The organism is Halorussus pelagicus, from assembly GCF_004087835.1.
Taxonomy (GTDB): Archaea; Halobacteriota; Halobacteria; order Halobacteriales; family Haladaptataceae; genus Halorussus; species Halorussus pelagicus.
Genome location: NZ_CP035119.1, coordinates 1,794,072 through 1,849,170, shown reverse-complemented (window position 1 = coordinate 1,849,170; position 55,099 = coordinate 1,794,072). Strand labels below are relative to the sequence as shown.

Here is a 55,099-nt window from a genome sequence, read left to right as displayed (position 1 = left end):
GCATGATTCGACCCGAAACGGAGGAGCCAAACGAGGTCCCGTCCACCCGTTGAACCGGCCCTATTAGTTCCCGAGGCGGTTCACGTCCGCGAGCACTGCGGTCGCGGTCTCCGGGCCGCCCGCGCCTCGTCCGCTCAGGTTGAGTCGCCCCGCGTGGTCGGTCTCCAGTTGGACGATGTTGCGCGTCCCCGAGACCGCCAGCGTCCCGTTCTCAGGGACGAGTCGCGGTCCCACCCGGACGCCGTCGGGCGTCGCCTCGCCGATGAGACGAATCGTCCGCCCGTCTTCGGCCGCGAGTTCGAGCGCGTTGCCCGGCAGTTCCGCGATTCCCTCCACGTCGGCGTCGCCCAGCGAGTATTCTCGGTCTCCGAGGACGTTCGCCAGAATGACGCACTTGAGCGCGGCGTCGGTGCCGTTCACGTCGAAGGAAGGGTCGGCCTCCGCGACGCCGAGGTCTTGGGCCTCCGCGAGGACGTGTTCGTAGCCCAGACCCTCGGCGGCCATCCGCGAGAGGACGAAGTTCGCGGTCCCGTTGAGGACGCCGCGCGCGGCCGAGATGCTGTCCGGGCCGTAGCTCTCGACCGTCGAGAGGACGGGAATCGCGCCGCCGACCGTCGCCTCGAACATGACCGACCCTTCGCTGTCACGCTCCAGTTCCCGAAGGTCGGCGTACCGCTCGGCGACCGGTCCCTTGTTCGCCAGCACGACATGGCGGTCCGCTTCGAGCGCCGCGCGAACATGTCCGAATCCGGGTTCGGCGTCGCCGAGCGTCGTCGGCGTGGCCTCGACCAGCGCGTCGTACTCGGCGTCGAGCGCGTCCGCGGGCGCGGCCGACCCGACGCGACGGGTCTCCTCTTTCTGTGCGAGCGCGGCCGCTACGTCGATTCCGTCCGCGTCCACCGCGGCGCTGGTCGAGTCGGCCAGCGCCGTGACCTCGTGGCCGTACTCGGCGGCGAGGTCGGCGACCGACCGGCCGACCGCGCCCGCGCCGAGAACCGCTAGCTTCACGCGAGCCACCCCCGGTGGCGAGCGTGAACTCGAAAGTCCCAGACCCGCGCAGGAAGCGAACGCAAGCGGCGAAGCCGCGAGCGAGCGACCGAGCAGGAACGGCTTTCGGTGTTCATGCGGACCCCTCCAGTTCCGTCAGGGGTTCGACCACGCGCAACTCCTTGCTGTCGGCGACCTCTCGGACTGCACCGACCACCGCGCCGGTCGAACCGGTCTCGGCCGCGAGTCGGAGACGCGCGCTCGACACGTCGCTGGTGCCGCCCGGCGCGGACAGCGACACGTCGGAGACGGAGGCGTCGGCCTTCGACTCAATGGACGAGAGCGTCTCCGAGAGGTCGCTCTCGATGACATCGCCGACGAGCAGAACCGTCACCTCCTCGCCGTAGCGCTCCGCGCCCGCCTGAATCACGTTGACGCCAGTCTCACGAAGTTCCGTGACGATTGCGTCGAAGCGGTCGGGCGGACACTCCAAATCGACCTCGACCGGGATGTACCCTCGCGGAGTGACGTTGCCCCGCTCGTGGAAGACCGACAGCAGGTTACCTCCCCGTTCGGCAATCGGCTCCAGAGCTCGCAGTAATTCTCCGGGTTCGTCCTCCAATTCGAACCGGACGGTGTATGGTTTCGGTTGCACGGTGTCTTCGGATGGACTCACGTCTGGCCCACCTCCGGACGAACCCCCGGTGACGACTGCGTCGACGCTGTCGTCCGCGGCGAAGTACGGCCGACTGGCTCAGTCGCTATGCACTGTTTGGGGGTTGCGTCCATTAACATCGATGCTGTATATCCCCTGACCGGGTAAAAGCCTTCCCGGAACGACAGACTTTGCCACTCCGACGCCGCAACTGCCCCGAGTACCCACGTGAACTGCCACCTTCCGCTGGCTGACAGACACTTATTTTATAACATTTAAAATTAGAATTATATAATTTCTAGTTAGAAATAATTAAATAAATCCTGTAGAAGTTATGTGATGTAGTATGTCTAGTGAGTCAAACCGCGATGACAGCATAAATCGGCGAAACATCCTCAAGGGCGTCGCAGGCGGGGCAATGGCCTCCTTTGCAGCTTCCAGTAGTGCGGTGGCTGAGGAAGGTATCTCGCAAACGGAGGTCGAGCGCGCCACGGCAGGCTACCGCGAAATCGGAGCGGTCCAACAAGCGTTCGACGAGCAGTCTGATCTCTTGGCGGACGTGGCCGAGGCAGGCCTCATTGAGGAGGCGTCTGTCGATGCTCTCGGGTTGACTGAACTTCGTGAACCGGCCCCCGAGTACGACGGTGAGGGCGTCACCTACGGTGCGAAGACGGTCGACGGTAGGCTCACTCCAGAGGTTCGGTTCTTCCGAAACCTTGAGGAGGGCGTTCTCACCGTGGCCGTGCTCCCAGAGGTCGAGGACGGATACGCCGTATTGAACCCCCACGAGGAGGACGGCCCTGTCGAGATTCAGTCAGTCGACGGTGAGGCCTCCTGTGGCGACTGCGCAAACAACAAGTGTTGTCAGGAGTGTGGGTACGAGTGCTGTAACTGTTGTGGGTGCGAACCCTGCGACCAATGTATGAGTTGCACTTGTGGGATGTGTTACACCTGCGTTGACTGCCAGTGCTGTGAGTGTGGACTGAACTGTGCTGGTGAGTGTGTCTAACAGGAGTAGCACTCGCAACGCGTCTGCCTGACGCAGTCGGTCGATACCTCATCCCGTCCTTCCCGCTGACCGACTTGTCCTTCCAGAAGAGACGTATTGTATTAACTACTGCTGCCGTATCTTTCCGTTTCTACTATCGAACCGCGGCTAGATGGCCATTGCAACTCCCATTCTGTTGTTACGTAGTTCAGTACGCAGTATTCCAACTTTTGCCGAGATGGGCGGAGCTATTAGATGGCGTATATGGAACCACGTCCGAGCGCTTTCGAATTGTTTTTTACTAACAGTAATAGAATGAGGGGATATGGGATACGAGTTTCTTAAAAAGGACTGGGAATCTAGATGGGCGCCGTACCGCGACCTCATTGGATGGGTTGTCGGCCTCGCCGTACTGGACGGCCCCGGACTCTACTGGCTGTACGTACTCGTCGATTCCCTCCGGAGTGCGGAGTCGCGTGCTTTCTGGTTCGGACCCACGCCGACCGGTGAACCGAGCGTGTTCGTAAATAACGTGGGAGCGGTCGTGCTGTTCGTACTCTGGACGGCCCTCGTGCTGGCGCTGTTCGCCCGGCCCGTCGCCCAGACTGCCAGCGAGATCCGGGGATGACGGAACCTCAACAGGGAAGGAGACGAGCGATTTCTGCTTCAGTGCGGGCCGTCCATCGGAACGATGTTCGGAACCAGCGCCTGCTTGGTACAGTCCGACAGGTAGATCGTGACACGTCTCGACAAGCCGACGTGCGCTGGCGAGTGGCTTGAGTCTACGGCGCGTACACGGCGTCACGCGACGCCGGAGCGGACTCAAGATGGGTCTGGACACACCGAAAACGGAAGAAGAACGACGGAGAGAGACGGCGGCGCTTAGAAGTAGTTGATCGCTTCGGGCAGTTCGAGTTTCATGCCCTTGCGTTCGCGGATCTCCATGATGGTCTCGGTCTGGAGGTTGTCGGCCATGACCTCGAACCCGGCGTTCTCGGTGTTCCACGACGCGCGACCCTCGGTCGCGCTCCGGATGTCCGAGGAGAAGCCGATCATCTCGTCAACAGGCGCGATGCCCTCGACGACCATCAGGTCGCCCTCTTGGTACATGTCGTCAACGCGGCCACGGCGACCCTGAATCTCGCCGGAGGCGGCACCCATGTACTCGTTGGGCACGTCGATGCGCACGTCCTGCATCGGTTCGAGCAGTCGAACTTCGCCCTGAGCGAGGGCGTTGTGGACCGCGTTACGGACCGCAGGGATGACCTGCGCCGGACCGCGATGGATGGTGTCCTCGTGGAGCTTGGCGTCTTCCAGTCGGAGAAGCGTCCCCTGTACGGGTTCGGCGGCCAGCGGACCGTCGTCGAGCGCCTCTTCGAGACCCTCGATGACGAGTTCCATCGTCTCGTTGAGGTGCTGGATACCCTTCGTGTCGTCGATGAGGATGTTGGTCCCGTGGATGTGCTCGACGTTCTGGGACATGTCCTTCTGCATGCCCGCGTCCTGAAGGGCCTCACGGCGCTCCTGTTCGGGCATGTCCATCGACACGTCGCCGAGCTTGATCTTCTCGATGATCTCCTCGGTGAGCGGCTGGGCCTGAATGTAGAAACGGTTGTGGCGGTTCGGCGAGATGCCCTCGATGACCTCGGTCATCTCCTGAATGGCCTCGCGGAACACGACGATAGGTTCGCCGGTGTTGACCGGGATGCCCTGATTGCGCTCGATGCGCTGGGTGATGACTTCGAGGTGAAGCTCGCCCTGCCCGGAGATGAGGTGTTCGCCGGTGTCCTCGTTAATCGTGACCTGAATGGTCGGGTCCTCCTTCGAGACCTGTCGGAGCGTCTCGATGAGCTTCGGCAGGTCGTCCATGTTCTTGGCCTCGACGGACTTGGTGATGACCGGCTCCGAGATGTGTTCGATGGACTCGAACGGCGTCATCTCGGTGCTGGACACCGTGGAACCGGCGATGGCGTCTTTAAGACCTGTGACGGCGGCGATGTTCCCGGCGGGAACGCGGTCCACTTCCTCGCGCTCGCCACCCATGTAGATGCCGACGCTCTGGATGCGGTTCTTCCCGGCAGTACCGGAGACGTAGAGTTCTTGGCCCTTCTCCAGCGTACCCGAGAAGACGCGGCCAGCGGCGATCTCGCCCGCGTGGGGGTCAACGCCGATGTCGGTGACCATCAGGACGACTTCGCCCTCTTCGTCAACCAGACGCATCCCCTCGGCGAGTTCCGAGGAGTCGTCGCCGCGCCAGATACGCGGGATACGACGGGGCTGGGCGTCGATGGGGTTCGGGAAGTGCTCACAGACCATGTCGAGCACAACGTCCGAGAGCGGCGTACGCTCGTGAAGCTCTTGGCGCTTGTCGGCGCGCTCCAGTTCCATGATGTCGCCGAAGTCCATTCCGGTGCGCTGCATCGACGGCATCGAGACGCCCCACTTGTAAAGGGCGGAACCGAAGCCGACCGTTCCCTCCTCGACGGAGACGGTCCAGTCTTCGATGTCGTCCATCTCCTCGGTCATGCCGCGAATCAGCTCGTTCACGTCGTCGATGACGCTGAGCAGGCGGCGCTGCATCTCCTCGGGACCCTCCTGAAGCTCCGAGATGAGTCGGTCAACCTTGTTGATGAACAGGGTCGGCTTGACGCCCTCGCGGAGCGCCTGTCGGAGGACGGTCTCGGTCTGGGGCATCGCGCCCTCGACCGCGTCCACCACGACGAGCGCGCCGTCAACGGCGCGCATCGCTCGGGTCACGTCGCCACCGAAGTCAACGTGGCCGGGCGTGTCGATGAGGTTGATGAGGTGGTTGGTGTCCTCGTACTCGTGGGTCATGGACACGTTCGCGGCGTCGATGGTGATACCGCGTTCCTGCTCGTCTTCCTCGGTGTCCATCATCAACTGCGTCGCCTCGCCCTGATCGGCGATCATGCCTGCACCGGCGAGAAGGTTGTCCGTCAGCGTTGTCTTACCGTGGTCGACGTGTGCGGCGATAGCGATGTTCCGGATGTGCTCCGGTTCGTCCATCAGTCGCTCGCACTGTTCGACGATCTTCTTTCGTCTTCCCATTATGGGTCTTCTACCCGAAGGAAGTTGAAAAGCGTAGTGTTTCGCCGTGGGCGTGCATGTGGGGGAGTGACGTAGCCGTAGCAGGTAAATTGAATAGGTATTTTATGCGGATTGAACGCCGTCCAGCGCGTAATAGGCACCGGCAACGCGCCCCGACCAACGCAAGAGTCATACCGGTCGAAGCCTTGTCATAGATGCACATGGAGGTTCACGTCCACGGTCCGGGTCCGGCCGCGCCCTTCCTTCGCGCCCGCGACATCTTCGAGACCGAACACGACCTCGACTCGCCAGTTCACGTCCGCGTCCGGGAGAACCCCGACGAGCGGACGTGGACTTCCCACCCCGACGACCACGTCCTGAACATCTCCCGGCAGGCCGCGACCAGCGCGATGGCCCCCGAACTCGCGCTCCACGAGTTCGCCCACATGGCCCGCCACGAGCAGGACCACCCCTCTCACACCCAATCAACCGAGGAAGTGCTGTTCCTCGCGCTCTCGGGCAAGTCGGTCGAGCGCAGACTGGTGACCCACTGCTACCAGATAGCGAACCACATGAAGGACATCTACGCCGACGACATCACGCTCCGTGTGGGACCGACCGACAAACTCGTCTCGTTCCTCGAATCCGAACTCGCCGCGGCGGTCGCCGACCGGCCCGCGAGCGGAGAGGACGCCCCCGCCAGCGGGCGGGAGGGTCTCCGAATCACCAGCACGGCCGACCCAGAGATAACCGCGGTCAACGCCGCGTTCGCCCTCGCGCTGGTCGAGCGCCACGACCTCGTGGACGCCGACCACCGACTGTACGACCTCGCGCACGCGGCCGCGAACGACGCGCCAGAGGTCAGCCTCTCGGCGTTCAAACACCGCTTCAAGTCGCTCGGGCCGGACCCCGACGAGAGCGAGTATCGGCGCTCGCTAGTCGAGGCGACCCGCGAGTACGCGGTCGGCGGCGGAGAACAGGCGGCGGACTGAGTCGCGCCCTACGCAAACTCGGCCAGCGCGAGGAGGACGCTCGGCGCGACCAACAGGACGAGTCCGCCGACAATGAGCAGGGCCGGAACGACGAGCAGGCCCATCTCGGTGAACAGCCAGAGACCGACGCCGCCGAGGAGCGCGAGCAACCCGACCAGTCGAAGGAGCCACGTCACGAGTCCTTCGAGACCGGCGTCCGCAACGAGGTCTACGACTTCGAGCGCTTCGTCCATGACAGCGGGGTCTGCAAACGCCAGCCACTTCAACGATGTGGCGACGCCGATACGTTCGACTGTAGGACGGCGATGCGCTCCGGGACGTGACCGACCCGCTGACCGAGTGCGAACTCGTTTAGTCCCGGCGAAAAACTACCCGTCGTCCGGGGTCAGTCTGACCAGCACGTCGTCGCGCTGGCGGGGGAAAGAGTCGCCCTTCGGCCTGCCGTCGCGGTTCGATGTGAGCGCGTAGAGGTGGCCGTCCGGTCCCTGTTCGACGTGGCGCACCCGACCGAGAACGTCGGTCAGCGTCCAGTGGGCCGTCGCCGCGTGGCTATCGTCCAACCAGTCGGCGTCGAAGGCCATCGCACGCTCGTCGCCGACCGGCGGAAGGTCGTCGGCGTCGTCGGCCAGCGTGACGACGTTGACTCGCTGGCCGATGAGCGCCCCGAAGACGAACCGGTTTCGCCACTCCGGAATCGCGTCGCCGGTGTAGAAGACGCCGCCGCAGACGCCCCACGACTCCGAGGTGTTGACGAGCGGTCGGCGGAAGTCGGTTCCGGCGTACTGCTCGCGCGTACGGGCCTCGGGCCACCCGTAGTTCGCGCCGGGCGCGAGGAGGTTCACCTCGTCGTGGCCGTCCGGCCCGTGTTCGGTGATGACCGGCGTCGCGTCGGGAAGCCACGTAATACACTGCGGGTTGCGGTGGCCGTAGGTGTAGATGCGCGAGTCCGAATCGTCGCCCGGTAGGTCGGGGTTTTCCGGTGCGGGGTCGCCCACCGCGTTCACCCGGAGGACGCTCCCGGCGAGCGAACTCGTGTCCTGCGCGAGTTGGCCCTGTCCGGCGTCGCCGGTCGTTATCCAGAGGTAGTTCTCGGGACCGAACGCGATTCGACCGCCGTTGTGGACGCTGTCGGCCGGAATGTCGTCCACGACGACGCGCCCGGTGCTGGCGGGGTCCTCGGCGTCCACGTCGTACCGGACCACACGGTTTACGGGACCGTCGCCGGTCTTCGCGGTGAAGTAGACGAAGAGGTAGGGCGCGTCGGGGTACTTGGGGTGGACCGCGACGCCGAGCATCCCGCCCTCGCCGCCTTCGAGGAACCACGTCTCCCAGTGGGGTTGGTCGTCGGGACCGGGAGCCATCGCTTCGGCGTCAATGACCGAGTCGGGTGACGCGACCGTTTCGAGACCATCGCCGTCGAAGCGCCGGACGCGCCCGGTCCGCTCGGTGACGAACAGTTCGCCCTTCGGCGCGAACGCGAGGTCCCACGGGATTTCGAGGTTCTCGACCAGTACCTCGGGCGTCACCGACGCCGCGAGCGGCGACTCCGGCGACGGTGTCCACTCGGGGTCGTAGCGCGACCACTCCGCGGCGGTGTGGTTCAGTTCGTACTCGGGACCGTCGTCGCTCTCGGCGAGTCGCCCGCAACCGGCGAGACCGGCCGCACCGACGGCGGCGAGAAATCCTCGTCGCGTCCGTCCGGTCGAGGTTTCGTCCATGACTGACCGTGATTTTAGGCCAACCTAAAAATACCGATATTCCGTCGAGCGACTGCGACTCGCCGTTCGAGACGAGCGGGTCGCATCGAGAGCGCCCGGTCCTCGAGACAGTCGAAACTACCGAAACGCGAGAACTGAAGAGAAGAACCGAGTTAGCGGGCCGCGGCCGCGACGCGCTCTTTCTCTTCTTTCTGGTTGATGGCGTAGGTCTGTACGTCGTAGTTGGCCGCACCGACGAGTTGGTCGGCCAGCGCCTCGGCCGCGTCGGTCGAGGTCTTGAACGACGAACTGTGGACGCCCTCAGCGATGTACTTCAGGGCCTGATCGACGCGGCGCTGCGGGGCCACGTCTACTGCTTTCGGGACGGAGATGCCACCGTACTTCAGGCGGACGGTCTCCTCGCGCGGGGCCGCGTTCTCGACCGCGGTAACGAGAACCTGAACGGGGTTCTCCTCGGTGCGGTCGTGAATCTTCTGGAACGCGTCGCGGGTAATCTGCATCGTCTTCTGCTTCTTGCCGGTGTTCTCCTCGGTCTGCATCAGACGGTTGATGAGACGCTCGGCGATGGACACCTCGCTCTTCTGGAACTGCTTGGAAGCGTGGCGGCCCATCGTGTGTGCGACCGGCGTAACCGTGATGTAGCGCTCGGTCGAGGGGTCGTCGTACTCGATGTTGGTAACGTCCCACTCGCCGAACAGCTCTGCGACGGCCGTTCCCTCTTCGTCCGTGCCCGCCGGTTTGTCGGGGTCGGGCTGGTCTTCTGCTGCCATAATTATCGCACCGGTTTCTCCGCGTTCCCGCGGACGAGTTCTTCCATGCTCACGCCGTTAACCTTCTCTACCTTGTAGTTGACGCCGGAGAGGTCGCCCATCGCACGACCCTTCGCGCCACCGATGCCCGCGATGGTGACCTCGTCGTGTTCGTCGATGAACGAGATTGCACCGTCGCCGGGGCAGAAGGCGGTGACCTGCTTGCCGTTCTTGATGAGCTGAACCCGGACGCACTTCCGGATGGCGGAGTTGGGCTGTTTGGCCTCGATGCCCACTTTTTCGAGAACGATACCTCGGCCCTGCGGCGCGCCTTCGAGGGGGTCGGACTTCTCCCCGAGACCACGCTCGCGTCGGGCGTAATCGGAGTCGGACCACCGGTGGTTCTGGCGGTCCTTCCGTAGCTTACGAGCTGCGTACTTGCCGTTCGCCATATGACGTGTGCTATCCGTCCGAGCTACTTAAGCCTCCCTCTTTCCGGACGGCGAGACCGTCGCATATCGCTGTAGCGGGGTCGATTACGGAATCTGAGCGCGTTTCAGAGAAACGTTTTGCGCGCCGCTTAGGTTCGGTTCGGTCAGGAAATTCGCTCGCAGGCCAAAAATCGGGGGCGACGACGCCGGGTTACGTCAACTGGATATCGTCGATGTCGTAGTGGCGCTTGGCCAGTTTCTCCGCCGTCGTGATGTTCTTCCCGCCCTCGCCGATGGCGACGCCGGTGTCCGCCGAATCCACCTCGGCGTACGCGATGGTGTCGTCGTCCTCGCTGACGGTGACGTTGTACACCGCCGCGGGCGCGAGCGCGTTGGCGACGAACGCCTCGGGCGTGTCGGCGTCCTCGACCAGTACGACCTCGCGGTCCAACTGGGACTCGACCGCTCGGACCGTCTCGCCGCCCGACCCGATGGCCTTGGCCATGTCGCCGGGTTTGACGAGGAAGACGACCCGCTCGTCGCCGTCGCTCTCCTCGAAGACGACGCAGTCGCGGGCGGTCGCGCCCGTCTCGTCCTCGAAGAGGGCGATGAACTGCCGGGCCGTGTCCGAGAGCGTGACGACCATGCTCAGTCCGAGGCTTCGGGTTCGGTGTTCGGCTTGGACCCCATCCGGAGGTCCACGTCGCCGGTCCCGAGTTTGATGGGCTTGCCCACAATGACGTTCTCAGTGACGCCGTTGAGGTCGTCAACCTCGCCGTGGATGGCGGCGTCGAGCAGGTGGTTGACCGTGACCTCGAACGCCGCACGCGCGAGAACCGAATCCTTGCTCCCGGAGATGCCGTGGCGACCGATGGACTCGATGGTCCCCTGATTGGTCATGATGTCGGCGACCAACATTAGGTGCCGGATGTTCACGTCGTCCAGCCCCTGCTCTTCGAGGGTGTTCATCGTCTCCTCGATGATGGACTCGCGGGCCGCCTCGATGCCGAGATTCTTGCGAATCTCGTGGATGTTGTTCGTCGTGGTCCGCGAAGCATCGACGCCCTCGATTTCGATAACGTCGCCGAACGCCGACCCCTCGGTGTAGAGGACGAACTCCTCGCCCACGTCGAGTTGTTCTTTGCGAATGACGACGCGAGTGATGTCCTCGATGCCCTTGAACACGATGTCCCGAAGCTGTTCGACCAGTTGGAGCAGCTCCCGATAGCTCGGTTCCTGCGGACCGAACTCGATGACCGCGCCCTTCTGGGTAGTCTGGACGCCGAGTTCGTCCTCGATGATGCCCGAAATCTCGTCGGGAGTAATCATCCGCTCTTTGAGGGTGTCCTCGTTGAGGTCGATGGAGACGATCATGTCAGCGACGTTGGTCGAGATGTCACCGAGCGCCAGAATCTTGGTCGCCTCGATCTGCCAGACGACCTCGTGGGCCTTCTCGCGGTCGGTCGCGTACTCGTCGTCCAGATGGACCGTCATCATCGGCGTGTCGGGAGTCTTCCGCGCGTCCACCAACTCAATGAGTCGCGGAAGACCCTGCGTCACGTCGATTTCCGCCACGCCCGCGTAGTGGAACGTGTTCATCGTCATCTGGGTTCCCGGCTCCCCGATACTCTGGGCCGAGACGGTTCCCACCGGGTCGAGCGGATCGACGCGCGTGTCGAGATACCGGTTCTCGACGGCGCGCGCGATCTGGTCGGCCTGCTCGGCGGTCACGGCGTCGCGGGCTTCTACGGTGCTGTACACCTCGTCTTTCAGCCGTCGCGGGAGGTCGGTGTCCTCGACGACGGTCTCGATGTCCTCGGATACGTCGTATTCTGTCATGTGTGGCGTGGGCGCGAATTGATTGGGTATGTTGGTCGGGAAGCGGTATCAGTCGTCGCTCTGGGCCTGCCGAGCGTCGACGTGCTCCGAGAGGTTCGTCGGCGGGTTCTTCTCGCCGAGGAACTCCCGTTTGCGCTCGTCGCTTCCGAACTCCTCTTCGATGATGCGGTCGGCGATCTGGTCCACGTCGATTTCGGTGTCCTCGTTCGAGGAGACCTTCACCGGACTGGTACCGTCCTCGCCGAACTCGAACTGGACGATGGTGTCGGAGGTGTCCCGAACGGTCCCGTCGTACTGCGTTTCGAGTTCCGACAGCGCGTTGATGAGCCGTCGCTGGAGGTAGCCGGACTTGGACGTACGGACTGCCGTGTCCACGAGTCCCTCGCGGCCACCCATCGCGTGGAAGAAGAACTCTCGGGGGTCGAGTCCGCCCGTGTAGGAGTGTTCCACGAAGCCGTGGGCCTCCGCCGAGAGGTCGTCGGGCTTGTAGTGGCTCAGCGTGCGGTCCTCGTATCCGCGGTTGATGCGCTCGCCACGAACTGCCTGCTGGCCGACACAGCCAGCCATCTGGGTCAGGTTCAGCATCGACCCACGCGCGCCGGAGTCGGCCATGACCACGGCCGGATTGTCGTCGGCGAAGTGTTCCTCCGCAACGTCACCCGCGGAGTCACGCGCCTTGCCGAGCGTCTGCATGATCTTCATCTCCAGCGTCTCGTCTACGGTCCGGCCGGGCAGGGATTCGAGGTCGCCGTTCTGGTAGGTCTCGATGAGTTCCTCGACCCGGTCGTAGGCGTTGTCGATGGCCTCGTCGATGCGGTTCTGGGCCTCCTCGGGGACCGACTCGTCGTCGATACCGATGGAGAACCCGAAGTGCATTATCGAGCGCATCGCCAGCGCCGCCACCTCGTTGATGAAGACGCGCGAGCGAGTGTTGCCGTAGACCTTCGTAATCGTGTCCACGATTTCGCCGCCGAATCCGCCGACCTCGTCCTCGGCGATGGTCCCTTCCACGAGCTGGCCATCTTCGATGATTACGTCATCGCCGACGGTCCCGGTGAACTCCAGATTCAGGTCGCTCGGGAGCAGTTCCGAGAAGATGTCTCGGCCGGTCCAGTAGGGTTCGCCGTCGTCGTCAGTGCCCGACGGCTCCGGAAGCTCGTCGATTCGGGTCGCCCGGAGGAGGTCGAGCGCTTGGGTCTCGTTGAAGTGGGGGTTCTCGTTGGTCAGCAGATACGTCCCGGAGATGTGGTCCTGAATCGCGCCGATGATGTTCTCGCCGAAGCGCGGCGACAGGATTTGTTCCTGCACGCGCATGAGGACGCGCGCCTCCGCGCGGGCCTCCTCGTTCTGCAGGGCGTGCATGTTCATCTCGTCGCCGTCGAAGTCGGCGTTGTACGGCGGACAGACGACGGTGTTGAGTCGGAACGTCTTGTACGGCATCACGACCACTTCGTGGGCCATGATGGACATCCGGTGGAGCGACGGCTGGCGGTTGAAGATGATGATGTCGCCGTCCACCATGTGACGGTTGACCTCCCATCCGGCCTCGACCTTCGTTGACAGTTCCTCGCAGTTCTTCTCGGTTACCTTCAGACGGCGGCCGTCAGGCCGCTTGACGTAGTTCGCGCCGGGGTGGCCCTCCGGTCCGTTGGCGACGTAGCGGCGGGCCTCCTCCTTGTTGCGCTCGGTGACGTTCATCGTCTGGGTCATCTCGCGGGCCACGCGCTCGGGGACGCCGACCTCGTTGAGCGAGAGGGTCGGGTCCGGCGAGATGACGGTACGCGCCGAGAAGTTGACGCGCTTGCCGGAGAGGCTACCGCGGAAGCGACCTTCCTTGCCCTTCAGGCGCTGGCTCAGCGTCTTGAGCGGTCGGCCCGAGCGGTGGCGGGCGGGCGGCGTCCCCGAAATCTCGTTGTCCATGAACGTCGTGACGTGGTACTGGAGCAGTTCCCAGAGGTCCTCGATAATGAGTTGGGGCGCACCGGCCTCGCGGTTCTCCATGAACCGCTGGTTGATGCGGATGATGTCCACCAGCTTGTGCGTCAGGTCGTCCTCGGAGCGCTGGCCGTTGTCGAGCGTGATAGACGGACGGGCCGTGACCGGCGGCACCGGCAGGACCGTCAGAATCATCCACTCCGGTCGGGACTTCTCTGGGCTGATTCCCAGCACTTCCACGTCCTGATCCGGGATGTCCTCGAACCAGTCCCGGATGTCGCTGGGCATCAGTTTGTTCATGTCTTCCTCGGTCAGATCGAGGTCCAGCGCCTTCTCGATGGCCTTCCGGTCGTCCTCGCGCGGGCGGAACTCGCCCGACATGATGTCGTTGATGCGCGAGAGGTCGATGTCCGTTCGGTCGGCGAGTTCCTGTGGCGCGACCGGGTCGCGGTCCTCTTCCTCGTTGCCCTGCATCGCGGCGGCGATTTCCTCGGAATACTCGCTGGTGAGAACCTGTTGGACCTCGTAGTAGGTCGTCGGCTTCTCGTGGTTGATGTCGTACTGGACCTCGCCGCAGTAGGGACAGCGGTCCTTCTTGCGGGCTTCCCGGATGGCCGACTTGGTCACGTCGGTGAGGTCGTTGCTCAGCTCTCGGGTTCGCTCCAGTTTGCTCACGTACTTTTCCTTCTCGTCGTCGGTGAGCAGGAGTTTCGAGCAGTTCCGACAGGTGCCCCGAAGGAGTCGGCGGATGAGCTTCGTGAACCCGACGTGGATGACCGGCGCGGCGAGTTCGATGTGGCCGAAGTGACCGTTACACGAACCCGAGTGCTTGCCGCAGGTCTTGCACTCCAGACCGGGGTCGATGACGCCCAGCCGGGGGTCCATCAGCCCCATGTCGATGGGGAAGCCGTCGTCGTCGTAGGTGTCGGCGGTGATTATCTTCGTCGCCGACATTTCTCGGTACTCCTCCGGGTCCATCAGCCCGAAGCTGATTTCGCCGATCTCCATTGGTGATTGTCCTGTTGACATGGTTTAGACTGCGTCCTCCAGTTCGAGTCGCGGTGCGATGCCGAGCGCCTTCATCTCGTCCAGCAGGAGCTTGAACGCGTAGGACATCTCGATTTCGTGGATGTCGGTCTCCTCGTCACAGTTCGGACAGTAGACGCGGTTCTGCTCGACGTTCTCGACCGCGCTCATGCCACAGTTGGCACAGACGTATATCCACTCACGGTCCGATTCGTCGAGCAGTCGCTCCTTCAGGGTGAGGGCGGCACCGTGCCCGATGAGAACGTCGCGCTCCATCTCCCCGACACGAAGGCCACCCTCGCGGGCACGACCCTCGGTTGGCTGGCGCGTCAGCACCTGCACCGGACCGCGCGAGCGGGCGTGGAGCTTGTTCGACACCATGTGGTAGAGCTTCTGGTAGAAAATGGTGCCAATGAATATCTCGGCCTCGATTTTCTCTCCGGTGACGCCGGAGTACATGATCTCCTTGCCGGAGGACTTGAAGCCCTGCTCTTCGAGTCCACCGCGGAGTTCGTCCTCGTCCTCGCCCGTGAACGGCGTCCCGTCCACGCGGCGACCTTCGAGGGCACCGACCTTCCCGCCGATCATCTCCAGCACGTGGCCGACCGTCATCCGGGACGGCAGGGCGTGGGGGTTGATGATGAGGTCGGGCACGACGCCCTGTTCAGTGAACGGCATGTCCTCTTGGGGCGCGATGTGGCCGACGACACCCTTCTGGCCGTGCCGAGACGCGAACTTGTCGCCGAGTTCCGGGATGCGCTCGTCACGCACCGAGACCTTCGAGAGCTTCGAGCCGTCCTCGCCCTCCATCAGGGTCACGGTGTCCACGATGCCGGATTCGCCCGAGCGCATCGTGACCGACGTTTCGCGGCGCTTCTGGGGCGACAGTCCGCCCATGTCGTCCGGTTCTTCGAGGAACCGCGGCGGACTCGTCTTGCCGAGCAGGACGCTGCTCTCGTCCACTCGGGTCTCGGGGTTGACGAGACCGTCGTCGTCCAGGTGCGTGTACGCGTCTTCGCCGCGCGCACCGCGCACGTCGTCGCTCGGAATCTCGAAGCGGTCCTCCTGTCCGCCGGGGTAGCGCCGTTCCTCGCCCTCGTAGGTCCGGAAGAAGTGCGAGCGAGCGAGCGCGCGGTCAACCGACCCCGCGTTGAGAACGAGCGCGTCCTCGATGTTGAACCCCTCGTAGGACATGACCGCGACCGTGAAGTTCTGGGCGGCCGGACGGTCGTCGTAGCCGATCTGCTCGGTGGTCTGGGTCTTGACCATCGAGAGCTGCGGGTAATGTAGGAGGTGCTGGCGCGTGTCGGGCCGGATGCGGTAGTTAGCCGCCGGAAGCCCGAGCGACTGCTTGATCATCCCCGACCCCATCGTAATCCGGGGCGAGGCGTTGTGTTCGGGGTAGGGCACCATGCCCGCACCGATACCGAAGATGAGTTGCGGGTCCACTTCGAGGTGGGTGTGGTCCTCGCTGAGGTCGTCTTCGTCCACCGCGACGTAGATGTCCTCTTCCTCCTCGGCGTCGATGAACTCGACCTTACCGCGTTCGACGAGGTCGTCGAAGTCCAAGTCGCCGTTCTTGAGCGCCTCGACTTCCTCCTCGGTGGCGAGGGGTTTGCCGTCCTCGACCACCAGCAGGGGTCGTCGGGCGCGCCCGGCGTCCGCGTTGATGATGACCTCGCGGGTCCGTTCTTTGACCGAGACGTTGACCATCTCGCTCACGTCGCCGCGACGGCGAGCGTGCCGGACCTGTTCTGCGAGCTGTTCCGGGTCGGGATGGGTCCCGACCAGACTACCGTTCACGTATACTTTCGCTTCTCGTCCCTGACTCATGTTAGTCGTCTGCGCTTGCAGTTGGTTCGACGCCTTCGATACCGGGGATGCCTTCGACACCCATCGACGTCAGTTCTCGTTTCAGCCCCTGTTCGTCCTCGATGTTCTGGGAAAGCTCCATCGCCTGCGCGAAGTTCTTCACCAGCCCACAGTTCGGTCCCTCCGGCGTCTCGGAGGGACAGATGCGACCCCACTGGGTCGCGTGGAGGTCCCGCGCCTCGAAGTGCGGTTGGCTCCGCGAGAGCGGCGAGCGAAGCCGTCGGAGGTGCGAGAGGACCCCCATGAAGTCGGTTCGGTCAACCAACTGGGAGACGCCCGAGCGGCCGCCGACCCAGTTCCCCGTCGCAATCGGGTGTTCGAGGCGCTCGGTCAGCACGTCCGAGCGGACCACGGTGTTGACCGATAGCTGGCGGTTGCGCATGTTCGCGCGCTCCAACTGGTACTTCACGTCCCGAGCCAGCTTGTTCAGCGCGGTCCGGAACAGGTCTTTCATCAGGTCGCCCGAGACCTTGAGACGCTTGTTCGCGTAGTGGTCCTTGTCGTCGGGTTCGCGGCGCTGAAGCGCAAGTTCGAAGCACGCCTCGGCCATCCGGCAGAGGTAGTACGCCTTGTTGATGCGCACGTCCTCTTCCTCGACGCCCTCCTCGTGAAGGTGGGGCAGGAGGTAGCGGTCGATGACGTAGTTGGCACGCTTGAGCTGGTAGTTCTTGCCCTGTCCGGAGGCGACGCGCTTGCCCAGCGACTCGATGGCTTCCTCTTCGGTCTGGACCTCGGCTTCTTCGAGGTTCTCCAGCATGAACTTCACGACCTCGGGGTCGTCAGAAACCCGGTGGACGATCTCCTCGTCGGATTCGAGACCGAGCGCCCGGACCAGCGTCACGAAGTTGACGCTCCCCGAAACCGAGGGGAACGACACTTCGAGCAGGCCGTCGCGGGTCCGCTCGACCAGCACCAGCGCGCGGTAGCCCCGGCGCTGGCTGAACGTCTTGGCGACCTGAATCTCGTCGCCGTACTTGGTGTCGTACTCCGCGAGAATCTTGTTCGGCGCGAGGTCTTCGCTCGTCATCAGGACTCGCTCGGAGCCGTTGACGATGAAGTAGCCGCCGGGGTCGGCGGGGTCCTCGCCGATTTCGATGAGTTCGTCGTCCGAGAAGCCCGCAATGTTACACTTCTCGGAGCCGACCATAATGGGCATCCGGCCCACCTTGGTCTCCGTCGAATCCACGACGCGCTCGTCCTCGCCCTCGCCCTTAACGATGGACATTTCCATGAAGACGGGCGCGGCGTAGGTGATGTTTCGGAGGCGGGCCTCTTGGGGGTAGAGGAGTTCTTCGCTCCCGTCCGCCTCACGCACGCGCGGCGTGACGATACGAACGTCACCCAGCTCGACGTGGACCGGTTCCTCATCTTCCTTGTCGCCGATGTCGGTATCGACGGTGCCCTTCTCGTCGACGACCTGTTGCATGCCGCGGTTCAGGAAGCTGTTGAACGAGCGATAGTGGTGTTCTGCGAGTCGTTCCTTCGAGAAGTACTCTCGGGAAATCTCGCGTCGGTCTTCTCTGTTCATTATTAATCTACGACGAGTCGGTATGTGGTCGCGGTGTCTGTCGTTCGGGAATCTCGCACGATCTTGATTACGTCACCGACCTCCGCGTCGTCGGGAATCGCGGGGTCGGTGCGCTTTATTTTCGGTAAGTCGGTCGGTTTGATGTCGTACTCCTCCAGCACACCGTCTAACTCCTCGTCATCAACGATGCTGTGGTCCGGAACCATGTCGTGTTGGCTTACGTCTACCATGTGTGGCGATGGGTTGTCTGCGCAGAGGGAGAAATGGCTATCACGAGATACTACAGGGCATTACACAGGGAGTCCATTTAACACTTGCTAAGTAGTTTTGCACCGCTAGCTGTTCGACCCACCCCGTGAAAGTGGAATGCCTACACTTAGCGCACACTGCGCCGGGATATAAATCGTTTGCGGCGACGACGACCTCGTACGTGGGCGATATCAAACGCATCGAGAACGAGTGACGTGACGGCTCCGTTTGAGAAGTCTTAAGTCTAACCGGGGACTACGAAGGAATGCACTCGGAAGCCCGGGTGGTGTAGTGGCCCATCATACAACCCTGTCACGGTTGTGACGCGGGTTCAAATCCCGCCTCGGGCGCTTTCTGCTGTAAACTATTCTCGTAGCCTGTGGCTTGCTCACTGTAGTTCTGTTAACAAAGTAGCCCGACTACGAGTGGGAACACAGCGTCACGTCTTGAGCCAAAATAGTCAATCTTACGGGACGAGACAATTAGTATCAACTACGAGTATGACGACGGAGAATACGAAGGATCGAGGCGACGAGTCAGAAGCGAAAATCATCCATGAGCTACTTTCGAATGGGTGTAGCGTTTCGATACCCTTTGGAGACAACGACAAGTACGACCTCATCGTAGACGACGGCGAAGACCTCTACCGAATTCAATGCAAGACCGCTTGGAAGAACAAGCAAAACACGATTCGTTTCAACACGCACTCGCAGACGACCCAAGAGGGAGAGTATCACGAAAAGACGTATTACGGTGAAGTAGATGCGTTCATCGTACGCTATCCAGAAGACGAGACGCTGTATTGGATAGACATAGACGAGGCGACCAAACAGAAGATGGAGCTTCGATTCGATGCGGAGATAGAACATCCATCGATTAATTGGGCAACGGAGTACGAGTTCGATGGGAGGGTTCCGTAGCTACTTGTCCTCGGGAAGCTTCGAGACTATGCAAGATACCGCGATATTCCGATTCGTGATAACACGAATCAATACCGGAGAAAATCGGTAGGTCTTAATAGAGTGGTCCAAAAGGATAGGATGCACTCGGAAGCCCGGGTGGTGTAGTGGCCCATCATACAACCCTGTCACGGTTGTGACGCGGGTTCAAATCCCGCCTCGGGCGCTTTCTGCTGACCGCTAACTCGCAAGGGATACCTCTGCGAAGCGATTGCTCCGACGACCACCGACCGATACTCGACAGGCCGCCCAAACGGATAACTCCGAAGGTGTCGTCACTTCACCAGTGTCCGAAGACGACGGGCAGGCCGACGACAGCGACGAATTCCTTCACGAAGATCTGATACCGGCGCTCGTCGTCCTCGGAGTTCTCCTCGTTTTTGTCCCCGACCCCGTCACTACGGCGCTCGGTCTCGTCCTCGTGGCCCTCGGCGTCGGACTGTGGGCATGGGACCTCGTGAGGTAGTTCAACTCACACCACCGACGCCAGCCAGCCGCCGAGTCCGACCGCGAGGAGCGCGCCGACCAGATTCACCGTCGCGTTCGCCATCGCCTCGCGTCGCTCCCCCCGCTCGTACAGTTCGACGGTCTCGACCGCGAAACTCGAAAACGTGGTGAACGCGCCGCAAAAGCCCGTGCCGAAAACCGTCAGGAGCGTCGCGTCGGCGGCGAGACCGGCGGTCAGCGCGCCCAGCGCGAAGCTCCCGAGGACGTTCACCGCGAACGTATCCCGGCGGCCGTCCGCGACGACCGACCCGACCGTGAATCGAGCGAGCGCACCGAGGACGCCGCCACCGCCGACCAGCAGGAAGGCGTTCATCCGGCCACCTCCGGCGCGGCGAGCGAGCGAACGGCGGTCCGGCCAGCCACCACCGCGAGGAAACCGAACGCGTAGTTCGCGGCGACGTTGACAACCGCAAGTTTCGGCGACAGCGAAGCGGTCTGGAGCGCGAAGGTGCTGTAGGTCGTGAACGACGAGAGGAAGCCGGTGCCGACGAGAAGGCGCGTTTCCCGACCGAGTCGGCCTGACACCGTCGCCTCGAAGAGCAGGGCGCCGAGCGCGAAACTCCCTGCGACGTTGACCGCGAGCGTGCCCCACGGAACGCCGTCGGGGAGCGCGAGGGCGACGGCGTGGCGGAGGACCGCCCCCGCGAATCCGCCAACCGCGACCAGCAGGAGCGGTTTCAGTCGTTCGAGCGCGTTGGCGTCCGACTCCGACATTCGATTCTCGTCCGAGACGAGCGCGCCGACCGGGATACTGTTTTCGGAGCGTTCTCACAGTTCGCTCGCGCTCGGACTCCCGCCGCCGTGTCCCGTTTCTCGCTCCCGGATTCGGACGGCGTGGACGCTCTCGGTAGCGTCGTCAACGAGCAGGACTTCCCCGGTATCGGTGGGCAGGCGCTCTTCGAGCGACCCGAGGTAGGTCGGGCGGGCCTCGGCCAGCGCGTCGAGGTCGGCCCGCGAGGTGAGTCGGTGGGCCAGCAGGAGGTCAGCCTGCGAGACGGCGACCGCGGGAAGCGCGCTGGGTCGCTGGGTCGCCGCGACGAGACTCAGGCCGGGTTGGCGGCCCCTAGTCAGGGCGGCCCGGAGCGCGGGGTCGGCGACGCCCTCGAAGAAGGCGTGGGCTTCGTCGATAAGCAACCACGGTAATCTGGTCGGCCGACCGCCGACACAGCGGTCGTAGAGACCGCCCGCGACCGCGCGCAGGACCGCGTTCGCGGGCGCGGCGTCGAGTCCCGCGAGGTCAAGCACGACTCCCGCTGGAGCGTCGAGGAGGTCGCTCGCGGTCAGACCGTCGGGGTCGAAGACGCCCCACGACTCGGCAAGCGCGAGGTGGTTGTCCGCCGCCCGGCGCGTCGCGCGCTCGGCCTTCGTGTCGGCGTCGGCGACGAACGTGCGCATTCCGGCGAGCGACGAGCGCGCCGTGGCGGCCTGCCAGACCAGCGCGCCCGCCGAGGACGACGGGGCGAGTCCGAGCAGGTCGCACCACGCCCGCGGCGCGAGCGCGTCGGCAGCCACGGCGGGGTCGGCGACGATGTCGGTGCCGAGCGCCGCGAGCGACCCGAAGATGCCCATCGGGTCGGCGACGACCGGTGCGACTCCCTCCGCGCAAGCAAGTTCTTCGGCGAGGACGCCGAGCGTGTAGGACTTGCCGTAGCCGCGCTTGCCGACGACGAGTCCGGCGTGAGGGCCGTCGAGGTCGATTCGGACCGCCGCGCCGGGGCTTCCGTCGCGGGCGCGGTAGGTCCCGAGTCGGCCTGTCGAGGCGTTTTCGGGAGGTTCTTCGTCGGGAGGGTCGCGGCGGCCGAGGACGTGCGTCATGAGGTCGGTTGGTCACGGGTTGGTACTTGAACGTTCGGTCATTTATCGCAGCTAGCAGCTTTCGCGGATTCGTGGACGAGCAACCCTCCGGACGAACGCCCAGACGTGCACTCCTCGGTCTCACGGGGACAGCGGCGCTCGGACTTGCTAGATTTTCGAAATCCGAAACCGACGAAATAACGGCGGAATCGAGTGATTCTAGCGAAAACCGAACGACTGCCGATACCGAAGGATCTGCTGACACGACTGCTAACTTGGTATCTCTAACTGACATGGGATAGGTCGGCAACCCTACTGAGGTCCTGCAGAAAGATTTTATGGTTCGCTTTTCAACAGGATTGTATGGAACGCAGGCAATTTTTATTGTGTTCCGGGGCAGTCGCCACGACTTTTGGCGGGTGTCTCAGTTGGGAGCAAGGAAACGGCCCGGACACGACGACGGACCGAACGACTACGCACATCGAACAAGGAGATAACGACGGAGGACAGACCGAGACTATGCAACCGGGCGACCAACATCTCGTGTTTGTGAATAGGGACGACGAACAACATAGCGTTCAGGTTACTGTCAATGCAGACGACGTCGTCTTCGAACGCACCGTAGACCTAGCCGCCGACGAACGCCGACAGTTCACGCTGGAGATCGACAAACCGGGAACCTACACGGTCTCGGTAAGCGTCGATGAGAACTCGACGGAGACATCGTCGATAAACTTCGACGACTACGACGTTCAGGAGGGAATCGATGTCTTCGTCGAAATCAGCGACGGTCGTCCGGACATCTACTGGCAGGAATGACTGTCGTCGAGTTCGGAGTCGAAAAGCAGTTTTCGGCCGCGGAATAACCGTTCATGACGGCGACACCCGGTGTCTGGATGTCGGTTTGACCGACAGGATCTCTAATTCCAAGTATTCGAGTACTGAAGGTTCAACTGGTCCTCGACGTAGTACATCGTGTTTCCTTGACCGCCCTTCGTGCCGTCGAAGCAGTCGGCCCAAGCGTGGATGCCGATTATATAGGCATCGCCGTCCTTGAAGTCCCAGACCGGCGCACCGGAGTCGCCGCCGTCGGTGCTAATTTTGTATCCGACGCGGGGGTCCGAGCGAGTCGAATCGTGCCACATGATTTCACCGCCGTTGCGTCCCGTCCGACGGCCCTGAACCCAGATGTACTCGTCGCTTGCAACCATGTCTTCGATTCTGTCCTGAGCGACCATGCCAGCAACGCCGTAGTCCATGTCAGTACCTGCGTCGTTGCAGATACCCATCGTCACGTATCCGTCCGTCCTGATAGCGGCGGCGTCACCGTCGCTCCCGCTAATATAGTCGTAGCGGCTTCCCAGGTAGTTGTCGTCGCCGGTCGGCTGGTGAACCGGGTTCTCGTAGTCGGCATCGACGCAGTGGTAGGCCGTCGTCATCACGTACTCCTCGATGTCGGTGGACCACGCGGGCGGACCCAGCGTGACGTTGCATCCACTTTCGTTGTGTCCACCGAACTCACAACCGCCACCAACTGGCCGGTACTTCCGGTCGAAGTAACAGTCGGACGGTGCCGGTTCATCACAGGACCGCTCCTCGATGTCGGTTTTCTCTCGGACTGTTACCGGGATGTCCTCTATCGTGTCAGTCTTGTCGGCGAACGTCACCTGTGCCGAGGTCCGGGCGGGAACCGAGTCCTTGACCTGCTCGATATCTACGCCCGGCTCACGAGCGACGGTTTGCTGACCATCGACATCACGGATGAGTCGCTCGTACTGGATCTCGACGGCTACCCCGTCGTCGTGCTTGCGAATCGCCGTGTTGACGCTGGAGTCGTCGAAGCGCGAGGACAGCTGTCGCGCCGCCTGTTTCGCCCCCTCGACCTGTCGCCACTGGTCACGCGGGATAGTATAGTACGTCGGTTCGGGTTCGGGCGGCTCCGCCCCCTTGATTACGGCGTCTTTGTTCTGGAACTCGTACCACCCTAATCGTGGCACTTCAGAGGTCGGGTCGTCGGTTAACTGCGAAAGCTTCTCAGGGGAGAGTGCGGCGGCGGCCCCGGACGAGACGCCGAGGGCAGTGAGACTCTCCATGAATCGTCGTCGGCCCATCTTCCGAAGGTCGTCGGTCTTGTAACTCGACATGCATGTACTATTTTATTGCATGAAATAATAAGTTTTTTCAATTAATTCTATAAATAATATTATGTTATTGCTTCTTTGAATTATTTTTTATCGGATACTATTCGGTATTTGTTAATTAGATGGGTTTCCTAGTGCAAAGGGAGTCGCCGAACCACCCGAAATCGCCGTATCACGTGGCACATAGATTAGTTCGGTCTCCCCCGAAGGTTTAAATCCGGGAACGGGCCGAACCCGGCCCATGCCAACGCTACTCGGCTACTACGGCTACTTCGCGGACGCCACGCCCGACTCCCTCGACCGATTCCGCGACGACGACCGGGCCATCGAGGGCCTGCCCATCCGCCTCGTCATCGCGCTCGTGGTCGGGGTCGCCAGCCTCGGCGTGATGATGAACATGCTCTCGGGTCTCGGCGGTCTGACCGTCACGGAACTCGACGCCAAGCCCGCGCCAGACGTAATCGGTCCCGAAGAGAAGAACGTCGAGGTCACCGTGGTCACCCCCGAAGGAAACGCTGTCAGCGACGCGACGGTCGTCGTGTCGGGCGGCACGGCCTCTCTCGACGGAGTTGCGACGGCGACAACCGGAGAGAACGGCGTGGCGACGCTCTCGGTGGACCCCCGGCTCGGCCCGAACCAGCAGGAGGGCACGCTCGACGTGCGAATCAAGCCGCCCGCGGGAGGCGACTACGCCGACGAGCGCGAAAACACCGCGATACTGGTGCTGGCCGACGACTGAGGCGACTGCGACCCCTCCCGAGAGGGGAGCGGAAGCCGTAAAAAACTACTCCGGTCGCCCGCCGTCGCCGTCCCAGTCTATCCACTCGTGTTCCCAGCCGGTCCGGCGTTCGTGGGCGCGTTCAGCGCGCTCGCGGTCCTCGCGGACGGTCCGGTTGCGCTCGATGGACCCGGCTTGTTCGCCCTCCACGAGCAGAGGTTGAAACGCCACCGTGCCGAGCGGCTCGGTCTCAGGGTCCGGAGAGACCTCGTCACGAACGACAGTCAGGGACTGCTCGCCGATGCCGACCGGGATAACGAGTCGCCCGCCGGGCGCGAGTTGTCGCACCAGCGGCCGCGGCGGGTCGGCCGCGGCGGCCTCCACGAGGATGCAGTCGAAGGGTGCGTACTCCGGGAGTCCGTCCGCGCCGTTCCGGCAGTCCACGAAGACCCCCTCGTAGCCCGCCGACGCGAGGTTGCTTCTCGCGTCCAGTACCACGTTGCGGGTGATGTCTACCGCGTGAACGTTGCGCTCGCCGACGATTTCCGCGAGGACCGCCGGGGTGTAGCCCACGCCCGCGCCGACGACGAGGACCGAATCGTCCTCGTCTACGTCGAGCGCTTCCAGCAGCCGGGCCGCGGTACTCGGCGCGAGGACGCGCGTGCCGCGGTGTTCGAACGACCGGTCGGCGTAGGCTAGTCGGTCGTCCTCGACGAACTCGTGGCGGGGGACCGTCCGCATGGCGGCGCTGAGGCTCTCGCTGGAGACGACTCCCTTCGAGTCGTGTTCGAGGCTATCGACCATGTCGTCTCGCAGCACCGCGAGTTCCATACGCCCCATCGGTGACGAGAGAACTTCAATCGCCCGGCCGCCGTCCGGCGATGACCTGCCTGTCGAGACCCGGTACGTCGCGGACTTCCACATCCTCGAAACCGGCGTCTCGAAGCCACGCTCGGAACTGGTCTTCGGTGTAGGTGTCGCCCGCCGCGGTCTGAGCGAGCATGTGCGCGCCGAAGAGGGCCGCGTCGTCTGCCCGGCCTCGAACCCTGTCGGTCAGGACGACCGCGCCGTCCGGTTCGAGGGCGTCGTAGGCGTTGGCCAGAAACTGCCGGTTCTCGTCGGGACTCAGGCCGTGGGCGACGCGCGAGCAGAACACGAGGTCGAACTCGTCGTCCGGGAGGTCCTCGGTAACGTCGCCCGCGACCAACTCGATGGGTTCGTGTTCGAGGAATCGCCGGTCGATGTCGATGACCTCGGGTCGGTCTATCAGCGTCACGTCGAACCCTCGACGGACGAACTCCTTGGCGAAGACGCCCGGCCCGCCCCCGGCGTCCAGCACGCGCTCGGCATCGGGATTTCGGTGGACTGCGGCGGTGACGCTCGCTCGGACCGCGGCGTCGTCCACGTTGGCCATCGCGCCGACGAAGTTGGGCGTCCAGTCCTCCGAGGCCGTCTCCGGAGCGGACGGTTCGCCGGTCTCCATCGTCTCGGGAAGCCGAATCCAGCGGTCCACGCAGTCGAGCGCGTGGGGAACCGACCCGATGGAGCGCACGTCCGCCTTGGCGACGAAGCCGAGCGCACGATTCGTGATTTCGTACCGGACGTGGTTTCGGTCGTCGTCGCTCGCGTCCGGGCCGTCGGCGACGCTTCCGGCGTCGCCGACGGCGTCCGGGCCGTCGGCGACGCTTCCGGCGTCGCCGACGGCCTCTAGATACCCCAGTTCGGCCATCGCTTCGATGACGATGCGGGCGGCGCGCTCGGTGACGCCGGTCGCGTCGGCGACTGCCGCGGGCGTCTCGGCGTCGGTCGTGACGGCTTCCAGAACACCCGTCTCGCGGGCGGCCCACAGAAGCAGGGCTTCGCGGTAGTCCATGCGAAAACGCTGTGGCGGCGTCGGCTTAGTTTTCCTGCATCGGCACGAATCGGACCCGGCCGTGGGTATCGCGGTCGAGCGTCCCGTCGGCGCGTCGGCGCGCGAAGACGAGTCGTTGGCCACCTGCGGGACCGGTCGAAGATTCGAGCGGGCCGAGCAGTCGGCCCTCCGGACGGACCTGTTCGACCACCGCGGTCGGGAACTCCGGCGCGGCGCAGGTCAGGTACGCAGCGTCGTAGGGCGCGTGGGCGGGCCATCCCTCGTGACCGTCGCCGACGCGGATAGCGATGTCACCGTAGCCCAATCGGTCGAGTCGGTCGCGGGTCTCGGTCGCCAGCGACTCGTGGTACTCGACGCTGTGGACGTTCTCCGGGCCGACGATTTCGGCGGTGATCGCGGCATGATAGCCGCACCCGGTGCCAATTTCGAGGACCGACTCGCCCGCGTCGAGGTCGAGCAGGTCCACCATTGCCGCGACCATGTGGGGCGCGCTGATGGTCTGGTCGTTCCCGATGGGAAGCGGTCGGTCCTCGTAGGCGTGGTCCCGTCGAGCGGACGGCACGAACTCGTGGCGCGGGACAGCGCCCATTGCGGCGAGCGTCGAGTCGGCGAACTCATCGCGCGCGGCGAGTTGCTTGACCATGCGCTCGCGGGCCTGTTCGTAGTCAGAATCCTCGGAGTTTTCTCCCCCAAACATGGTTCCCCCCTAAACGCGATTCTCAGTTCGGTCGGTCCGGTCTTACCACGCGGACCACGCCGACGAGGTTTTGTCGTCGCCGTAGACGCGCTTGATGTCCTTGGCCACCGCGGTGTCGCCCGCCTCGCCAAGCGGGTTGAAGTCGTAGCCCGTGGCGTCGTCGCGGACCGCGATGGACTTGACCTCGAACTCCTCGTCGCCGAACTCCTCGACCTCGCCCACCGTGAACTCGTGGTCGCCCGGTACGTCGATTTTGAGGCCGCGAGAGTCGTCGCGCCGCCCGTCGTTGGGGTTGATGGTGACGTTGACCCGGACGTTGTCCACGGCGCGGGTCCAGAACGTCTCCACGTCCTCGACTTTGGCCTCGTCGGTGCGCTTCTCGTCGCCCAACTGGAGGTCGGTGATGCGCACGACCATGATGGCTTCGGGCGTTTCGAGGACGAACTCCTCGCCGACCGCGACGGACTCCTCGGGCGGCGCGTCCACGGTCGCCGTGAACGATTCGCCGTCTTGGGAGACCACAACGTCGCGCTCGACTTCCTCCTCGGTCTCGATGGTCGTCTTGTGGACGTGACTGCACTCCGTACAGCGCACGGTGAACTGCCCGCTCCCGTCCTTGAGCACCTCGTGGACTGTCTCCACGTCGGGCGAACAGGATGGGCACGTCACCGGGACGCGCTCCGCAGTTTCGCTCATACTGTGGAACGCTACGTCGTCCGCGCGTAAAAGCGCGTGGAGTTTGACGGCGGCGCGGTTCGGAGTCGCAAGCGTGGAGGAAATCGGGGCATTTCGAGCGCAGGGCTAATTTTCCATCTCGGCGCGTGTGGGCGTCTGCGCGAACGGACGTGAGCGCATGGCTCGTCGGACGCGGTTTGTCCGACGGCGCGGCCTCGCGGTGTGAGGCCGCGCCCATCCGCGCGAGGGCTGAGTAGCACAGGTCGGAGCGAAGCGGAGACCGAGCAACGCAGGCGGTTGGGGAGGGGTGAGGCTGATGCGGTGCTGTGGCGGTGCCGTGCGGTCTGAGTGGCTCAAGCCTGAAGCGAGCTTCTTTCAGTTTTGCGTTACTACTCCCGAGAGACTCCTCGAAACACATCGAGGCGGACTCTTTTGAGGGTAGCCGTCGAAGCGGACATAGCCATGTCCGACGCGCGCGTCGCTCCGGAGTCGGCGACATCGTTCGGCTACCCTCGGTCGGCAGTCGCGGTCGACCTCGCGGCCATCGCGGTGGCCGCGCTCGTCCTCGTCGGCGTCGAGTTCTTGCTTCCCGCGGCGGTCCACGCGCAACTCGCGTTCGACCACGCCGCGCTCGACCCCGCCAGTCTGCTGACCGCTGCCTACGTCCACGCCAACCTCGGGCACCTGCTGAGCAACCTCGGCGGGTACGTCTCGCTGGCGGTCGTCACCTACCTCGTCTGCCTGCACGCCGACCGTCGGGCGTGGTTCCGCCGGACGCTCCCAGTCTTCCTGCTCGTCCTGCCCGTCACGGTCAACCTCACCAGCTACGTCGTCCTCGAAACGCGGTTCTCCGGCGCGTCGCCCGTCTCGCGTGGGTTCTCCGGCGTCGTCGCGGGCTTCGGCGGCTTCCTGCTGGTCGCGGTGGCGGTCCACCTCCGGCGCTCGTACTCCCGCGAGACCGTCTTTTTCGTCGGCCAGTTCGCGGTCCTGCTCTTGCTCGGGGAACTGCTGTGGATTTACGCCGACGGCGTCGGTCTCTTCGAAGGCGGGGCGATCGGGACCGGCCTCGCGCTGGCCGTCTCGGGAATCGTCTCGCGGGCGCGCGGGCGGACCTTCGGCGACGCCTACTACCAGCAGGTCGGCTTCGACCTGCTGTACGTCGCGCTGGTGTTCGCACTGCTCGTCTGGTTGGTGTACGGTCTCTTCCCGGCCGACCCCGCCGCCGACGGCACGTTCACCAACATCTTCGCCCACGGCGCGGGATTCGTCGAGGGCGGGCTGTTGGCGGCGCTAACGCTGATTACGGTCCCGCGGTGAGGCGTCGGATTTCCGCCGTAGCCTCTCGGACTCGGGCGAAGTCGTGCGAGGCGTTCCCGAAGGTTTCGGCCCCGAGCGACGCCGAACCGCCCTATCGCGCATCGAAGGGTTTATCCGCCGCGTGACCTTCAGAATCCAGTAATAACTATGTCGGACAAACCCGCCTCGATGTACCGGGAAATCAGCAAGCCGCCGTACACCCGACGCGAGTACATCACCGGCATTCCCGGTTCGAAGATCGCACAGCACCAGATGGGTAACCTCGAAGCCGACCAAGAGGACTACCCCATCCAGATCAGCCTCCTCACCGAGGAAGAGTGTCAGCTCCGCCACGACGCCCTCGAAGCGTCGCGTCTGTCGGCCAACCGCCACCTCCTGAAGGAACTCGGCGAGGGCAACTACAAGATGATGCTCCGCAAGTTCCCCCACCACGTCATCCGGGAGAACAAGCAGGCGACGGGTGCAGGTGCGGACCGTGTCTCCGACGGAATGCGCCAAGCGTTCGGGAAAGTCGTCGGGACCGCGGCCCGTATCCCCCGAAACGACCGCATCTTCACCGTCTGGTGCCAGCCCGAGCAGGCCGACGTTGCGAAGGACGCGCTCCGCCGCGCCTACAACAAGATTTCGCCGCCGTGCCGCGTCAAAGTCGAGAAGGGCGAAGAGCTTCTCGTCGCGTAACTCGACTTCCGCTTTTCCGGTTTCGCTACCCCGCCAGTAGCTGTTTCTGTGGCGAGTGTCACTCGTGGAATCGCTGGTCGAACGCCGTCGGTATCCAGCGGAACACCCCGCCGTAGTCGTCCCACTGGTCCCGTTCCCGAAGCACGTACTCGGCGAAGGCCGGGTTCCGAACGAGTTCGAGTTCGGCGACGTGCTGGCGGAGCGGACGCGGGACCTCTTCGAACGACGCGTTCCCCCGTTCCGTCCGGGTGGTGTCGGGTGTCGGTTCGAACGCCACGTCTTCGCTCTCGGTCGTCTCGACGGTTCCGGTTTGATACCGGTTCCACGCCACGTACGACCCGAACGGCGTCGTCTCCGACGGCGGTCCGGGTCGGCGGAGTTGAAACTTGAATCGCCGTCCGTAGGAAGCACCGTCGTCTGCCGTCCAGAGGTATCCCCGCGAGAGGAGCTTTATATGTCGGTCGCTCTGGATTATTCCGTTGATGGTGACTTGCGCGGAGGTGTACTGAACGCCGTCGAGTTCGGTGTCCGGAAGCGTTCCCCGATACTGTGCGGTCTCTGAGTATTGGAACGGGAGGGTCGTCTCGATGGCGCGGGCCACAGTCCCCGCCATCGGCTCCAACTGCTCAGACGAGGATTTTCGGCCGCCCCACAGACTAGCCGCGTCTTCTTTCGGGTCTATCCACGTTCCCATAATTACATGTTAACTATGAACATAGAAATAGGTTTGGATAGTTATCATCTCTGGTACGCCCGCGACGGTCCGAAGGTCTCACGGGGTCGGTCCCGCGGGCGAAACCGACACCGTTCTCCGAAACTGTTTTGCCGAACTGTGATATGTAAGCCCGTATGGAACTGCGCGAGGTCGCCATCTTCACCGACGACGTGCGAACGACGACGAAGTTCTACCAGCGCGTCGTCGGCGACCCCGAGGTCGCCGAGGAGTCGATGGCACTCTTCGACGTAGAGGGCGTGGACGTTCTCGTTCACGAGACCTACGACCCCGCGCCGGGTGACCTTCCGTGCGAAGACCACTACACGTTCGCCGTCAAGGACGTGAACGAGGCGTTCGCTCGCCTCTCGGAGACGAATCTCGCGGTCCACCGCGAACCGGCCGACTACGATTGGGGCCGGTCGGCGTACCTGCGCCACCCCGACGGGCGACTCGTGGAGATTACGTCGGCGTAGTCGCGCTCCGCGGAGCAGACCTTCTACGACCAGTGTTGGTTTCTCGTCAGTACGTCGAGGGCGGCCGTTCCAGAATCTCGAAGATTTCGGTCGCTCTATACTCTTTGTTTCGTTCTTTCCCGGTAACCTCTTCCAAGATACCTTCGTCTTCGAGCGTGTTTATCGCCCGATACGCTGTCGGTTTCGTCACGTCTAACAGCGCTGCAATCTCCGAGGCGACGACGTACGGGTTTCGAAACAACCGACGTGCGAGACGTGCGTCTGCTCGACTCGAATTCCCGTACCGCTCTTCGTACTCTCGCTGGAGGTCCCGGAGTTCTAACGACCGGTCGTAGGCTTCTCTGGCCTGTCTCAACACGCCCTTGACGAAGAACGTGAGCCATTCCTCCCATGCTCCATTTCGACTCACTTCCCGCATTCGCTCGACGTACGTCTCCTTGTTTCTGTTGAAGTATTCACTGAGATAGAGATTCGGTGCGGACAGTAGACCGGTCTCGTACAACTGAAGCGTGATTAGAATGCGTCCCAATCGGCCGTTTCCGTCGCCGAAGGGATGAATCGTTTCGAACTGATAGTGAACGAGTGCGGTATCGATTACGTCGTGATACGCACCGCCGGAACGAATATACGAGACGAGTGCTTCTACATCTCCCTCAACGGACGGAGGGGCCGGTGGCACGAACGACCCGAGATGGACCGGCGTCCGCCGGAAATCTCCGATAACGTCGGTTTCATTTCGGACGCCGGAGAGAAGTGTCTCGTGTAGCGATTCGAGCAAGTCGATAGTAATTCCGTCGTCGGCGTCGATGGCTTCTACACCCTGTCGAACCGCTGTTTCGTAGTTTCGCACTTCGTCGATGTCTTTCCGCGTGTCAGGGTCTGCTTCGTCGTCGAGTTTCAGCGTCTCGTAACGATACAGGTCGTTCACATCTACGTCTGCGCCTTCGATTTCCGCCGATTCGACCGCTTCCTTTCGGACTAAAGACGCGTAGAGCATCGGGGGAAAATCGACCATCTCACTGATACCGCTCAGTCTCCCCAACCAGAACGTGGCTCCCGAGAGCAGTTCGTAGAACTCCTCGCTCAATTCCAGCTCTCGGCTCGGCGGAAGCGGCTCCGGTTTGTAATACGAACGTCGCCCGTACGGAACGAGCCTCCCCGGAGCATCTTCACTAATATTCCACGTTCTCATTCTTACTTGGACGCTTCTTTCTACCGCTTAGTTAAATTCTTGGTGGTGAAATTTTTCTACTGCGGTTAGATTCAGGTCTCCGTTACACTGGTGGTTCAGTATGCAGTGTCTCACGAGAGTCCATAGACGCACCTTTTTACCCGCCGACTCCCACCAACCGCGTATGCTGGACCTCGCGGTCGCCTACCGAGAGGAGACGTTCGAGCGCATGCGCGACCCCCTCGCCGAGCGCGGAATTGCGGTCCACCACGTTCCGAGCGAGAGTCGAACCATCTCGTTGTCTGATCCGCCGTGGAGCGGCGACGAGTTCGACGCGGGGTTCGTCTACCCCTCGCGGGCGATGGAGGGTGGCGTCGTGGACGCCCTCATCGACGTGCCGTGGGTCAACGACCGGGAGACCGTCCTCACCTCGCGCAACAAGGCAGGCGCGATTGCGGCACTCGAACGGGCCGGTGTGCCCGTTCCCGAGAGCGTCCTCGTCTCGAACCCCGCCGACGAGTCCGACCTGCTGGCGGCCTTCGAGCGGTTCGACCCACCGGTCGTCCTCAAGCCCAACTCCACGACGCGGGGCGTCGGCGTGGCGAAGGTCGGCGACGCCGACTCGTATCTCGGCGTGACCGACTACCTCGATTTGGTCCACGACTACCGCGCGACCGGCGACAAGTCATTTCTCGTGCAGGAGTACGTCCCGGACGCGACGGACTACCGCGCGATGGTCGTGGACGGCGAGTGCGTCGGCGGGGTTGAGCGCCGGATTCCGGACGACGCCGACGGCGACCGCTGGAAACACAACGTCCACCGCGGCGCAAAAGCGACCGGCGTGGACCTCCCCGCGAATCTCCGGGACCTCGCCGAGCGAACGGCCGACGCGCTCGGTATCGACTACCTCGGCGTTGACATCCTCGTCGGCGACGACCGCGCGGTGGTCAACGAGACCAACGCCCGGCCGACCATCGACGCCCAGACGAAGTACGACGACGGGTTCTACGACCGACTAGCGAGGCTGATTCGTCGGACCGCGGAAGCGTAAACTGGTGGACCTCGCCGCGTTTCGAGTTTTTGTTTTTTCCACGTCGGCGCGTGCGGGCGCGGCCTCGCGGTGTGAGGCCGCGCCCATCCGCGCGAGGGACGAACGACGGAGCGTAGCGACGGAGTGAGGAGGTTGGGGAGGCGTGAGGTTTACGGTCGCAGTGCTGTACGGGTGCAGTATGATTGGCTCAAGCCTGGAGCTAGCTACTCGTGGTCTACCCACTCACCGCAACGACGTATCTCTCTTCTCCCGCCGGTAGGACGCTCACCCTCAAAAACGCCGGTCCGTAGCTACCTCTCGAACTCGAAATATCGCTCGTAGTGGTCCGCACAGCCCGGATTGAACGCGGTCCCGCAGTCCGGACATCGATGCTCTCCATCCACGAACTCGCGCGGCGTCAGTTCCGCGCCGCAGACGCCGCACAGCACCGCAGACAGCTCACTTTCGACCGACAGGCGCTCGGTCTCGTGGTCCGTCTCGGCGTCGTGACACCGAAAACAGGGGAAGTACGCCTCACAGCAGGCGAACCGCAGGGCGACCACGTCGCGGTCGGTGTCGTAGTGGGCGCACCGCGTTTCCGGGCCGACTTCGACGCCGAGGACTGGCTGTTCGTGAATTTCTCGGTCCATCGCTGTCCACCGATTACGGTTGCGGAAGCTCGATCTCTTCGCCGTCCGCGTACACGGTCGGTTCGCGCAGAATCCCGTCGAAGTGGATGGGGGCCTCGGTGTCGCCGCCGATGCCCGCGTCGTCTCCGATGGCGATGTGGACCGTGCCGCCCGCCTTCTCGTCCAGCAGGACCGACCCGACCAGTTCCGTCACCGCGACGTTCGTTCCGATACCGAGTTCCGCGAGGTTGTAGGCGGCGTCGCCGACTTGCTGGGCGGCCTCCTCGACGCTCTGGCGAATCTCGTCGTCGGAGATGCGCGTGACCTGTCCGTCCTCCACGTCGAATTCGAGGGTCTGGCCCTCTTCAAGCAGGCCGTGGGGCATCATCGTCCCGTCCACGACGTAGGTGCCGTCGGCCGTCTCGGGGCTGACGAACACCTCGCCAGCCGGGAGGTTCGAGAAGTCCCCCGCGTCGTGGACGATGCCGGTGTCGTCGTGCCACTCGCGGCTTCCCGGCTCGAAGGTGATGTCGGTGCCTTCCGGTGAGGTGACGCGAATCTCGTCGGCGTCCTCGACCTGCGCCAGCACGTCCTCGCAGTGGTCGGCGATGGTCTCGTAGTCCGCGTCGAGACCCGTCGTGAAGACCTCCTCGGTGATGCCGGGGAGCGTGGCACCGCGCGCTCCGGCCTCGTTGGCGTCGCCGCGGGCGCGGGTGTGGCTCAGGCTCTTGGTCGTCGGCGCGAGGAACACGTCGCTTTCGGCCATCGCGGCCGAGACGGGTTCGGGCGGCTCCGCGCCGTGGGAGGCTCCCGGCGGGAACCGGACGATGGTCGCGTCGTCGGTGACCTCGCTGGCCACCTCGTAGAGCGCCTCGCCGATGGGTTCGCGCTTGTCGTCGGTGACGATGCAACAGGATTCGGTCTCGTCGAGGGCGAGACACTGGGTGATGGCGGTCTCGGCCGCGTCTCGAAGGCTCATGCTCGCCAGAAAGGTCGGCGACAGGTTAGGTCTTGTCTTCGGGAACGAAGTGACCGAAGGCTCGGAAGAAGCGGTTCGTCTTCCGGTGTCTTCGGGAGCGAAGCGAGAGGAGGCAAGTGGAAACTCCAACGAGTTCCGATTCTCCGGAAACCGCCCGCGCACCGAGACCGCCGGAGAGACGAGTACAGAACTTACTCGACTCGTAGTTGTGTTCTCGGCGGCGTTCCTCGAAACCATTATGCGCGTCGGCGTTGGAACTGCGAGTACATGCTACGGGTCGGAGTCAACGGATACGGGACCATCGGCAAGCGAGTCGCGGACGCGGTCCGCGCGCAACCGGACATGGAGGTCGTCGGCGTCGCCAAGACGCGACCCAACTTCGAGGCCGAGCAGGCCATCGAGAAGGGGTTCCCTCTGTACGCCGCCGTCGAAGAGCGCGTCGAGTTGTTCGACGAGGCGGGCGTCGAACTCGCCGGGATGGTCGAAGAACTGGTCGAGGCGAGCGACGTGGTGGTGGACGCCTGTCCCTCCGGCATCGGCGAACAGAACGCCGAGTTGTACGACGAGTACGACACGCCCGCGCTGTATCAGGGCGGCGAGTCCGCCGACTTCGTGGACACGAGTTTCAACGCTCGCTCGAACTTCTCGGACGCCAACGACGCCGACCACGTTCGCGTCGTCTCGTGTAACACGACCGGTCTCTCGCGCCTCGTCGCGCCCCTCCGCGAGGAGTACGGCGTCGAGAAAGTCCGCACCACGCTGGTCCGGCGCGGGGGCGACCCCGCCCAGACCGACCGCGGCCCCATCAACGACATCACGCCGGACCCGGTCACGCTCCCCTCTCACCACGGGCCGGACGTGAACACCATCTTCCCGGACCTCGACATCGACACGCTCGGACTGAAGGTGCCCGCGACGCTGATGCACATGCACAGCGTCAACGTCACGCTCGACGCCGAACCCGACGCCGAGGAGGTGCGCGAACTCCTCGAAGACGAGTCGCGCATCTTCGTCATCCCCGAGCACTTCGACATCGACGGCGCGGGCAAGCTGAAGGAGTACGCCCAAGACGTTGGTCGCCCGCGCGGGGATATCTGGGAGAACTGTCTCTGGGGCGAATCAGTCACGATGGAGGGCGACGACCTCTATCTCTTCCAAGCCATCCACCAAGAGAGCGACGTGGTGCCCGAAAACGTGGACGCCATCCGCGCGGTCACGAACGCCGCCGACGCCGAGGAGAGCATCCACAAGACCAACGAGGCGCTCGGAATGGGTATCTGACGGACGCCGCGTCACGACACCGCGCTGGTAGTTGAAAAACGGACCTGTTGGGCAGCGGGAACGATACGGGACGAATCGCGTTACTGCGTGATGGACACCGTAATGCCTCCGTCGGTCGTTCCCACCCATAACACAGATACGGTCTCCGATGTCGCTGTCCGGAAGCCAGCGATAATCCGGTGGTGCCAAAGGCTTTTGCTTGCATACCTCTTACTCGCGGACATGCGAAGAGACGACCGCGACGACCCCTTCGACGACCTTTTCCGCGAGATAGAGCGCATGATGAACGAGATGATGGGCGAGGACTTCGACATGCACGTCGAGCGCGGCGGCAACGCTGGCGACCAGACCGGGTTCGGAACCGAGACCCACGTAGACATCCACGAGAGCGAGGACGTAATTCGAGTCATCGCTGACCTCCCCGGCGTCGAGAAACAGGACATCGATCTCAAGTGCGACGGCGAGGTGCTGACCATCAGCGCCGGGAGCGACCACCGCGAGTACGACGAGCGCGTTCGCCTGCCCGCACAGGTAGACGAACACTCCGCGACGGCTACCTACAACAACGGCGTTCTCGAAGTCAAGTTGGAGAAGGCCGAGGACTCGGCCGACATCGACGTGCAGTAAAATCTCGCGCTCGCGGAGTCTATCTCTTTTCCGGTCCGTTCTCTTCGACCGGCGACTCGGAGACCTGCCGACCAAAGCGTTCGAACCGGGCAGGCAGTTCGCGGGGAGATTTTCCGTCGGCGACGGCCGCCGGAACCACTAATGGCGGGCGGCGAGACACGTCGGTATGGTCGAAGTCAGCGAGAACCAGAGCGACACGTTCGACATCGGCGGCGAACTAACTATCCACCGTCTCGCGTTCGGCGCGATGCGACTGACCGGCGAGGACATCATCGGTCGGCCCGACGACGAGGCCGAGGCCCGCGACGTTCTCCGGCGCGCAGTCGAGATGAACGTCGATTTCGTGGACACCGCCGACTCCTACGGACCGGGAGTCAGCGAGCGCATCGTCCGGGAAGCCATCGACGCCGACGACGCCGTCGTCGGGACCAAGGCCGGACTCCTGCGCAACCGCTCGGGCGACTGGATACCCCACGGCGACCCCGATTTCTTCCGGAATCAGGTCCTCTGTAGCCTCGACAGGCTTGGCGTCGAGAGCATCGACCTCTATCAGTTGCACACGCCCGACGTGGACTGCTCGTTCGAGGACGCCGTGAACACGTTCGCGGAACTCAAAGACGACGGACTCGTGGACCACGTCGGCCTGAGCAACGTCTCGGTCGAGCAGTTGGACCAAGCCCGCGAGATGGTCGATATAGCGACGGTTCAGAACGAGTACAACGTCGGCAACCGCGAGCACGAGGACGTACTAGAGACCTGCGAGGACGCCGGAATCGGCTTCATTTCGTACTTCCCAATCGGCGGCGGCGAGTTGGGTGAGAAGCAGTCCGTGCTGGAGGACGTTGCACGGAACCACGACGCGACCCCGCGACAGGTCGCGCTCGCGTGGCTTCTTCAGCACTCGCCGGTGACGATTCCGATTCCGGGCACCTCCAGCGTGGACCATCTGGAGCAGAACGTCGCGGCGTCTGCCGTCGAACTCTCCGACGACGAGATGGCGCGACTGGGCGAGTAGCGAACGCCTACGCTATCGCTTTCGGAGTGTCAGTCGGACCGACCGGTAGCGCCGTCACTCGGCGTCTGAAAAATGAAGTAATTGTGGTATCGGAAAACTCGAACCGAATTACAGTCGCTGGACGTTGGTCGCTCGCGGACCCTTGTCAGCCTGCTCGATGTCGAATTCGATTTCCGTTCCCTCTTCGAGGTCAGGACCGCCAACGTCCTCCATGTGGAAGAAAACGTCCTCGTCCTCGTCCTCAGTGTCGATAAACCCGTAACCGCCTGTGTCGTTGAAGAAATCAACCGTTCCTTTCGCCATTGCAACTATAGAGAGGGTCGCCCAACGGATAAGACTTCCGAGAGAAGCGGTATCACGGGTGCTGTGAACCGAACACACGGGACAACTCCGGTGAGAGGTCCTGTCTCCGGGACCCCGTCACTTGTCGGGATACGCGTTCTCGAACGGTTGGGGCGGCAACAGCAACTCGTCGAGTTCGGGCATGTGCTTGACGTTGTAGACGACCTGCAACTCGTCGGTGATGGGCATGCCGTTGCAGGACAACCGAAAGCCCTGCTCCATCAACTCCTCGGGGAGGACGTGGCTGGACGGCATCGATAGTTCGCCGTCGAGCAACAGAATCGCGCAGTTGGCGCAGGCCCCGCCGCGGCAGGCGAACGGCCACGCGAAACCGCGGTCCTCGGCCGCTTCGAGCAGTGACTCGCCGGGATGGACCTCGAACGCGCCGTAATCGACCTCGTCCAAGTCCGCGGCGGCCGCCTTCCCGAAGAGGTCGGCGTCGTCGGTCTGCCAGCCGAAATCGCTCAGCACGTCGTAGTTGAGATATTCGACCTCCGAATACGCCCGCTCGGGTTCCGGGTCGCTCTCCGGTTGTGCGCCCCGCTCCGGTTCGGCGTCGCGCTTCGGTCCCGCGAAATCGGTCCCGGCGTCGCTCCCGTTCTCCTCGTAGCCAGCCTGAATCTTCTCGTACGCGCGCCGGACCGTCTGAAACTCCTTGACCGAACCGCCTTGATCGGGATGGGCGTCTTTCACCCGCCGCCTGTACGCCTGCTCTATCTCCTCGTCGTCGGCATCGGCATCGACGAGTAACACGTCGAACGGGGACTCCATCACGTTGGGCTAGCGAAATCCGAGGTATAAAGCTTGTCTCGGCGTCGTGTGGAAGAGTATCACTCCTGAGCAGTCGTAGGAAGATGCCGCCTCCCCGGATTTGAACCGGAGCCAGCGGTTCCTGCTCGCTTCGCTATGCGGGCTGCCTCTGGCAGGATTCAAACCGGTCAGGATACAGAGTCCCGGCCGACGGCTCACCCGCTACGCTCGCTCACGTTGTCGGCCACAGAAGTATGCCGCCTCCCGGATTTGAACCGGGGACAGCTCGATCTTCAGTCGAGTGCTCTCCCAGTCTGAGCTAAGGCGGCGCATTCGATACGAGGCACATGAAAAGGAAAAGCGTTTCGAAACACCACGAGGGAGTCGGGACAAACGCTTAATCCTTCACTATCGAAACGGATAGACTGGGTGACCCGGTCTGTTACCTCGAGTTCTGTCCCGAGTGGGACGCGCAGGTGACTATCGCCGACGACGAGTGTTCGGATTTCGGGGCTACGCTCAAAGACTTCTAAGTGACCTTCCGGCGTTCGGCGAAGCGCGACGTTCCGTCGGCGGACTCGACCACGGCCACGATGGCGACGTAGCCGTCGTTGGCGCTGATTTGCAGGCCGCCGGAGAAGCCGACCTCGATGCGCTCCGTGGAGACGTGTGACTCGCCCGGTTCGAGCGTGCCGACCGTCTCGTTGCCCGACCACAGCACCTCGCCGTCGGCGAGCATCGCCGTCGTGACCGTCACGTCCTCGCGCGTCTCGCCGCCGGAATTGGTCAGTCGCGCCGTCACGTCTCGACAGGTGTTGCCACACGATTCGATGCTCTCGATTTCGAATGCGTACTCCGAGTTGGTCATAGTCGTCGTAGGGGTCTCGTCGGTTTCGTCGGTCGATTCGGTCGCGGAGTCGGCCGCAGTTGTCTGCCTCGCCGCGCCGCTCGTCACCTCGCTCGCGGTAGTCGCGCCGGTCGCGGTCCGTTCGTCCGCGGGAGCGTTGAACGCGTCGCCGAAGTCGATTCCTCCGGCGAACACGACGCCAGCGCCCGCCAACGCGAGGACGACGACCACGGCGGCCAGCGCCCGCCGACTCACCGAACCACTCCGTAGCTAGCGCGCCAGTGCATGGCAGTGGCGTTACTCGCAGGCAAATATAGGTCTGCTGACTTCTGAATCGCGTCGAAACGAGCCAACGGCGCGATGGCAAGTATAATCCTATTTCTAAATTAAATAGTAAAATATAATTAAGCACAAAATATAACATTTCTTAGGATGTTCGAGACACGCAACGATCAGGGGTTGGGCGACCTTCCGATCTGGAAAGTCGTCCCGATGGCACTCGGTGCGATCATCTGTTTGCTTCTCATTATCGTCGCCACGGACCAACTGTCGGACCTCGTTTCGGCACCAGTTCCCGACGTGTTACAGTATTCGATTCTCGGACTCGTCGCCACGTTCCTCGGCGTCGGGATATACGCGCGAGTCGTCATGCGCCGTTCGCTTCGTTGGTTTACGTTCAGCGATCCGAACCGCTCGACTCTCTGGTGGGTCGGAATCGGCATCGCTCTGCCTGCGATTGCGACTGGTGGGAATTTCCTCGTACAGAGCGGGGAGATAATCGAAACTAATACTGACCTCTCGACGGTCCTTCTCTGGCTCGTCGGAAGCATCGGTATCGGACTGTTTACGGGGATACTGGAGGAGTTCGTTTTCAGAGGAATACTGTTCCGACTGCTCGAAGATCGCTGGAACGCTGCCGTGGCGATTATCGCGCCAGCACTAGTCTTCAGCGTTCTACACACGGGCCGAGCCGACTCACAGATTGAGCTGTGGTTAGTTGTCAGTCGTACGGTAGTCGGCGGGGTTCTATTCGGCTTGATCGTCTATCGGACTCGGAACCTCTGGAACGCTGTCGCCGTTCACGCTGGCTGGAACTTCTTCCTCGGCGCTCGTATCGTCCGGGCCACTGGACCGAACGGTACCCCCGACTCCGCGTTGCTCCGCCTTGTCCTCTCTGAACCCGGACCACTCGGGACCACCGTCAGCCTGACCAACACACCACTCACCCTCGTGTTCTTGTTAGTCATGTGCGCCGCGATCCTGTTCGGAGTTAACGAGCGCATCGGACTGAGCGCCCCGGAGACCAGTTGAACGAGACGTTGTTGGTCCTTTGCTCCGACCTCAAGTGAGGAGTCGATGCACAACTCCCCCAATCACAGCTAATAGTCGTCGGACCTATACGAGTACGTTTAAATATAACATAGAGTATAGTAGATACAAACGGTACTTATTCACCAATGCCTGCAATCGAAACAGTCGGTTTGACCAAACGATACGGAGACATCGTCGCCGTGGACGATCTCGACTTGACGGTCGAGCACGGCGAAATATTCGGCTTTCTCGGACCGAACGGGGCCGGAAAGTCGACAACTATCAACCTCATGCTGGACTACATTCACGCCACCTCAGGCGAGGTAAACGTACTCGGGTACGACAGTCAGCGAGAGACCCGCGAGATTCGAGAGCGAATCGGCATTCTCCCCGACAACGGCAGTCTGTACGACCGTCTCACCGCACGCGAACACGTCAAATTTGCAGTCGCATCGAAGGACGCCAACGACTCGGTCGATGAACTGTTAGATCGGGTCGGGCTGGAGGATGCGAAAGATCGCAAGGCTGGTGGTTTTTCGAAGGGAATGGCACAGCGACTGTCACTCGCCATCGCACTCGTCGACTCGCCGGATCTGCTCATCTTCGACGAACCGTCGTCGGGACTCGACCCTCACGGCGTGAGTCGGATGCGAGAAATTATCAACGAAGAACAGGAGCGCGGTGCAACCGTCTTTTTCTCCAGTCACGTTCTGAGTCAAGTCGAGGCGGTGTGCGACCGCGTCGGTATCATGAAAAGCGGCTCTCTCGTCGCACAGGACAGTATCGACAGTCTCCGAGAGACGCTCGGTAGCGGTTCACGGGTAGCACTGACGGTTGATGAGCTACCGTCTCTCGACTCGCTCCGGGGCATCACGGGAGTCTCCAACGTTGAGGTTGACGGGAATCAAATTATCGTCACCTGTGACGCTGACGAGACGAAGAGCGAAGCCATCGACGCCGTTCAGTCCACCGGCGTGACGTTGCAAAACATCGACGTAGACGAGGCTTCGCTGGAGGAACTGTTCGAGAGTTACACCGAGGACGACGGTCAAGAGGTGGTCGAAGCATGAGCGTCCAACTCCTCGCGTGGAAGGAGTTTACTGATTCGATGCGCTCTCGAGGGTTATGGGTCGCAACCGCAATTCTGACCGTCGTCACATCGGCAGCGGTCTTCCTCCCGAGCGTCGCCCTCAACGACGTAGACCCAGCGACTCTGCCACAGTACATGCTCGCACCGGTCGCCACGTTCGTTACAATCACTGCGCTCGTGACTGGCTATCTCGCTATCGCGGGCGAACGCGACACCGGAAGCATTCGGATGCTACTAGGCCTTCCGTACACTCGCCGCGATGTGGTGGTCGGCAAGTACCTCGGTCGGGCGGTGGTGGTTAGCGTTGCGATTCTCATCAGTTATCTCGTTACGTCCGTCGTCGGATTTGCGGTTTACGGGGCGTTACCGCTCGGTCCGTACGCCTTACTCGCGGTTCTCACGGTCGTACTCGGAATCGCCATCGTCGGAATCGCGGTGGCTATTTCTGCCGCATCCGGGAATCGGAACCGCGCGATGTCGATGGCGGTTGGCGTGTTCTTCGTCTTCGAGTTGCTGTGGAACATCATCGCGCAGGGAATCTACTTCGTCGTCACCTTCGGAGACCTTCCGGGAACGACTGTTCCCGCGTGGTTCGTCCTCGTCAAACGACTGAGTCCGACGAACGCATTCAAGAGCGCCGCAAACCTGTTTCTGTCGAACAATGCGACTCGCGTGAACGTCTCGCAGGGACAGGGTGCGACGAGCGGTGGAAGCAATGTCGGGCCGACGCTGGCCGAGCGAATCGGCGGCGAAGTGCCCTTCTACCTCGATGAGTGGTTTTCACTCATCATCCTGGCCTGCTGGGTCGTCCTTCCAATTATAGTGGGCTACCTTCAGTTCAAGCGAGCGGACCTCGGATAAGCGAATCTCCGCCCCGGCGTCGTTTTCGGAAACTCGTGAGGTGATTTCTATGGCGACACGTCCGTAATTCCGGAAATCCGTTTGTACGTCTGATGAACTATATATCGAGTTAAACACTAACACGAACTGTGTCGTTGTCGATTTCAGCAACTCCGCTAACCGATTGCGCGCTAAAATGGATATTTTTGAGCCGATACGCCTAGAGCAAGTTCTGAACCGCTTCAGAACTTACCACTTACCGTACTCGAGACAGACACCGGCGTCGTCGTAGTAAACACAAATTCCGAACATAATTTTTCACCTCCGTTAACAATACTGATGTGTCCTCGACATTACTTATATTTTTCTATATTAAATTAAGCTATAAAATATACTCAGATAGGCCAATATTAAGTCTGGTTTGTTATATATTCAAGTGTGTTCTTCGAAATCCGACGTTGACAGTACAATTTTAGAGTTTATCACAAGTTACTCGACAGTATATCAAAAAGCGGACTGTCGTGTGGTTCAGTGTCAGGAGATGCTTATTGGATGGGAAGACGATGAGTTACGGGACGAGTACGTCTACACCGCCTCTTCCCTGTCGAGTTCGTCGCAGACCTCGAAGACCACGTCGGGGTCCATATCGAGGTCGTACTCGTGGTACGACCCGCCTTTCCGGCCCTCGTTCTCCTCGCGGCGGAGCAGGAACCCGAGCATGTAGAGGTCGCTGAGGTGGTTTTGAATGCTTTTGAGCGTCGTAAGCGGCTCCTCGGCGCGCTTGGCGGCCACGCGGCGATACATCTTCATTATCTCCTTCGAGCGGGCGGGCGTCTCGCCGACGTGGTCGAGTTGCGCGACCGCTTCGAGGACGAGTCGGGCGTGAAGCGACTGGTCTTCGATTTTGTCCTGTAGACGGCCGCGCTTGACCGCCTCGCGCGCGAGTCCGATGTGGTCGTCCTCGACCATCGGTTCGTCGTTCTGTTCGACTATCTCCGCACCCTTCCGGAGGAGATCGATGGCCTGCCGGGCGCTTCCGGTGTCGCGTCCGGCAACCGCGGCGGCCTTGGCGATGGCGCTGTTCGAGTAGCTCTCGTCCGAGAGCGCCTTCTCGGCGCGGTCGTGGAGAATCGCCCGGAGTTCGTTGGCGTCGTAGGTGCTGAACGAGATTTCCTCTTCCTTCAGCGCGTCCTGCACTTTCGCTGAGAGGCGCTGTCGGAAGGTGTAGTTGTTGCTGATGCCGATGACGCCGATTCGGGCTTTGGAGATGTAGTCGTTCGCGCGAGCGCGCGGGAGTTCGTAGAGCAGTTCGTTCGCGTCCTGCAGGTGGTCGATTTCGTCCAAGACGACCAAGTGGGTTCCGCCGAGGCGGTCGAGTTGGCTGTAGAACTCTTCGAGCGCATCTGCTGTCGAGAGACCCTTCTTCGGGAACGGCGCGCTTCCCTCGGGGAGGAGTCCGTTGACCAAGGTTCGGACGGCACTGAACATCGTGTCGCCGTTGCAGTTGTGACGGTGGACGTAGAGGTCGTCGGCCTCCTCGCGCTGGTCGGTCTCCGTTTCGAGTTCTTCGAGGACGTAGCGCGTGACCGCCGTCTTTCCGACGCCAGCCTTTCCGTAGAGCATGACGTTTGAGGGGTTTCGACCGAACAGAACGTCCTTGAACGCGGCTTTGTACTCATCGATCTCCTCCTCGCGTTCGAGGATTTCGTCCGGCTGGTACTCTTCTTCGAGGACTTCCTTGTCGAGGAAGATAGTGTCCGTGACGTCGCTGAACAGCCCGCCCATTGTTCTCGGTCTGAACTCCGACAGAAAGTATATAAAACTACTGTTCTTGAGTTTCGTGAGTTTTGTTTCTTTAAGTTAGTGAGGGGGAGAGTATTTCGTGAGAAATACGCTATAGAGTTGGCGTTAGAAGTCGTGAGACAGGTGTTGCCGCTACACAAACATATATTACTATCTTTATACCCGATATCGAGCTAGAAACGTCCGTTCCACGGAAGAACAGACGAAACGTCCGATTTGTGTATTGAAACGGACTCGTATAGCGTGAATTCTGCATGTGTCGAAACGGGTTCCTCGAACACCGTCGATACTCCACCATCTGTAGACCACCCAATAAAACGGACGAAGTATGCACGAAAATTGTTGTCTCCGACGGCGACCTCACTCACGAAAACTCACGAAATGTACTCTTTCTCTCTCCCGACTCGATCACGCGAACGACTACCAAGAACAGACGAAACGTACTCTCTCCGCGGACGCGCAATCGAAACGACTACCAAGAACAGACGAAATCTACTCTTCGGCTCTTTCCAGACTCTATCCTTCCGACACACTATCTCTGTTTCCCCCACGTCCGCCGAGGTTTATCCACACGCTTCCGCGCCAGCGACCGAAGAGCGGTTAGTCCGACGACTGGAACAGACGAAACCTACTCTCCCTCTCCGAACCGTTCGAGTCACGTCCCTCGATTTCTGTGGCACGACGACAACACTCAGGAACGTTTATACGGACGGACTCGTGTAAAAATGTATGAATCGTAGACATGTCCTCGCAACTTTCGGCAGTGCTGGCCTCGCTGGCTGTACGTCCGGTCTCCCCTCCATTCGCTCTCCGAAACGTGAGTCGTCGCCGACAGAGCCGTTACCCGGTGAAGACGGCGAGGAATGGGCACAGTTCGGACGAACTGCCGCTCATCTCGGTCGGAATGTGGACGTCAGCGTCGAGAACCCGGACGTGCGCTGGCAGGCGACGCTCCCCGCAGGTGTCACGCCCCCCGCAATCGTCGGCGACACGGTGTTCGTCAGCGGTGGCGTTCCCGAGAAAGGAGACTCCGACTACGCGTCCGGAGGCGTCTACGCCTTCGACCGAGAGACCGGAGAACAGCGCTGGAAGACAACGTTGCCCGCGCTCGGCGGTGGATTCGCTGGCTGTCCGCCGACGATTTACGAGGGGTCGGTCTACGTCGGCGACGCCGGTGACCACTCCATGTACGCGCTCGACGCTCGGACCGGCCGGAAGCGGTGGCATCTCGATCTCGGCGGGTCGATTAACGAACCGATTGCGGCCGCGGACGATCGTCTCTGTTTCGTCCGACAGGAGGCCATCGTCGCCGTCGATACCCAGGGTGAGAAACGCTGGCGCTACACCAAGGACGGCCACGTCTTCCTCGCGGAGCCAGCCATCGCCGACGGGACGGCGTACGTCGGGTCCGTCTACGACGAGGCCGACCAGAGCGAAAGCGAGGACGACACGTCGTCGCTCCTCGCGGCGGTCGAGGTCGAAACTGGGGACGAAATCTGGGCCGACCAGCACGGGGAGAACTTCCACAGTCTCGCCGTCGATGGAGATACGCTCTTCGCGTGCGACACGCGCGCGGTCTACGCCATCGACGCCGCGACGGGAAACCGACGCTGGCGGCGCGTGATGGAGGATTTCGGACTCGGCGAACTCGCCGTGGGCGAGGACGCGGTGTTCGTCTCCGACGGGCAGACGCTACGGGCGTTCTCGCGGGCGGACGCCAACGAGCGCTGGCAGTTCGAAATCGAGGAGGGATATCTGCGGACGACACCGGTCGTGGTCAATGGTGCGGTGGTGGCAACGACCGAACACCCCCAACAGCCTTCGACCGACGTGACGACGTACGCACTCGACGCGACGACTGGCAACCCGCGCTGGACGTACCAGCAACCGGGGAACATGGGGTACGCGGCCGGGGCCGTCGGGGACGCGCTCTACCTCCCGGCGTATCGGAGTGACGGCGAAGCAGGAGCGACGCTGACCGTCTTGGAGTCCGGAGAGTAAGCGACTCGCGCTCGCAGGAGAGAAAGAGATAGAGATGAAGCAGGGTACCTCTCTGGAAGGATTTCCGCGCGAAATCGGCTTCGGGAATCGAAAAGAAAATCGACGTTCGCGTCCGCAACGAGTGGGTCTGGGCGGGTTCGAACCGCCGACTTCGGCCTTGTAAAGGCCGCGTCATGACCAACTAGACCACAGACCCGCTACTGGGACACAATCGCTCGCCAGAAATAACTGTTACCTTCTCGGTCGGCTTTCGTAACCACTACCACGGCCGCCGACCACCCTGCGGTATGGACGAACGAGTCGAGGCACTGGCCGAACAGGACGGCTGGCAGGCCGAGGAGTTCGCCGCCCGCGTCCACTATCAGGGCGGGACCGACTACTACAGCATCGAGTTCTACGCCCCCAGCGAGTGCGTCGTCTACTGGAAGGTGAAAGGCGACGGCGAGACGGCGGTGCCGGTCGGCCGCGACACCGTCCCCAACCCCCTGCGCGACCGCATCCGGCAGGACTTGGCCCAAGCGGACGTGAACCCCGACATCGAATCGCGGTCGCTGTAAGCTCTCGGCGCTATTTCCGAGTAAAACATCGAACGACTAATTACGGCTCGGAAACTCGACTATAATACCGAGATAGTATGTCGGAGAGCGACGACAGTAGCAACAAGTCACCGTCCATTGCGGTCTTAGAGAACGTCACCGAAGAGAGTGAGAAGTCTCTTGAGTACCAGCTAGAGACACTTGCTGATATCGACGACAAAGCAATTCGTGTCTACCGGGCGAACATCCTCTTTCTAAGTATCGTCATCGGGGTCGTTTCTATCGCAGTCAAGAACGAACCGACTAGCGTCGCTCATCTTATAAATATGAACTCGGTCGCTGGAGTGTTGCTACTGTTGGGGTCGCTGTCAACCGGAGCGATCACCTACAGGGCATCCGACATGCAGGCCGGAATTGGTCCCGAAGAAATCAAACAGGTGCTACGGGACGAACACGACGAGTGGAAATCTCGTTGTCTCGTCCTGAGCAAGTACCAACAGTATCTCGACAAAAACGATGATGTCCTCCAAACTAATGCAAAGTGGATAACGTATACTACGGTCCTCACCATCGATGCGTTCGCCTACGTGGCTCTCGGCGTGTTCGTCGCAAGTACGGTCGATGCGTCCACGCCCTCGATTTTCGCTGTCGTCGTCGCCGTATTGGGATTCCCAGTGGTCGTCTGGATCAGTAAGATACTCTCCTTCGATTCGTACTCCGGAGGCAAGTACCTCCTCGGAAGTATCGTAGTCGTATTCCCGTTTCTCTTCGCCTACGTCTTGTTCGACGTGCCGATGTTAGGATGTGGTTGGGTGAACGTTTCGCTGTACTTTCTAACGCTCTCGTTGCTCCAACGGAAAACCAACTGGCTGTCCCCTCGTTCGTACTTCCTGACGTTAGTCGTCGTATCCGTTCTCACGGTGATTTTGGTTGCACCTCCGGAGCTGATACCGTTCGTCGCTGCTCCCGCTGAGACCGTTCTCACAGGCGTGTTCCCGCAGCGCCTCGACCCACTATTGACGTTGGTTCATCCCCTCGATTTCGCCTTGTTCGTTATCGCGGGCGGTGTACTGGTGACTATCGATTACTGGATCTACTGAGTTCTCGGACTGGAAAACCTATTTATGCTTGACCAGCGAAATCCGAATGAAATGAGATTGTCCAAGGGCCCGCGACACGACGACGACCGGTCCATGTGGGACAAATTCTGGGGGCGAAGTAGCGACGACGAGACGGACAGCAGTTAGTTCGGGAACGAACTGGTTCAACTGTGGAGGAACTCGTTTCTCGTAGACGATACACCTGAAGAAGTTACGTTCCAAACACCGGGTTCGAGAGGTTAATACCGGCAGTCGCCCTGTTACAGTGACCGCAACTAGTCCTATTTCTACGAGGGTGTTTCACACACTATCGATATTCATAAGTTCGGTCTCTGCATCACTTCGAAGTCCGATGACGGAGTTTTGCGAAACGACGCAAGTGTTTCGATTCGAAGGAAAGTTTTTCAACGACCGAACCTTTCGACTGTGATAATGAGTTTCATAGAGGACGACGACGACCCGTTCGAGGAACAACGGGAGCAGGCCGAGAATCCGATGAAACGGCTGTTCCTCGAATACGGCTCCGAAAACGCGTTCGCGTTCGTCACGGGCGTCGTGGCGAGTATCTTCGCCCGAGTGCTGAACTTGCTCCCGCCCATCATCCTCGGCGTCGCCATTGACGCCCTCTTCTCGGAAGGTGCCGCCAGCGTTCCGTATCCGGAGGCGCTCGCGGGGCAAGTCCCGCTGGTCTCAGAAGACCTCGCGGCGGTGATTGCGCCCGCGGCGAGGACCGACCAATTCTGGTTCTCCGTCGCTATCGTCGCGGGCGCGTTCGGTTTCGGTGCGATGTTCCACTGGGCGCGCAACTGGGGTTGGAACTCCTTCGCTCAGAACATCCAGCACTCGGTTCGGACTGACACGTACGACAAGATGCAGCGCCTGAACATGGACTTCTTCGCCGACAAGCAGACCGGCGAAATGATGTCCATCCTCTCGAACGACGTGAACCGACTGGAGCGGTTCCTCAACGACGGGATGAACTCGGCGTTCCGTCTGTCGGTGATGGTCGTCGCCATCGCGGTTATCCTGTTCAGCATGAACTGGCAACTCGCGCTGGTGGCGATGGTTCCGGTGCCGCTCATCGCGCTGTTCACCTACAAGTTCGTCGAGATAATTCAGCCCAAATACGCCGACGTGCGCTCGGCAGTTGGGAAGGTCAACTCCCGACTGGAGAACAACCTCGGCGGGATTCAGGTCATCAAGACGAGCAACACCGAGGGCTACGAGTCAGACCGCGTCGAGGACGTGTCGAACAACTACTTCGACTCGAACTGGGGCGCTATCGTCACCCGCATCAAGTTCTTCCCGTCACTACAGGTCCTTTCGGGTCTCGGCTTCGCGCTGACGTTCATCGTCGGGGGCCTGTGGGTCCTCAACGGCGAGGGACCGTGGTTCTTCACGGGCAACCTCAGCCGCGGTGAGTTTGTCGTGTTCATCCTGCTGACTCAGCGGTTCATCTGGCCGATGGCGCAGTTCGGCTCCATCATCAACATGTACCAGCGCGCGTACGCGTCCAGTTCCCGAATCTTCGGGCTGATGGACGAACCGAGCCGAATTCGGGAGGACCCCGACGCCGAGGACCTCGTGGTCGATGACGGCGAAGTCGCCTACGAGGACGTGAGCTTCGGCTACGACGACGAGGAGACCATCGTGGACGACATCAGCTTCGACGTTGAGGGCGGCGACACCCTCGCGCTGGTCGGTCCCACGGGCGCGGGCAAGTCCACGGTCCTGAAGCTCCTGCTCCGGATGTACGACGTGGACGAGGGTGCCATCCGCATCGACGACACCGACCTCCGAGACGTGAGTCTGCCGAGCCTTCGGCAGGCAATCGGCTACGTCAGCCAAGACACGTTCATGTTCTACGGGACTGTCAAGGAGAACATCGCCTACGGTACCTTCGACGTGGACGACGAGGACATCGTGGAGGCCGCGAAGGCCGCCGAGGCCCACGAATTCATCACGAACCTGCCGGAGGGCTACGACACCGAGGTCGGCGAGCGCGGCGTCAAACTCTCGGGCGGCCAGCGCCAGCGCATCTCCATCGCCCGCGCGGTGCTGAAAGACCCCGAAATCCTCGTGCTGGACGAGGCGACAAGCGACGTGGACACCGAGACCGAGATGCTCATCCAGCGGAGCCTGGACGACCTCACGGAGGACCGGACCACGTTCGCCATCGCGCATCGACTCTCTACCATCAAGGACGCCGACAAAATCGTCGTCCTCGAAGACGGCGAAATCGTCGAGCGCGGGAGCCACGACGACCTGCTCGGCGAGGACGGTCTCTACGCCCACCTCTGGGGCGTGCAGGCGGGAGAGATAGACGAGTTGCCCGAAGAGTTCATCCAACGCGCGGCTCGCCGGACCGCCAGCGTCGAGACCGAGACCGACGACTGATCGGCCTTCTCGACGCGTTTTCGCGTCTCGCTTTCCCAGCGTCCTCGGTCTCTACACACCCTACTTTCGCCGATACTTGTCGCCGCTTTTGTCCCGCTGGAAGTCGCGCTGGCGGTCCCGCTCGCGGTCGAACCGGCGCTCGTACGCTCGCCAGCTCTGCTCGCGCTCGGTGGGTCGGTCGTCGCGCTCGGTCGGACCGCTTTGAGACGCTTCCCAGTCCGGGTCCCAGAGACCGCCGTACTTGGGCGTCTCGCCCTCGTCGGCGTCGCTCGCTGTCCGGTCCGAGTCCGCGCGCTCACCGCGTTCGCCGCCCTCAACCGAGGTCGCTGGCGACTCGGAGGACTCCGGAAGCGGTTGAGTCCGTTTTGGCGGCGTCTCCTCGCTCGCGGGGCGCTCGTCCTGTGACTCCGCGTGCGGTCGTTCGGACTCAGCGCGAGCGCGGGCGGGTTCCTCGGGACCGCGGGGATGCTCTTCAGGAGCGCGAGTCGAGTTCTCGGTACCGGAGGGCGAACGTTCCGGACCGGAGTCGGCTTGCCCTGGAGACTCGTTCGCCGAGGAATCGCGCCCTGTCTGACCATTTCGTCCTCGAGAGTGCGACGGAGAATCACCGCTTTGAGGCGGCTCGCGGCCGCTCGGCGGCCGAGAGCCGTACCGGCGATTCGGTGTCGGGTCGTTCGGCTGTGACCCGTAGCGTCGGGTGTTCTCTCCGGCGCGTCGGACATCCGCGTTCTCCGCCTGCTGGCGAGTCCGGGGAATCGGGGCGCGGCCTCCGTTGGCGTAGGTGTCGAGCGTTCGGTTCTGGTCGGGGACGCGGCGATTCTCGCTACGTTTCTCGTCTGCGTCGTCAGTTGCCATGATTCGTGAGAGAGTTGACCGATTCGGCGGATAAACGGGACCGACCGTTCAGATTGTTCGCTGTGTGCGGAGCGGGTTCAATGGCGCATTACGGGGATGAAGCGGTCGGATGCGACCGAGAACGACCGAATACGTCAAGCGTCCGGATACCCGGCCAGTCGTCTCACGCGGTACCGACCGGCACGCGGTGGTGGTCGGCTCCGATGAACTCGACGCCGTAGTCGCTCACCCACGCGAGAATCGCCCGGACCGAATCGGGGTCCGCGACGCGATAGGGGGCCTCGGTGCCGGGGTCGTCGCCGACCTTGACGCCGAGACCGCGGTCGCCCAGCAGACTGAACGCCGCCTCGTCGGTGGTGTCGTCGCCGACGTAGACGGGAAGCCAGCGCTCGTCGTCGGGGACGAGTTCGCTGTAGAGTTCCCGGACCGCCTCGCCCTTGTCCCACTCGACCGCGGGCCGGAGTTCCAGCACGTCCTTGCCGGTAGTCAGGTGCACGTCGTCGCGGGCGGCCACCAGCGTCTCGACGGCGTTTTCGACCACCGGGACCGCCTCGTCGTTCACGAGTCGATGGTGGACTGTCGCGGTCACGCCCTTGTTCTCGACGATGACGCCGTCCACGTCGGCGAGTTCGTCGGACAGTCGGTCCGAGAGGCGCGCGATGGTCTCCTCGGCATCGCGGGCGGTCGGATGGACCTCGTACTCGTCGGCGTGGATTTCGAGACCGTGATTCCCGGCGTAGGAGATGTCCGGCAGGCCGACGCGCTCGCGCACGTCGGCGAGTTCCCGACCGCTGACGACGGCGACTTCGACATTCGGCTTGTCGGCCAGCGCCGCGACTGCTTCGCGGGTCCGGTCGGGAATCACAGCCTCCTCGGGGCGGCGCTCGATGGCGGCCAGCGTGCCGTCGAAGTCGAGCGCGACCAGCAGGCCATCGTGGTCCACAAGTTTCTCGACCACCGCGTAGAGGTTCTCGCGGAGCAGGGCCGGAATCTCGTGGTTCGGGTCGGTCGTGGTCTCGGCGTCGTCCGGTTCTGGGTCGGCGGAGTTCGTCATGGTAGTCGATAGTCGTCGCTCGCGGGTTGTCAGTCGTCGGTTGGTTGCGGTCCGGCCGTCCGGACCGAGCGACGGCCGCGCTCGATGGCGGCCGCGGTCTCGAAGGTCGATTCCAGCCAGTCGTACACGTCCTCGGCGTGGACCGCGCGCTGGAGGTCGGCGGCGCGCCTGCGGCGCTCGGTCCGCGACAGGGACAGCGCCTCGCCGATTCGCTCGGTGAACCCGGCGGTGTCGTACGGATGGACGAGAACCGACTCCTCGCCCAACTGCTCGGTCGCGCCCGCGAGTTCGCTCAGGACGAGGACGCCGGGGTCGCGGGTCTGGGCCGCGGCGAACTCCTTGGCGACAAGGTTCATCCCGTCCCGAACCGGCGTCACGAGACCGAGGTCGGCCTCCCGATAGAGCGCCGCGATACCCTCCTCAGGCAGGTGGTCGGTCGTGTAGACCACCGGCGTCCACTCCTCAGTGCCGAAGCGGTCGTTGATACCCTCGACGGCGTCGGCCACCCGGTCCTGTAGCGCGTCGTAGGCCGGGATGCCAGACCTGCTCTCGGTCCCCTTCTGGACGTAGGTCAACTCGCCGCGCCACTCGGGGTTGTCCTCCCAGAAGCGTTCGAGGGCGTCGAGGCGCTGTTCGATGCCCTTGGTGTAGTCGAGGCGCTCGACGCCGACCGCGACGGTCTCCTTCGGGGCGATTCCCCGCTCGTCGCGGAACTTCGTCCACCATTCGTCGGCGGCGTCGCTCTCGGCGAGGTCGGCCTGTCGGGCGGCATCGATGCCCAGCGGGAACGACCGGACGAACGTGCGGTGGTCCCGGTAGGAGACGCTCCTGCTGGAGCGGTCCACGCGGGCGTCGGTCGCGGCGTCCACGCAGTCGAGGAAGTTCCGACAGTACGCGTCGGTGTGAAAGCCCACGAGGTCGTTTGCGAGCAGACCGTCCAGCAGGGTCTCGTACTGCGGACAAGCCCGGAACACGTCCCACGAGGGCCACGGGATGTGCCAGAAGTGCGTGAGGAACGCTTCGGGGCGCTCCTCGCGGACCGCCCGCGGGACCAGCGCAAGGTGATAGTCCTGAAACCACACCACGGGCGCGCTCTCCGCGCCGTCCGTCGAATCCAGAATCGCATCGGCGAAGTCGGCATTGGTCTCGCGGTACCGTCGCCAGAACTTCTCGCGGGGGGTCATCTTCGCCGTGTCGAGGTGACACAGCGGCCAAAGGACCTGATTGCTGTACCCCCGGTAGTAGCCCTCGACCTGCTCGTCGGTCAACCAGACCCTTCGGAGGTCGTAGGCGGGGTCTTCCGGTGGGACCGCCACGGCGTCGTCAGGGCCGACCGCCTCTCGGTCGGCGTCGCCGTCGCCCCACGCGACCCACGTTCCCGCGGCGGCCTGCATCACGGGGTCGAGCGCGGCGGTGAGACCGCCCGCCGGTCGGTCAACGGTGATTTCGCCGCCCTCGCGGCCGTGGCTGTACGGTTCGCGGTTCGATACCACCACGAGTTCGCGCTCCTCACAGAGGTTCGCAACTGTCTCGGCGGCCGATTCGGCTGTCGCCCCTGTCTCGTTCGAGTTCATCCTGATGTGCTCTCTCCCGTCACCCCGGCGGACTGGCCGCCCTCGCTGGTCACCCGTCCGCCCCCTGAATCGTCTGTGTGAGGATTGCCGATACGTCGGGATAATGCAGTCGTCCGTTCAGGTTCGTTCACGGGCGTTCCGCGGATGGGAGCGAACGGCAGCCGGAGTCAGGCGACCCTTACGCGGAGGTAACGCAGGATTACCTGAATTGAAGCGCTAAGGCCCCTTCCTCAACGAGCGACCGAAGGGAGCGAGTAGGGAGGGGATACAGCGCTGCATGAGTAGCAAACACGTTCGATGCTCGGCCCACAGGCCCACTCAATCGCAACTGTTTAGTACGTTTTTTGCATAAGATATGGTGTGGCAACGCGCAAGACCATCTCTATCCGCGACGACCAAGAGGAGTGGATTCAGGAGAATCATCTGAGTCTGTCCTCGTTTGTCCAAGAGAAACTTGACGAACTCATCGAAGAACGCTCGTGAACTACAACTACAGGTATCGGCTCCGACCGTCCGACGCCCTCGCAGAGCAGTTAGCGTGGACTGTCGATACCTGTAGACAGGTCTACAACCACTTTCTACACCGTCTCAACCGCACCGACGACACCTCGGCGTACTCCGAGCAAAAGCGGCTTCCCGATCTTAAGAGGTGGTGGAACGACCTGAAAAGCGTTCACTCGAAAGTTCTTCAGAAAGTTGTTCAGCGGGTGTACGACAATCTATCGACACTTCGCGGTCGCAAAGAGAACGGCTACCGCGTCGGGACGCTCAAGTGGAAAGCACCGGGCGAGTACCGCAGTTTCACCTACAGTCAATCCGGCTTCAAGCTCAAGAACACGAGCGGTCGGACAACACTGTGGCTCTCGAAACTCGGTGAAATCCCGCTCACCTTCCACCGTGACCTGCCCGACGACGCTGAGATTAAGACCGTCACGGTCAAGCAGAAACCGACCGGGAAATGGTACGCCATCTTCGGCATCGAAACTCCCGACGACCCGCCGGAGAAACCAGAGACGCCGGAGCGGTGCGTCGGTATCGACGTGGGGATTCTCACGTACGCCCACGACACCGACGGTACGGCGGTTGAATCGCTTGACCTGTCCGACGAACGCGAGCGGTTGGAACACGCACAACGTGATCTTTCGCGCAAAGAACATAGGTCGAACAACTGGGAGGAACAGCGGAAAATCGTGGCCGAACGTCACGCCGACCTCAAGCACAAGCGCCGCGACTTCTTGCACAAATTGTCGAACCACTACGCCCGCGAGTACGACCTCGTGGCCGTCGAGGACTTGGATGCCGC

55 protein-coding genes and 4 tRNA genes (1 of these 59 running past the window's edge) are annotated in these 55,099 nt (G+C 62.4%); 25 read left to right on the top strand and 34 right to left on the bottom strand.

The features are described 5' to 3' along the window. Nucleotides 1-63: 63 nt before the first annotated feature. Together EP007_RS09210 and EP007_RS09205 are read right to left on the bottom strand one after the other, a co-directional pair. Nucleotides 64-1,008, bottom strand: a complete 945-nt coding sequence (locus EP007_RS09210; RefSeq protein ID WP_128477376.1) for a homoserine dehydrogenase — start codon at nt 1,006-1,008, stop codon at nt 64-66. A gap of 112 nt (nt 1,009-1,120) precedes the next feature. After that, a complete protein-coding gene (locus tag EP007_RS09205; protein WP_128477375.1) occupies nt 1,121-1,663 on the bottom strand; it encodes an amino acid-binding protein in 543 nt (180 codons plus the stop codon). Between the two features lie 325 nt (nt 1,664-1,988). On the opposite strand from EP007_RS09205, the gene EP007_RS09200 reads away from it, so the two are divergent. Continuing rightward, nucleotides 1,989-2,651 carry a hypothetical protein gene (locus EP007_RS09200; RefSeq protein WP_128477374.1) on the top strand — a complete coding sequence of 221 codons (663 nt, stop codon included), beginning with the start codon at nt 1,989-1,991 and terminating at the stop codon, nt 2,649-2,651. 304 nt (nt 2,652-2,955) lie between these two features. Then, nucleotides 2,956-3,258 carry a hypothetical protein gene (locus EP007_RS09195; protein WP_128477373.1) on the top strand — a complete coding sequence of 101 codons (303 nt, stop codon included), beginning with the start codon at nt 2,956-2,958 and terminating at the stop codon, nt 3,256-3,258. 254 nt (nt 3,259-3,512) lie between these two features. Here EP007_RS09195 and EP007_RS09190 read toward each other — a convergent pair whose 3' ends face one another. Continuing rightward, entirely contained in the window at nt 3,513-5,699 is a 2,187-nt protein-coding gene (locus tag EP007_RS09190) for an elongation factor EF-2 (RefSeq protein ID WP_128477372.1), read from the bottom strand. A 200-nt stretch (nt 5,700-5,899) separates the two neighbouring features. Between EP007_RS09190 and EP007_RS09185 the strand changes: the two genes are divergently transcribed. Beyond that, on the top strand, nt 5,900-6,670 hold the full coding sequence (locus EP007_RS09185; RefSeq protein ID WP_128477371.1) for a DUF5781 family protein: 771 nt from the start codon (nt 5,900-5,902) through the stop codon (nt 6,668-6,670). A gap of 8 nt (nt 6,671-6,678) precedes the next feature. Here the strand turns inward: EP007_RS09185 and EP007_RS09180 are convergent, their stop codons facing one another. From EP007_RS09180 to EP007_RS09135, 10 genes are all read right to left on the bottom strand, one after another. After that, nucleotides 6,679-6,903 carry a hypothetical protein gene (locus EP007_RS09180; RefSeq protein WP_128477370.1) on the bottom strand — a complete coding sequence of 75 codons (225 nt, stop codon included), beginning with the start codon at nt 6,901-6,903 and terminating at the stop codon, nt 6,679-6,681. A 135-nt stretch (nt 6,904-7,038) separates the two neighbouring features. Beyond that, the gene (locus tag EP007_RS09175) at nt 7,039-8,388 is read right to left on the bottom strand and encodes a PQQ-dependent sugar dehydrogenase (protein WP_128477369.1); all 1,350 of its coding nucleotides are present in this window, start codon (nt 8,386-8,388) and stop codon (nt 7,039-7,041) included. 152 nt (nt 8,389-8,540) lie between these two features. Then, nucleotides 8,541-9,158 (bottom strand): 30S ribosomal protein S7, encoded by a 618-nt coding sequence (locus tag EP007_RS09170; protein ID WP_128477368.1) that lies wholly within the window; start codon nt 9,156-9,158, stop codon nt 8,541-8,543. Nucleotides 9,159-9,160: 2 nt separating this feature from the next. Next, nucleotides 9,161-9,589: a 30S ribosomal protein S12 gene (locus EP007_RS09165; RefSeq protein WP_128477367.1), complete on the bottom strand. Its 429-nt coding sequence runs from the start codon at nt 9,587-9,589 to the stop codon at nt 9,161-9,163. 190 nt (nt 9,590-9,779) lie between these two features. Beyond that, nucleotides 9,780-10,214, bottom strand: a complete 435-nt coding sequence (locus EP007_RS09160; protein WP_128477366.1) for a NusA-like transcription termination signal-binding factor — start codon at nt 10,212-10,214, stop codon at nt 9,780-9,782. Between the two features lie 2 nt (nt 10,215-10,216). Beyond that, nucleotides 10,217-11,407 carry a DNA-directed RNA polymerase subunit A'' gene (rpoA2, locus tag EP007_RS09155; protein ID WP_128477365.1) on the bottom strand — a complete coding sequence of 397 codons (1,191 nt, stop codon included), beginning with the start codon at nt 11,405-11,407 and terminating at the stop codon, nt 10,217-10,219. A 48-nt stretch (nt 11,408-11,455) separates the two neighbouring features. Beyond that, nucleotides 11,456-14,371, bottom strand: a complete 2,916-nt coding sequence (locus tag EP007_RS09150; protein WP_128477364.1) for a DNA-directed RNA polymerase subunit A' — start codon at nt 14,369-14,371, stop codon at nt 11,456-11,458. Nucleotides 14,372-14,374: 3 nt separating this feature from the next. Then, the gene (gene rpoB, locus EP007_RS09145) at nt 14,375-16,201 is read right to left on the bottom strand and encodes a DNA-directed RNA polymerase subunit B (protein WP_128477363.1); all 1,827 of its coding nucleotides are present in this window, start codon (nt 16,199-16,201) and stop codon (nt 14,375-14,377) included. A 1-nt stretch (nt 16,202) separates the two neighbouring features. Then, nucleotides 16,203-17,768, bottom strand: coding sequence for a DNA-directed RNA polymerase subunit B'' (locus tag EP007_RS09140; protein WP_128477362.1), 1,566 nt, complete (start codon nt 17,766-17,768; stop codon nt 16,203-16,205). A 2-nt stretch (nt 17,769-17,770) separates the two neighbouring features. Then, complete coding sequence (locus EP007_RS09135; RefSeq protein WP_128477361.1) at nt 17,771-17,998, bottom strand: DNA-directed RNA polymerase subunit H; 228 nt, start codon at nt 17,996-17,998, stop codon at nt 17,771-17,773. 296 nt (nt 17,999-18,294) lie between these two features. On the opposite strand from EP007_RS09135, the gene EP007_RS09130 reads away from it, so the two are divergent. The 4 genes from EP007_RS09130 to EP007_RS09115 all read left to right on the top strand — a co-directional run bounded on the left by EP007_RS09130 (nt 18,295) and on the right by EP007_RS09115 (nt 19,442). Next, nucleotides 18,295-18,367: transfer RNA gene (locus EP007_RS09130), tRNA-Asp, on the top strand. Nucleotides 18,368-18,517: 150 nt separating this feature from the next. After that, the gene (locus EP007_RS09125) at nt 18,518-18,937 is read left to right on the top strand and encodes a group I intron-associated PD-(D/E)XK endonuclease (protein WP_128477360.1); all 420 of its coding nucleotides are present in this window, start codon (nt 18,518-18,520) and stop codon (nt 18,935-18,937) included. A gap of 132 nt (nt 18,938-19,069) precedes the next feature. Continuing rightward, nucleotides 19,070-19,142, top strand: a tRNA-Asp gene (locus EP007_RS09120). Between the two features lie 120 nt (nt 19,143-19,262). Further along, nucleotides 19,263-19,442 (top strand): hypothetical protein, encoded by a 180-nt coding sequence (locus EP007_RS09115; protein ID WP_128477359.1) that lies wholly within the window; start codon nt 19,263-19,265, stop codon nt 19,440-19,442. A gap of 6 nt (nt 19,443-19,448) precedes the next feature. Here EP007_RS09115 and EP007_RS09110 read toward each other — a convergent pair whose 3' ends face one another. From EP007_RS09110 to EP007_RS09100, 3 genes are read right to left on the bottom strand one after another with little or no spacing between them, the layout of a single operon-like run. Then, entirely contained in the window at nt 19,449-19,796 is a 348-nt protein-coding gene (locus EP007_RS09110; protein WP_128477358.1) for a fluoride efflux transporter FluC, read from the bottom strand. Next, nucleotides 19,793-20,197 carry a fluoride efflux transporter FluC gene (locus EP007_RS09105; RefSeq protein ID WP_128477357.1) on the bottom strand — a complete coding sequence of 135 codons (405 nt, stop codon included), beginning with the start codon at nt 20,195-20,197 and terminating at the stop codon, nt 19,793-19,795. The genes EP007_RS09110 and EP007_RS09105 overlap by 4 nt, the downstream gene beginning before the upstream one ends. Nucleotides 20,198-20,251: 54 nt before the next feature. Further along, on the bottom strand, nt 20,252-21,298 hold the full coding sequence (locus EP007_RS09100) for an ATP-binding protein (RefSeq protein WP_128477356.1): 1,047 nt from the start codon (nt 21,296-21,298) through the stop codon (nt 20,252-20,254). A 498-nt stretch (nt 21,299-21,796) separates the two neighbouring features. On the opposite strand from EP007_RS09100, the gene EP007_RS09095 reads away from it, so the two are divergent. Beyond that, entirely contained in the window at nt 21,797-22,096 is a 300-nt protein-coding gene (locus tag EP007_RS09095; protein ID WP_128477355.1) for a cupredoxin domain-containing protein, read from the top strand. Between the two features lie 101 nt (nt 22,097-22,197). Here EP007_RS09095 and EP007_RS09090 read toward each other — a convergent pair whose 3' ends face one another. Further along, a complete protein-coding gene (locus EP007_RS09090; protein ID WP_128477354.1) occupies nt 22,198-23,421 on the bottom strand; it encodes a trypsin-like serine peptidase in 1,224 nt (407 codons plus the stop codon). Nucleotides 23,422-23,659: 238 nt separating this feature from the next. Here EP007_RS09090 and EP007_RS09085 point away from each other — a divergent pair, with 238 nt between their 5' ends. Beyond that, entirely contained in the window at nt 23,660-24,157 is a 498-nt protein-coding gene (locus tag EP007_RS09085; protein WP_128477353.1) for a DUF7382 domain-containing protein, read from the top strand. 45 nt (nt 24,158-24,202) lie between these two features. On the opposite strand, the gene EP007_RS09080 is transcribed toward EP007_RS09085, so the two are convergent. From EP007_RS09080 to EP007_RS09065, 4 genes are read right to left on the bottom strand one after another with little or no spacing between them, the layout of a single operon-like run. Beyond that, entirely contained in the window at nt 24,203-24,967 is a 765-nt protein-coding gene (locus EP007_RS09080) for a protein-L-isoaspartate O-methyltransferase family protein (protein WP_128477352.1), read from the bottom strand. A 25-nt stretch (nt 24,968-24,992) separates the two neighbouring features. Next, the gene (locus tag EP007_RS09075) at nt 24,993-26,009 is read right to left on the bottom strand and encodes a class I SAM-dependent methyltransferase (protein WP_128477351.1); all 1,017 of its coding nucleotides are present in this window, start codon (nt 26,007-26,009) and stop codon (nt 24,993-24,995) included. A 25-nt stretch (nt 26,010-26,034) separates the two neighbouring features. Further along, a complete protein-coding gene (locus EP007_RS09070) occupies nt 26,035-26,706 on the bottom strand; it encodes a protein-L-isoaspartate(D-aspartate) O-methyltransferase (protein WP_128477350.1) in 672 nt (223 codons plus the stop codon). A 42-nt stretch (nt 26,707-26,748) separates the two neighbouring features. Further along, entirely contained in the window at nt 26,749-27,402 is a 654-nt protein-coding gene (locus tag EP007_RS09065) for an HVO_0476 family zinc finger protein (protein ID WP_128477349.1), read from the bottom strand. Between the two features lie 441 nt (nt 27,403-27,843). On the opposite strand from EP007_RS09065, the gene EP007_RS09060 reads away from it, so the two are divergent. Together EP007_RS09060 and EP007_RS09055 are read left to right on the top strand one after the other, a co-directional pair. Further along, a complete protein-coding gene (locus EP007_RS09060; RefSeq protein ID WP_128477348.1) occupies nt 27,844-28,698 on the top strand; it encodes a hypothetical protein in 855 nt (284 codons plus the stop codon). A 147-nt stretch (nt 28,699-28,845) separates the two neighbouring features. Next, nucleotides 28,846-29,376 (top strand): 50S ribosomal protein L16, encoded by a 531-nt coding sequence (locus EP007_RS09055; protein WP_128477347.1) that lies wholly within the window; start codon nt 28,846-28,848, stop codon nt 29,374-29,376. Between the two features lie 58 nt (nt 29,377-29,434). Here the strand turns inward: EP007_RS09055 and EP007_RS09050 are convergent, their stop codons facing one another. Next, nucleotides 29,435-30,070, bottom strand: coding sequence for a hypothetical protein (locus EP007_RS09050; RefSeq protein ID WP_128477346.1), 636 nt, complete (start codon nt 30,068-30,070; stop codon nt 29,435-29,437). Nucleotides 30,071-30,225: 155 nt separating this feature from the next. Here EP007_RS09050 and EP007_RS09045 point away from each other — a divergent pair, with 155 nt between their 5' ends. After that, nucleotides 30,226-30,564, top strand: coding sequence for a VOC family protein (locus tag EP007_RS09045; RefSeq protein ID WP_128477345.1), 339 nt, complete (start codon nt 30,226-30,228; stop codon nt 30,562-30,564). 46 nt (nt 30,565-30,610) lie between these two features. Here the strand turns inward: EP007_RS09045 and EP007_RS09040 are convergent, their stop codons facing one another. Continuing rightward, nucleotides 30,611-31,756 (bottom strand): Fic family protein, encoded by a 1,146-nt coding sequence (locus tag EP007_RS09040; protein WP_128477344.1) that lies wholly within the window; start codon nt 31,754-31,756, stop codon nt 30,611-30,613. 163 nt (nt 31,757-31,919) lie between these two features. Here EP007_RS09040 and EP007_RS09035 point away from each other — a divergent pair, with 163 nt between their 5' ends. Beyond that, nucleotides 31,920-32,786, top strand: a complete 867-nt coding sequence (locus tag EP007_RS09035; protein WP_128477343.1) for an ATP-grasp domain-containing protein — start codon at nt 31,920-31,922, stop codon at nt 32,784-32,786. A gap of 290 nt (nt 32,787-33,076) precedes the next feature. On the opposite strand, the gene EP007_RS09030 is transcribed toward EP007_RS09035, so the two are convergent. Both EP007_RS09030 and EP007_RS09025 read right to left on the bottom strand, forming a co-directional pair. Continuing rightward, on the bottom strand, nt 33,077-33,415 hold the full coding sequence (locus EP007_RS09030; RefSeq protein WP_128477342.1) for a CHY zinc finger protein: 339 nt from the start codon (nt 33,413-33,415) through the stop codon (nt 33,077-33,079). Between the two features lie 13 nt (nt 33,416-33,428). Beyond that, nucleotides 33,429-34,373 carry an aminopeptidase gene (locus EP007_RS09025; RefSeq protein ID WP_128477341.1) on the bottom strand — a complete coding sequence of 315 codons (945 nt, stop codon included), beginning with the start codon at nt 34,371-34,373 and terminating at the stop codon, nt 33,429-33,431. A gap of 267 nt (nt 34,374-34,640) precedes the next feature. Here EP007_RS09025 and EP007_RS09020 point away from each other — a divergent pair, with 267 nt between their 5' ends. The 3 genes from EP007_RS09020 (at nt 34,641) to EP007_RS09010 (ending at nt 37,296) form a co-directional block, all read left to right on the top strand. Then, the gene (locus tag EP007_RS09020) at nt 34,641-35,654 is read left to right on the top strand and encodes a type II glyceraldehyde-3-phosphate dehydrogenase (RefSeq protein WP_128477340.1); all 1,014 of its coding nucleotides are present in this window, start codon (nt 34,641-34,643) and stop codon (nt 35,652-35,654) included. A gap of 222 nt (nt 35,655-35,876) precedes the next feature. Next, nucleotides 35,877-36,281 (top strand): Hsp20/alpha crystallin family protein, encoded by a 405-nt coding sequence (locus EP007_RS09015; RefSeq protein WP_128477339.1) that lies wholly within the window; start codon nt 35,877-35,879, stop codon nt 36,279-36,281. A 166-nt stretch (nt 36,282-36,447) separates the two neighbouring features. Further along, nucleotides 36,448-37,296, top strand: a complete 849-nt coding sequence (locus EP007_RS09010) for an aldo/keto reductase (protein WP_128477338.1) — start codon at nt 36,448-36,450, stop codon at nt 37,294-37,296. A 108-nt stretch (nt 37,297-37,404) separates the two neighbouring features. Here EP007_RS09010 and EP007_RS09005 read toward each other — a convergent pair whose 3' ends face one another. From EP007_RS09005 to EP007_RS08990, 4 genes are all read right to left on the bottom strand, one after another. Further along, a complete protein-coding gene (locus EP007_RS09005) occupies nt 37,405-37,599 on the bottom strand; it encodes a cold-shock protein (RefSeq protein WP_128477337.1) in 195 nt (64 codons plus the stop codon). A gap of 117 nt (nt 37,600-37,716) precedes the next feature. Next, entirely contained in the window at nt 37,717-38,409 is a 693-nt protein-coding gene (fer, locus tag EP007_RS09000) for a ferredoxin Fer (protein WP_128477336.1), read from the bottom strand. A 234-nt stretch (nt 38,410-38,643) separates the two neighbouring features. Next, a tRNA-Phe gene (locus tag EP007_RS08995) sits at nt 38,644-38,717 on the bottom strand. 200 nt (nt 38,718-38,917) lie between these two features. After that, nucleotides 38,918-39,490 carry a hypothetical protein gene (locus EP007_RS08990; RefSeq protein WP_128477335.1) on the bottom strand — a complete coding sequence of 191 codons (573 nt, stop codon included), beginning with the start codon at nt 39,488-39,490 and terminating at the stop codon, nt 38,918-38,920. Between the two features lie 177 nt (nt 39,491-39,667). Here EP007_RS08990 and EP007_RS08985 point away from each other — a divergent pair, with 177 nt between their 5' ends. From EP007_RS08985 to EP007_RS08975, 3 genes are all read left to right on the top strand, one after another. After that, nucleotides 39,668-40,546 (top strand): CPBP family intramembrane glutamic endopeptidase, encoded by an 879-nt coding sequence (locus tag EP007_RS08985; protein ID WP_128477334.1) that lies wholly within the window; start codon nt 39,668-39,670, stop codon nt 40,544-40,546. Nucleotides 40,547-40,692: 146 nt separating this feature from the next. Further along, on the top strand, nt 40,693-41,616 hold the full coding sequence (locus EP007_RS08980) for an ABC transporter ATP-binding protein (protein ID WP_128477333.1): 924 nt from the start codon (nt 40,693-40,695) through the stop codon (nt 41,614-41,616). Then, nucleotides 41,613-42,497, top strand: a complete 885-nt coding sequence (locus tag EP007_RS08975) for an ABC transporter permease (RefSeq protein WP_128477332.1) — start codon at nt 41,613-41,615, stop codon at nt 42,495-42,497. Before EP007_RS08980 ends, EP007_RS08975 begins: the two co-directional genes overlap by 4 nt. 564 nt (nt 42,498-43,061) lie before the next feature. Here EP007_RS08975 and EP007_RS08970 read toward each other — a convergent pair. Beyond that, complete coding sequence (locus EP007_RS08970) at nt 43,062-44,261, bottom strand: Cdc6/Cdc18 family protein (protein WP_128477331.1); 1,200 nt, start codon at nt 44,259-44,261, stop codon at nt 43,062-43,064. Between the two features lie 747 nt (nt 44,262-45,008). Between EP007_RS08970 and EP007_RS08965 the strand changes: the two genes are divergently transcribed. After that, complete coding sequence (locus tag EP007_RS08965) at nt 45,009-46,280, top strand: outer membrane protein assembly factor BamB family protein (RefSeq protein WP_128477330.1); 1,272 nt, start codon at nt 45,009-45,011, stop codon at nt 46,278-46,280. A 122-nt stretch (nt 46,281-46,402) separates the two neighbouring features. Here the strand turns inward: EP007_RS08965 and EP007_RS08960 are convergent. Beyond that, nucleotides 46,403-46,476, bottom strand: a tRNA-Val gene (locus EP007_RS08960). Nucleotides 46,477-46,567: 91 nt separating this feature from the next. Here EP007_RS08960 and EP007_RS08955 point away from each other — a divergent pair. From EP007_RS08955 to EP007_RS08945, 3 genes are all read left to right on the top strand, one after another. Continuing rightward, nucleotides 46,568-46,837: a DUF7538 family protein gene (locus tag EP007_RS08955; RefSeq protein ID WP_128477329.1), complete on the top strand. Its 270-nt coding sequence runs from the start codon at nt 46,568-46,570 to the stop codon at nt 46,835-46,837. A gap of 77 nt (nt 46,838-46,914) precedes the next feature. Further along, nucleotides 46,915-47,916 (top strand): hypothetical protein, encoded by a 1,002-nt coding sequence (locus EP007_RS08950; protein ID WP_128477328.1) that lies wholly within the window; start codon nt 46,915-46,917, stop codon nt 47,914-47,916. A gap of 432 nt (nt 47,917-48,348) precedes the next feature. Next, nucleotides 48,349-50,313, top strand: coding sequence for an ABC transporter ATP-binding protein (locus EP007_RS08945; protein ID WP_128477327.1), 1,965 nt, complete (start codon nt 48,349-48,351; stop codon nt 50,311-50,313). Nucleotides 50,314-50,373: 60 nt separating this feature from the next. Here the strand turns inward: EP007_RS08945 and EP007_RS08940 are convergent, their stop codons facing one another. The 3 genes from EP007_RS08940 to EP007_RS08930 all read right to left on the bottom strand — a co-directional run bounded on the left by EP007_RS08940 (nt 50,374) and on the right by EP007_RS08930 (nt 53,796). Then, nucleotides 50,374-51,168 carry a hypothetical protein gene (locus EP007_RS08940; protein WP_128477326.1) on the bottom strand — a complete coding sequence of 265 codons (795 nt, stop codon included), beginning with the start codon at nt 51,166-51,168 and terminating at the stop codon, nt 50,374-50,376. Between the two features lie 163 nt (nt 51,169-51,331). Further along, complete coding sequence (gene otsB, locus EP007_RS08935; protein WP_128477325.1) at nt 51,332-52,222, bottom strand: trehalose-phosphatase; 891 nt, start codon at nt 52,220-52,222, stop codon at nt 51,332-51,334. Nucleotides 52,223-52,251: 29 nt separating this feature from the next. After that, entirely contained in the window at nt 52,252-53,796 is a 1,545-nt protein-coding gene (locus tag EP007_RS08930; protein WP_128477324.1) for an alpha,alpha-trehalose-phosphate synthase (UDP-forming), read from the bottom strand. A 360-nt stretch (nt 53,797-54,156) separates the two neighbouring features. On the opposite strand from EP007_RS08930, the gene EP007_RS18185 reads away from it, so the two are divergent. Then, complete coding sequence (locus EP007_RS18185; RefSeq protein ID WP_255594979.1) at nt 54,157-54,279, top strand: hypothetical protein; 123 nt, start codon at nt 54,157-54,159, stop codon at nt 54,277-54,279. Continuing rightward, nucleotides 54,276-55,099 carry the 5' portion of an RNA-guided endonuclease InsQ/TnpB family protein gene (locus tag EP007_RS08925; protein ID WP_128477323.1) on the top strand. Its footprint extends 400 nt past the window's final position, so only the first 824 of its 1,224 coding nucleotides appear in the window; the start codon lies at nt 54,276-54,278; the stop codon falls past the right edge of the window. The genes EP007_RS18185 and EP007_RS08925 overlap by 4 nt, the downstream gene beginning before the upstream one ends.

What these genes read in the sequence shown, in the direction of transcription:
- EP007_RS09200 (WP_128477374.1), top strand. Translation starts at nt 1,989, where the DNA reads ATGTCTAGTGAGTCAAACCGCGATGACAGCATAAATCGGCGAAACATC.
- EP007_RS09195 (WP_128477373.1), top strand. Translation starts at nt 2,956, where the DNA reads ATGGGATACGAGTTTCTTAAAAAGGACTGGGAATCTAGATGGGCGCCG.
- EP007_RS09190 (WP_128477372.1), bottom strand. Translation starts at nt 5,699, where the DNA reads ATGGGAAGACGAAAGAAGATCGTCGAACAGTGCGAGCGACTGATGGAC.
- EP007_RS09185 (WP_128477371.1), top strand. Translation starts at nt 5,900, where the DNA reads ATGGAGGTTCACGTCCACGGTCCGGGTCCGGCCGCGCCCTTCCTTCGC.
- EP007_RS09180 (WP_128477370.1), bottom strand. Translation starts at nt 6,903, where the DNA reads ATGGACGAAGCGCTCGAAGTCGTAGACCTCGTTGCGGACGCCGGTCTC.
- EP007_RS09175 (WP_128477369.1), bottom strand. Translation starts at nt 8,388, where the DNA reads ATGGACGAAACCTCGACCGGACGGACGCGACGAGGATTTCTCGCCGCC.
- EP007_RS09170 (WP_128477368.1), bottom strand. Translation starts at nt 9,158, where the DNA reads ATGGCAGCAGAAGACCAGCCCGACCCCGACAAACCGGCGGGCACGGAC.
- EP007_RS09165 (WP_128477367.1), bottom strand. Translation starts at nt 9,589, where the DNA reads ATGGCGAACGGCAAGTACGCAGCTCGTAAGCTACGGAAGGACCGCCAG.
- EP007_RS09160 (WP_128477366.1), bottom strand. Translation starts at nt 10,214, where the DNA reads ATGGTCGTCACGCTCTCGGACACGGCCCGGCAGTTCATCGCCCTCTTC.
- rpoA2 (WP_128477365.1), bottom strand. Translation starts at nt 11,407, where the DNA reads ATGACAGAATACGACGTATCCGAGGACATCGAGACCGTCGTCGAGGAC.
- EP007_RS09150 (WP_128477364.1), bottom strand. Translation starts at nt 14,371, where the DNA reads ATGTCAACAGGACAATCACCAATGGAGATCGGCGAAATCAGCTTCGGG.
- rpoB (WP_128477363.1), bottom strand. Translation starts at nt 16,201, where the DNA reads ATGAGTCAGGGACGAGAAGCGAAAGTATACGTGAACGGTAGTCTGGTC.
- EP007_RS09140 (WP_128477362.1), bottom strand. Translation starts at nt 17,768, where the DNA reads ATGAACAGAGAAGACCGACGCGAGATTTCCCGAGAGTACTTCTCGAAG.
- EP007_RS09135 (WP_128477361.1), bottom strand. Translation starts at nt 17,998, where the DNA reads ATGGTAGACGTAAGCCAACACGACATGGTTCCGGACCACAGCATCGTT.
- EP007_RS09125 (WP_128477360.1), top strand. Translation starts at nt 18,518, where the DNA reads ATGACGACGGAGAATACGAAGGATCGAGGCGACGAGTCAGAAGCGAAA.
- EP007_RS09110 (WP_128477358.1), bottom strand. Translation starts at nt 19,796, where the DNA reads ATGAACGCCTTCCTGCTGGTCGGCGGTGGCGGCGTCCTCGGTGCGCTC.
- EP007_RS09105 (WP_128477357.1), bottom strand. Translation starts at nt 20,197, where the DNA reads ATGTCGGAGTCGGACGCCAACGCGCTCGAACGACTGAAACCGCTCCTG.
- EP007_RS09100 (WP_128477356.1), bottom strand. Translation starts at nt 21,298, where the DNA reads ATGACGCACGTCCTCGGCCGCCGCGACCCTCCCGACGAAGAACCTCCC.
- EP007_RS09095 (WP_128477355.1), top strand. Translation starts at nt 21,797, where the DNA reads ATGCAACCGGGCGACCAACATCTCGTGTTTGTGAATAGGGACGACGAA.
- EP007_RS09090 (WP_128477354.1), bottom strand. Translation starts at nt 23,421, where the DNA reads ATGTCGAGTTACAAGACCGACGACCTTCGGAAGATGGGCCGACGACGA.
- EP007_RS09085 (WP_128477353.1), top strand. Translation starts at nt 23,660, where the DNA reads ATGCCAACGCTACTCGGCTACTACGGCTACTTCGCGGACGCCACGCCC.
- EP007_RS09080 (WP_128477352.1), bottom strand. Translation starts at nt 24,967, where the DNA reads ATGGAACTCGCGGTGCTGCGAGACGACATGGTCGATAGCCTCGAACAC.
- EP007_RS09075 (WP_128477351.1), bottom strand. Translation starts at nt 26,009, where the DNA reads ATGGACTACCGCGAAGCCCTGCTTCTGTGGGCCGCCCGCGAGACGGGT.
- EP007_RS09070 (WP_128477350.1), bottom strand. Translation starts at nt 26,706, where the DNA reads ATGTTTGGGGGAGAAAACTCCGAGGATTCTGACTACGAACAGGCCCGC.
- EP007_RS09065 (WP_128477349.1), bottom strand. Translation starts at nt 27,402, where the DNA reads ATGAGCGAAACTGCGGAGCGCGTCCCGGTGACGTGCCCATCCTGTTCG.
- EP007_RS09060 (WP_128477348.1), top strand. Translation starts at nt 27,844, where the DNA reads ATGTCCGACGCGCGCGTCGCTCCGGAGTCGGCGACATCGTTCGGCTAC.
- EP007_RS09055 (WP_128477347.1), top strand. Translation starts at nt 28,846, where the DNA reads ATGTCGGACAAACCCGCCTCGATGTACCGGGAAATCAGCAAGCCGCCG.
- EP007_RS09050 (WP_128477346.1), bottom strand. Translation starts at nt 30,070, where the DNA reads ATGGGAACGTGGATAGACCCGAAAGAAGACGCGGCTAGTCTGTGGGGC.
- EP007_RS09045 (WP_128477345.1), top strand. Translation starts at nt 30,226, where the DNA reads ATGGAACTGCGCGAGGTCGCCATCTTCACCGACGACGTGCGAACGACG.
- EP007_RS09040 (WP_128477344.1), bottom strand. Translation starts at nt 31,756, where the DNA reads ATGAGAACGTGGAATATTAGTGAAGATGCTCCGGGGAGGCTCGTTCCG.
- EP007_RS09035 (WP_128477343.1), top strand. Translation starts at nt 31,920, where the DNA reads ATGCTGGACCTCGCGGTCGCCTACCGAGAGGAGACGTTCGAGCGCATG.
- EP007_RS09030 (WP_128477342.1), bottom strand. Translation starts at nt 33,415, where the DNA reads ATGGACCGAGAAATTCACGAACAGCCAGTCCTCGGCGTCGAAGTCGGC.
- EP007_RS09025 (WP_128477341.1), bottom strand. Translation starts at nt 34,373, where the DNA reads ATGAGCCTTCGAGACGCGGCCGAGACCGCCATCACCCAGTGTCTCGCC.
- EP007_RS09020 (WP_128477340.1), top strand. Translation starts at nt 34,641, where the DNA reads ATGCTACGGGTCGGAGTCAACGGATACGGGACCATCGGCAAGCGAGTC.
- EP007_RS09015 (WP_128477339.1), top strand. Translation starts at nt 35,877, where the DNA reads ATGCGAAGAGACGACCGCGACGACCCCTTCGACGACCTTTTCCGCGAG.
- EP007_RS09010 (WP_128477338.1), top strand. Translation starts at nt 36,448, where the DNA reads ATGGTCGAAGTCAGCGAGAACCAGAGCGACACGTTCGACATCGGCGGC.
- EP007_RS09005 (WP_128477337.1), bottom strand. Translation starts at nt 37,599, where the DNA reads ATGGCGAAAGGAACGGTTGATTTCTTCAACGACACAGGCGGTTACGGG.
- fer (WP_128477336.1), bottom strand. Translation starts at nt 38,409, where the DNA reads ATGGAGTCCCCGTTCGACGTGTTACTCGTCGATGCCGATGCCGACGAC.
- EP007_RS08985 (WP_128477334.1), top strand. Translation starts at nt 39,668, where the DNA reads ATGTTCGAGACACGCAACGATCAGGGGTTGGGCGACCTTCCGATCTGG.
- EP007_RS08980 (WP_128477333.1), top strand. Translation starts at nt 40,693, where the DNA reads ATGCCTGCAATCGAAACAGTCGGTTTGACCAAACGATACGGAGACATC.
- EP007_RS08975 (WP_128477332.1), top strand. Translation starts at nt 41,613, where the DNA reads ATGAGCGTCCAACTCCTCGCGTGGAAGGAGTTTACTGATTCGATGCGC.
- EP007_RS08970 (WP_128477331.1), bottom strand. Translation starts at nt 44,261, where the DNA reads ATGGGCGGGCTGTTCAGCGACGTCACGGACACTATCTTCCTCGACAAG.
- EP007_RS08965 (WP_128477330.1), top strand. Translation starts at nt 45,009, where the DNA reads ATGAATCGTAGACATGTCCTCGCAACTTTCGGCAGTGCTGGCCTCGCT.
- EP007_RS08955 (WP_128477329.1), top strand. Translation starts at nt 46,568, where the DNA reads ATGGACGAACGAGTCGAGGCACTGGCCGAACAGGACGGCTGGCAGGCC.
- EP007_RS08950 (WP_128477328.1), top strand. Translation starts at nt 46,915, where the DNA reads ATGTCGGAGAGCGACGACAGTAGCAACAAGTCACCGTCCATTGCGGTC.
- EP007_RS08945 (WP_128477327.1), top strand. Translation starts at nt 48,349, where the DNA reads ATGAGTTTCATAGAGGACGACGACGACCCGTTCGAGGAACAACGGGAG.
- EP007_RS08940 (WP_128477326.1), bottom strand. Translation starts at nt 51,168, where the DNA reads ATGGCAACTGACGACGCAGACGAGAAACGTAGCGAGAATCGCCGCGTC.
- otsB (WP_128477325.1), bottom strand. Translation starts at nt 52,222, where the DNA reads ATGACGAACTCCGCCGACCCAGAACCGGACGACGCCGAGACCACGACC.
- EP007_RS08930 (WP_128477324.1), bottom strand. Translation starts at nt 53,796, where the DNA reads ATGAACTCGAACGAGACAGGGGCGACAGCCGAATCGGCCGCCGAGACA.